Origin of the sequence: Pandoraea sp. ISTKB (assembly GCF_001721285.1) — a bacterium.
In the GTDB taxonomy this organism is placed as follows: domain Bacteria; phylum Pseudomonadota; class Gammaproteobacteria; order Burkholderiales; family Burkholderiaceae; genus Pandoraea; species Pandoraea capi.
Map to the genome: position 1 here is coordinate 1 of NZ_MAOS01000061.1, position 57,554 is coordinate 57,554.

54 protein-coding genes and 1 tRNA gene (1 of these 55 running past the window's edge) are annotated in these 57,554 nt (G+C 61.0%); 34 read left to right on the plus strand and 21 right to left on the minus strand.

What is annotated here, in order from left to right; genetic code table 11:
* Positions 1-195: 195 nt before the first annotated feature.
* A complete protein-coding gene (locus tag A9762_RS21780; RefSeq protein ID WP_069344091.1) occupies positions 196-1,524 on the minus strand; it encodes a C4-dicarboxylate transporter DctA in 1,329 nt (442 codons plus the stop codon).
* Between the two features lie 495 nt (positions 1,525-2,019).
* Between A9762_RS21780 and A9762_RS21785 the strand changes: the two genes are divergently transcribed.
* The 8 genes from A9762_RS21785 to A9762_RS21820 all read left to right on the plus strand — a co-directional run bounded on the left by A9762_RS21785 (position 2,020) and on the right by A9762_RS21820 (position 11,977).
* Positions 2,020-2,787 (plus strand): SDR family NAD(P)-dependent oxidoreductase, encoded by a 768-nt coding sequence (locus A9762_RS21785; protein WP_069344092.1) that lies wholly within the window; start codon positions 2,020-2,022, stop codon positions 2,785-2,787.
* A gap of 2 nt (positions 2,788-2,789) precedes the next feature.
* Complete coding sequence (treF, locus tag A9762_RS21790; protein ID WP_371443160.1) at positions 2,790-4,400, plus strand: alpha,alpha-trehalase TreF; 1,611 nt, start codon at positions 2,790-2,792, stop codon at positions 4,398-4,400.
* 198 nt (positions 4,401-4,598) lie between these two features.
* The gene (locus tag A9762_RS21795) at positions 4,599-5,360 is read left to right on the plus strand and encodes a FadR/GntR family transcriptional regulator (protein WP_069344093.1); all 762 of its coding nucleotides are present in this window, start codon (positions 4,599-4,601) and stop codon (positions 5,358-5,360) included.
* A 195-nt stretch (positions 5,361-5,555) separates the two neighbouring features.
* On the plus strand, positions 5,556-6,701 hold the full coding sequence (carA, locus tag A9762_RS21800; RefSeq protein WP_069344094.1) for a glutamine-hydrolyzing carbamoyl-phosphate synthase small subunit: 1,146 nt from the start codon (positions 5,556-5,558) through the stop codon (positions 6,699-6,701).
* A gap of 45 nt (positions 6,702-6,746) precedes the next feature.
* Positions 6,747-7,415 (plus strand): leucine efflux protein LeuE, encoded by a 669-nt coding sequence (gene leuE, locus A9762_RS21805; protein WP_069344095.1) that lies wholly within the window; start codon positions 6,747-6,749, stop codon positions 7,413-7,415.
* 18 nt (positions 7,416-7,433) lie between these two features.
* Positions 7,434-10,676 carry a carbamoyl-phosphate synthase large subunit gene (gene carB, locus A9762_RS21810; RefSeq protein WP_069344096.1) on the plus strand — a complete coding sequence of 1,081 codons (3,243 nt, stop codon included), beginning with the start codon at positions 7,434-7,436 and terminating at the stop codon, positions 10,674-10,676.
* A 325-nt stretch (positions 10,677-11,001) separates the two neighbouring features.
* Positions 11,002-11,478, plus strand: coding sequence for a transcription elongation factor GreA (gene greA / locus A9762_RS21815; protein WP_069344097.1), 477 nt, complete (start codon positions 11,002-11,004; stop codon positions 11,476-11,478).
* Positions 11,462-11,977, plus strand: coding sequence for a DUF4149 domain-containing protein (locus A9762_RS21820; RefSeq protein WP_069344098.1), 516 nt, complete (start codon positions 11,462-11,464; stop codon positions 11,975-11,977). Before greA ends, A9762_RS21820 begins: the two co-directional genes overlap by 17 nt.
* Before the next feature lie 157 nt (positions 11,978-12,134).
* On the opposite strand, the gene yhbY is transcribed toward A9762_RS21820, so the two are convergent.
* Complete coding sequence (gene yhbY, locus A9762_RS21825; protein WP_069344099.1) at positions 12,135-12,635, minus strand: ribosome assembly RNA-binding protein YhbY; 501 nt, start codon at positions 12,633-12,635, stop codon at positions 12,135-12,137.
* A 139-nt stretch (positions 12,636-12,774) separates the two neighbouring features.
* Here yhbY and A9762_RS21830 point away from each other — a divergent pair, with 139 nt between their 5' ends.
* The 11 genes from A9762_RS21830 (at position 12,775) to phoR (ending at position 25,399) form a co-directional block, all read left to right on the plus strand.
* A complete protein-coding gene (locus A9762_RS21830) occupies positions 12,775-13,425 on the plus strand; it encodes an RlmE family RNA methyltransferase (RefSeq protein WP_069344100.1) in 651 nt (216 codons plus the stop codon).
* A 119-nt stretch (positions 13,426-13,544) separates the two neighbouring features.
* Positions 13,545-15,419: an ATP-dependent zinc metalloprotease FtsH gene (gene ftsH, locus A9762_RS21835; protein WP_069344101.1), complete on the plus strand. Its 1,875-nt coding sequence runs from the start codon at positions 13,545-13,547 to the stop codon at positions 15,417-15,419.
* Between the two features lie 467 nt (positions 15,420-15,886).
* Positions 15,887-16,666 (plus strand): dihydropteroate synthase, encoded by a 780-nt coding sequence (gene folP / locus A9762_RS21840; protein ID WP_240493677.1) that lies wholly within the window; start codon positions 15,887-15,889, stop codon positions 16,664-16,666.
* 138 nt (positions 16,667-16,804) lie between these two features.
* The gene (gene glmM / locus A9762_RS21845; RefSeq protein WP_069344236.1) at positions 16,805-18,148 is read left to right on the plus strand and encodes a phosphoglucosamine mutase; all 1,344 of its coding nucleotides are present in this window, start codon (positions 16,805-16,807) and stop codon (positions 18,146-18,148) included.
* A 435-nt stretch (positions 18,149-18,583) separates the two neighbouring features.
* Positions 18,584-19,618, plus strand: a complete 1,035-nt coding sequence (gene pstS / locus A9762_RS21850) for a phosphate ABC transporter substrate-binding protein PstS (protein ID WP_039397154.1) — start codon at positions 18,584-18,586, stop codon at positions 19,616-19,618.
* Between the two features lie 140 nt (positions 19,619-19,758).
* Positions 19,759-20,733 (plus strand): phosphate ABC transporter permease PstC, encoded by a 975-nt coding sequence (gene pstC / locus A9762_RS21855; RefSeq protein ID WP_069344102.1) that lies wholly within the window; start codon positions 19,759-19,761, stop codon positions 20,731-20,733.
* 2 nt (positions 20,734-20,735) lie between these two features.
* A complete protein-coding gene (gene pstA / locus A9762_RS21860; protein WP_039402682.1) occupies positions 20,736-21,632 on the plus strand; it encodes a phosphate ABC transporter permease PstA in 897 nt (298 codons plus the stop codon).
* A gap of 69 nt (positions 21,633-21,701) precedes the next feature.
* Positions 21,702-22,484: a phosphate ABC transporter ATP-binding protein PstB gene (gene pstB, locus A9762_RS21865; protein ID WP_039397158.1), complete on the plus strand. Its 783-nt coding sequence runs from the start codon at positions 21,702-21,704 to the stop codon at positions 22,482-22,484.
* 21 nt (positions 22,485-22,505) lie between these two features.
* Positions 22,506-23,213 (plus strand): phosphate signaling complex protein PhoU, encoded by a 708-nt coding sequence (phoU, locus tag A9762_RS21870; protein WP_069344103.1) that lies wholly within the window; start codon positions 22,506-22,508, stop codon positions 23,211-23,213.
* 52 nt (positions 23,214-23,265) lie between these two features.
* Entirely contained in the window at positions 23,266-23,967 is a 702-nt protein-coding gene (gene phoB / locus A9762_RS21875) for a phosphate regulon transcriptional regulator PhoB (protein WP_010805263.1), read from the plus strand.
* A 91-nt stretch (positions 23,968-24,058) separates the two neighbouring features.
* Complete coding sequence (gene phoR / locus A9762_RS21880; protein WP_069344104.1) at positions 24,059-25,399, plus strand: phosphate regulon sensor histidine kinase PhoR; 1,341 nt, start codon at positions 24,059-24,061, stop codon at positions 25,397-25,399.
* 162 nt (positions 25,400-25,561) lie between these two features.
* Here phoR and ppk1 read toward each other — a convergent pair whose 3' ends face one another.
* Positions 25,562-27,676: a polyphosphate kinase 1 gene (ppk1, locus tag A9762_RS21885; protein WP_069344105.1), complete on the minus strand. Its 2,115-nt coding sequence runs from the start codon at positions 27,674-27,676 to the stop codon at positions 25,562-25,564.
* Positions 27,677-27,828: 152 nt separating this feature from the next.
* Between ppk1 and ppx the strand changes: the two genes are divergently transcribed.
* Positions 27,829-29,364 (plus strand): exopolyphosphatase, encoded by a 1,536-nt coding sequence (ppx, locus tag A9762_RS21890; RefSeq protein ID WP_069344106.1) that lies wholly within the window; start codon positions 27,829-27,831, stop codon positions 29,362-29,364.
* A 123-nt stretch (positions 29,365-29,487) separates the two neighbouring features.
* Here ppx and A9762_RS21895 read toward each other — a convergent pair whose 3' ends face one another.
* Positions 29,488-30,315, minus strand: coding sequence for a GNAT family N-acetyltransferase (locus A9762_RS21895; RefSeq protein WP_069344107.1), 828 nt, complete (start codon positions 30,313-30,315; stop codon positions 29,488-29,490).
* A 206-nt stretch (positions 30,316-30,521) separates the two neighbouring features.
* Positions 30,522-31,016: a histidine phosphatase family protein gene (locus A9762_RS21900; protein ID WP_305778319.1), complete on the minus strand. Its 495-nt coding sequence runs from the start codon at positions 31,014-31,016 to the stop codon at positions 30,522-30,524.
* Between the two features lie 160 nt (positions 31,017-31,176).
* Here A9762_RS21900 and A9762_RS21905 point away from each other — a divergent pair.
* A tRNA-Pro gene (locus A9762_RS21905) sits at positions 31,177-31,253 on the plus strand.
* 113 nt (positions 31,254-31,366) lie between these two features.
* Here the strand turns inward: A9762_RS21905 and A9762_RS21910 are convergent.
* From A9762_RS21910 to A9762_RS29470, 4 genes are all read right to left on the minus strand, one after another.
* Positions 31,367-32,380: a tyrosine-type recombinase/integrase gene (locus tag A9762_RS21910; protein WP_240493667.1), complete on the minus strand. Its 1,014-nt coding sequence runs from the start codon at positions 32,378-32,380 to the stop codon at positions 31,367-31,369.
* A gap of 47 nt (positions 32,381-32,427) precedes the next feature.
* Positions 32,428-32,667 carry a DUF4224 domain-containing protein gene (locus A9762_RS28260; protein ID WP_083254182.1) on the minus strand — a complete coding sequence of 80 codons (240 nt, stop codon included), beginning with the start codon at positions 32,665-32,667 and terminating at the stop codon, positions 32,428-32,430.
* Positions 32,668-32,842: 175 nt separating this feature from the next.
* Entirely contained in the window at positions 32,843-33,685 is an 843-nt protein-coding gene (locus A9762_RS21915; RefSeq protein WP_371443168.1) for a site-specific DNA-methyltransferase, read from the minus strand.
* A complete protein-coding gene (locus A9762_RS29470; protein ID WP_371443170.1) occupies positions 33,678-34,268 on the minus strand; it encodes a DNA methyltransferase in 591 nt (196 codons plus the stop codon). The genes A9762_RS21915 and A9762_RS29470 overlap by 8 nt, the downstream gene beginning before the upstream one ends.
* 136 nt (positions 34,269-34,404) lie before the next feature.
* On the opposite strand from A9762_RS29470, the gene A9762_RS21920 reads away from it, so the two are divergent.
* The gene (locus tag A9762_RS21920) at positions 34,405-35,049 is read left to right on the plus strand and encodes a hypothetical protein (RefSeq protein WP_069344109.1); all 645 of its coding nucleotides are present in this window, start codon (positions 34,405-34,407) and stop codon (positions 35,047-35,049) included.
* A 369-nt stretch (positions 35,050-35,418) separates the two neighbouring features.
* Here the strand turns inward: A9762_RS21920 and A9762_RS28985 are convergent, their stop codons facing one another.
* Complete coding sequence (locus A9762_RS28985; RefSeq protein ID WP_170836300.1) at positions 35,419-35,586, minus strand: hypothetical protein; 168 nt, start codon at positions 35,584-35,586, stop codon at positions 35,419-35,421.
* 36 nt (positions 35,587-35,622) lie between these two features.
* Here A9762_RS28985 and A9762_RS28265 point away from each other — a divergent pair, with 36 nt between their 5' ends.
* Complete coding sequence (locus A9762_RS28265; protein WP_083254183.1) at positions 35,623-36,129, plus strand: energy transducer TonB; 507 nt, start codon at positions 35,623-35,625, stop codon at positions 36,127-36,129.
* 39 nt (positions 36,130-36,168) lie between these two features.
* Here A9762_RS28265 and A9762_RS21930 read toward each other — a convergent pair whose 3' ends face one another.
* The gene (locus A9762_RS21930; RefSeq protein ID WP_069344111.1) at positions 36,169-36,675 is read right to left on the minus strand and encodes a hypothetical protein; all 507 of its coding nucleotides are present in this window, start codon (positions 36,673-36,675) and stop codon (positions 36,169-36,171) included.
* 662 nt (positions 36,676-37,337) lie between these two features.
* A complete protein-coding gene (locus A9762_RS28700; RefSeq protein WP_139133342.1) occupies positions 37,338-37,598 on the minus strand; it encodes a hypothetical protein in 261 nt (86 codons plus the stop codon).
* Positions 37,599-37,630: 32 nt separating this feature from the next.
* Here A9762_RS28700 and A9762_RS21935 point away from each other — a divergent pair, with 32 nt between their 5' ends.
* The gene (locus tag A9762_RS21935) at positions 37,631-38,116 is read left to right on the plus strand and encodes a hypothetical protein (RefSeq protein ID WP_069344112.1); all 486 of its coding nucleotides are present in this window, start codon (positions 37,631-37,633) and stop codon (positions 38,114-38,116) included.
* Here A9762_RS21935 and A9762_RS21940 read toward each other — a convergent pair.
* Complete coding sequence (locus A9762_RS21940) at positions 38,113-38,571, minus strand: hypothetical protein (RefSeq protein WP_069344113.1); 459 nt, start codon at positions 38,569-38,571, stop codon at positions 38,113-38,115. The genes A9762_RS21935 and A9762_RS21940 overlap by 4 nt on opposite strands.
* Positions 38,572-38,705: 134 nt before the next feature.
* Positions 38,706-39,814, minus strand: a protein-coding gene (locus tag A9762_RS21945) for an IS3 family transposase (protein WP_139133343.1) whose coding sequence is annotated in 2 segments (ribosomal slippage) — positions 38,706-39,568 and positions 39,568-39,814 — 1,110 coding nt in all. Because the reading frame shifts where the segments join, the coding sequence is not laid out codon by codon here.
* A 349-nt stretch (positions 39,815-40,163) separates the two neighbouring features.
* Here A9762_RS21945 and A9762_RS21955 point away from each other — a divergent pair.
* Complete coding sequence (locus A9762_RS21955; RefSeq protein ID WP_069344116.1) at positions 40,164-40,679, plus strand: hypothetical protein; 516 nt, start codon at positions 40,164-40,166, stop codon at positions 40,677-40,679.
* Positions 40,680-40,691: 12 nt separating this feature from the next.
* On the plus strand, positions 40,692-41,567 hold the full coding sequence (locus A9762_RS21960; protein WP_083254184.1) for a Kiwa anti-phage protein KwaB-like domain-containing protein: 876 nt from the start codon (positions 40,692-40,694) through the stop codon (positions 41,565-41,567).
* Positions 41,568-41,966: 399 nt separating this feature from the next.
* Here A9762_RS21960 and A9762_RS21965 read toward each other — a convergent pair whose 3' ends face one another.
* From A9762_RS21965 to A9762_RS21980, 3 genes are all read right to left on the minus strand, one after another.
* The gene (locus A9762_RS21965; protein WP_069344118.1) at positions 41,967-42,650 is read right to left on the minus strand and encodes a hypothetical protein; all 684 of its coding nucleotides are present in this window, start codon (positions 42,648-42,650) and stop codon (positions 41,967-41,969) included.
* A gap of 417 nt (positions 42,651-43,067) precedes the next feature.
* Positions 43,068-43,628, minus strand: a complete 561-nt coding sequence (locus A9762_RS21975) for an NADPH-dependent FMN reductase (protein WP_069344119.1) — start codon at positions 43,626-43,628, stop codon at positions 43,068-43,070.
* A 3-nt stretch (positions 43,629-43,631) separates the two neighbouring features.
* Positions 43,632-45,260, minus strand: coding sequence for an MFS transporter (locus A9762_RS21980; RefSeq protein ID WP_069344120.1), 1,629 nt, complete (start codon positions 45,258-45,260; stop codon positions 43,632-43,634).
* A gap of 181 nt (positions 45,261-45,441) precedes the next feature.
* Here A9762_RS21980 and A9762_RS21985 point away from each other — a divergent pair, with 181 nt between their 5' ends.
* A complete protein-coding gene (locus A9762_RS21985; RefSeq protein ID WP_069344121.1) occupies positions 45,442-46,341 on the plus strand; it encodes a LysR family transcriptional regulator in 900 nt (299 codons plus the stop codon).
* Between the two features lie 14 nt (positions 46,342-46,355).
* On the opposite strand, the gene A9762_RS21990 is transcribed toward A9762_RS21985, so the two are convergent.
* Positions 46,356-47,258 carry a LysR family transcriptional regulator gene (locus A9762_RS21990; protein ID WP_069344122.1) on the minus strand — a complete coding sequence of 301 codons (903 nt, stop codon included), beginning with the start codon at positions 47,256-47,258 and terminating at the stop codon, positions 46,356-46,358.
* A 176-nt stretch (positions 47,259-47,434) separates the two neighbouring features.
* Between A9762_RS21990 and A9762_RS21995 the strand changes: the two genes are divergently transcribed.
* The 7 genes from A9762_RS21995 to A9762_RS22025 all read left to right on the plus strand — a co-directional run bounded on the left by A9762_RS21995 (position 47,435) and on the right by A9762_RS22025 (position 54,790).
* Positions 47,435-48,733, plus strand: coding sequence for a CitMHS family transporter (locus A9762_RS21995; RefSeq protein WP_069344123.1), 1,299 nt, complete (start codon positions 47,435-47,437; stop codon positions 48,731-48,733).
* A gap of 141 nt (positions 48,734-48,874) precedes the next feature.
* Positions 48,875-50,086 carry a CaiB/BaiF CoA-transferase family protein gene (locus A9762_RS22000; RefSeq protein ID WP_069344238.1) on the plus strand — a complete coding sequence of 404 codons (1,212 nt, stop codon included), beginning with the start codon at positions 48,875-48,877 and terminating at the stop codon, positions 50,084-50,086.
* Between the two features lie 43 nt (positions 50,087-50,129).
* Positions 50,130-51,293 (plus strand): acyl-CoA dehydrogenase family protein, encoded by a 1,164-nt coding sequence (locus A9762_RS22005; RefSeq protein WP_069344124.1) that lies wholly within the window; start codon positions 50,130-50,132, stop codon positions 51,291-51,293.
* Between the two features lie 9 nt (positions 51,294-51,302).
* Positions 51,303-52,112: an enoyl-CoA hydratase/isomerase family protein gene (locus A9762_RS22010; protein ID WP_069344125.1), complete on the plus strand. Its 810-nt coding sequence runs from the start codon at positions 51,303-51,305 to the stop codon at positions 52,110-52,112.
* Entirely contained in the window at positions 52,109-52,858 is a 750-nt protein-coding gene (locus A9762_RS22015) for an electron transfer flavoprotein subunit beta/FixA family protein (RefSeq protein WP_069344126.1), read from the plus strand. The genes A9762_RS22010 and A9762_RS22015 overlap by 4 nt, the downstream gene beginning before the upstream one ends.
* Before the next feature lie 14 nt (positions 52,859-52,872).
* The gene (locus tag A9762_RS22020) at positions 52,873-53,838 is read left to right on the plus strand and encodes an electron transfer flavoprotein subunit alpha/FixB family protein (protein ID WP_069344127.1); all 966 of its coding nucleotides are present in this window, start codon (positions 52,873-52,875) and stop codon (positions 53,836-53,838) included.
* Positions 53,839-53,842: 4 nt separating this feature from the next.
* Positions 53,843-54,790 (plus strand): hydroxymethylglutaryl-CoA lyase, encoded by a 948-nt coding sequence (locus A9762_RS22025; protein ID WP_069344128.1) that lies wholly within the window; start codon positions 53,843-53,845, stop codon positions 54,788-54,790.
* Between the two features lie 21 nt (positions 54,791-54,811).
* On the opposite strand, the gene A9762_RS22030 is transcribed toward A9762_RS22025, so the two are convergent.
* The 3 genes from A9762_RS22030 to A9762_RS22040 form a co-directional block, all read right to left on the minus strand.
* The gene (locus A9762_RS22030) at positions 54,812-55,156 is read right to left on the minus strand and encodes a DUF4148 domain-containing protein (RefSeq protein WP_069344239.1); all 345 of its coding nucleotides are present in this window, start codon (positions 55,154-55,156) and stop codon (positions 54,812-54,814) included.
* A 206-nt stretch (positions 55,157-55,362) separates the two neighbouring features.
* On the minus strand, positions 55,363-57,477 hold the full coding sequence (locus A9762_RS22035; RefSeq protein WP_069344129.1) for an HlyD family efflux transporter periplasmic adaptor subunit: 2,115 nt from the start codon (positions 57,475-57,477) through the stop codon (positions 55,363-55,365).
* Positions 57,478-57,502: 25 nt separating this feature from the next.
* Positions 57,503-57,554 carry the end of an efflux RND transporter periplasmic adaptor subunit gene (locus A9762_RS22040; RefSeq protein WP_069344130.1) on the minus strand. 1,400 nt of this gene lie beyond the right edge of the window, so only the last 52 of its 1,452 coding nucleotides appear in the window; the start codon falls outside the window, past its right edge; it ends in the stop codon at positions 57,503-57,505.

The window sequence follows — 57,554 nt, forward strand, 5'->3', positions numbered from 1 at the left end:
GCACCCAGACGCGGATCTGCCAGGTTGACGTAACGGCGCACGAATTCCGGTGCGTTCGGGTCTTGCGGGGCGAGGGCCATGTTGCGTTTGACTCCAGATAAAGGCGCCGACGCCGTCATACGCGGCGTCGGCTGAAAAGGCTTGTTTGTGCCACGAGGATCACGATTCCTCTAGTGATCCTCTCTGTTTTGCGATTCAGCGCGTCAGTGCCGCATTGGCAGGTGCCGCACCTTCGATAGCTTCGTCGGATGTCGCGACCGGTTCGTACGGCAGCACACCGTTGAGCACTTTGTGCGCTCGGGCAAAGTCGACATCTTTTTCCCATGCGGCCACGACGAGCGTCGCCACGCAGTTACCCAGCAGGTTGGTGATGGCCCGCGCGATCCCGACGAACCAGTCGACCGGCAGAATCAGGACGAGACCGATCACCGGGATGGCCGGAATGGCCGCGAGCGTCGCCGCGAGAATGACGATGGCCGATCCCGGAATGCCGTGCGCACCCTTGGACGTCAGCAGCGAGACGAGCACCACAAGGATCAGGTCATGCATGGACAACGGGGTATTGGTCGCCTGCGCAATGAAGATGACCGCCAGCGTCAGATAGATGGAGAAACCATCGAGGTTGAAGGAGTAGCCCGTCGGTACGACGAGGCCGACCGTCGATTTTTTGATCCCCATCCACTCCAGCTTGCGCATGATCGCGGGCAACACGGCGTCGGACGACGCCGTACCCAGCACGATCGACAATTCTTCGCGGAAGTATTTGATGAACTTGAAGATGTTGAAGCCCGCGAGCCGCAGCACGCCACCCAGCACGACGGTAACGAAGACGAAGCAGCTCAGATAGAACACGAGGACCAGCAAGCCCAGTTGTTTGAGCGACGACGCACCGTATTTGCCCGTGGTGAATGCCACAGCACCCAGCACGCCCAACGGTGCGAGACGGATGATGAAGGCCATCACGCGGAAGAAGACGTGACTCAGGTCTTCGATGAAACGCGCTACCGGCCGCCCCCGCTCACCCAACGCCGCCAACGCGCATCCGAACATGACGGAGAACACGAGAATTTGCAGGATGTCGCCCTTGGCGAACGCATCGGTAATGGTGTCGGGAATGATCTTCAGCAGGAAGCCCGCCGTGTCTTTCAGGCTCTTGGCGTTCTCGGCATAAGCCGCCATGGAACTGGCGTCGAGACTGCGGATGTCGATGTTCATGCCCGCACCCGGGCGCGTCACCCACGCCAGCACGGCACCAATCACCAGCGCGAAGGTGGTGATGATCTCGAAGTACAGAATGGCCTTGATACCCACACGGCCAACTTTGCGCAGATCGCCCGCGCTGGCCATACCGCTCACGACCACACAGAAGACGATCGGGCCGATCACCATCTTGATGAGCTTCAGAAAGCCATCGCCCAACGGACGCAATGACTCTCCCAACTGCGGAAACCAAATGCCAAGCGCTACACCCACTATCAACGCAATGACGACTCGGCCAAACAACGAACGAAACAGCTTGGGCATGGTTTGTCTCCTCTGCCTGCGCAAATCACTCTCTCGGATTTCGCGATCTCTAAATCGAATGGACTGCTCTCGGGGGCTGATTCTGTACGGCGGTACGGCGGAACTGCGACCTTGCAAGGCAACGGCATTCGGTTGCCAACACCCATATCGGACAGTGTATGCGGACAAGTCATACCGGTCTGACCAGTGATGTTATGGGGAATATTAGAAAGCCAATATAGTCCGGTCAAGATTTGTCTTTTGAGGGGAATCCCTAGGGTGACGAGATCCGTCGTCATGTCCCGCGAGCTTCGGGGGATTCGTGCGGAAGTCCTTGTTTTACTAGGTGAATCCGCTGCAATTCGTGTGAACTTCGCTTTCCTGCCCGGGGTCGCATTGGCATTGGGTGTCTTGTGGCGCGCATCGACATGACCGCCGAACTGCGCGCGGAAATGGGCGGTGTGGCACCGGCCAGGGCCCCCGAATCCGCCAATGCTTGTTCATCAGGGAGGCGTCATGCGAATGAAGGACACGGTGGTACTTGTCACCGGCAGTGCTCAGGGAATCGGACGCGCCATTGCCATCCGTCTCGCGCAGGAGGGGGCGCGCATCGTGGTGGAAGACCGGCTCGATAACGCGATGGCCGAACAGACGCTCGACGCCGTTCGGTCCGCCGGCAGCGACGGTTGTGTCATCGCCGGAGATGTCGGGCGTGTGGCCGATGACCGCGCGGTCGTCGAGCAGGCGGTCGCGCAAATGGGGCGCGTCGATGTGCTCGTCAATAACGCGGGTGTGGAGCGCCGTGCATCATTTCTCGATGTGACGGAGGCCGATTACGATCTGGTCATGAACGTCAATCTGAAAGGGGCGTTCTTTCTCACGCAAGCCTTCGTGCAACACCTGCGCGATACGAAGCGCGGCGGCCGGATCGTGAACGTCAGTTCGGTACACGAGGAGTTGCCGTTCCCCCATTTCACGAGCTACTGCGCGAGCAAAGGCGGCATGAAGATGATGATGCGCAATCTCGCCATCGAACTCGCGCCGCTCGGCATTACGGTGAATAACGTCGCACCCGGGGCCGTGGGCACGCCGATCAATCAGCAACTGCTGGCGAACAAGGCTCAACTCGATGCGCTCGTCGCGAATATCCCGCTCGCACGCCTCGCCGATCCCAGTGAAGTCGCCAATGCCGTGCTGTTCCTCGCGTCGCCGGAAGCGAGCTATGTGACGGGAACGACGCTGTTCGTCGATGGCGGCCTGCTGTGGAACTACGCGGAGCAATGATCATGAGGGACACGGCGCAACGCACACTCGCCTCCGGCGGTATGACGCCCGACGTCGCGCACTCGGCGCCCGCCGACGTCATGACTCCGGATGATCGTTATCGCGAACTGTTCGTCGCAGTGCAGTCGCAACGTGTCTTTCCCGACAGCAAGACGTTCGTGGATTGCGCGCCGCTGCTCGCTCCGGAGGAGATCCTGCGCCGCTATCGTGAAGATGCCGGCAAACCCGGCTTCGATCTGTCGCGATTCGTGGCGTCGTATTTCACGCTGGAGCGTACGCCGCCAAGCCACTACGTGGCCGACCCGTCGCAAGGGCTCGTCGAGCATATCGATGGGCTGTGGGACGTGCTCACGCGCCAGCCGGAGGCGCATCCGGCCGATAGCTCGCTGTTGCCGCTGCCGCGCGCCTATGTGGTGCCCGGCGGACGCTTTCACGAACTCTATTACTGGGATTCGTACTTCACGATGCTCGGGCTGGCCCGTAGCGGGCGCCATGATCTGCTCGTGAGCATGGCCGACAACTTCTCTTTTCTGATCGACACCTACGGCCATATTCCGAACGGTAACCGCACCTATTACCTGAGCCGATCGCAGCCGCCGATGTACGGGTTGATGGTCGAGCTTTTCGAATCGCATGGCGTGGCGCGCGCGCTGCGCTATCTGCCGCATTTACGTCGTGAGTACGACTACTGGATGGAGGGTGAGGCGTCGCTCAGGCCCGGCGAGGCTCACCGCCATCTCGTGCGATTGCCTGACGGCGCGCTCCTCAACCGCTATTGGGACGAGCGCGATACCCCGCGAGAGGAAGGGTATCTGGAAGACGTGACGACGGCGCTCGATGCGCCGCACCGTGCTGCGGGCGAGGTCTATCGGGATTTGCGTGCGGGCGCGGCGTCCGGCTGGGACTTCAGCTCGCGATGGCTCGAAGACGCGAGCGACCTGTCGTCGATCCGTACGACCGCCATCCTGCCCGTCGACCTGAACAGCTTTCTCTATGCCACCGAGCGCCATATCGCCCGGCTATGCGAAGCCGGTGGCGATGCGGATGGGGCGCAGGCGTTTGCGAAGCGCGCGCAGGCCCGGCGCGATGCCATGACCCGTTACCTCTGGTCCGATGCCGAGGGCGCTTTTCTCGATTACGACTGGGGACTCGGCGTGCCGCGTACGCAGTTGTCGGCGGCGCTGGCCGCGCCGTTGTTCGTGGGGCTCGCGTCGCCCGAGCAGGCGCATCGCTCGGCGAGCACGATAGCGACGCGTCTGCTGGCCGCCGGTGGACTGCGTACGACTGAGGCGTCCAGTCTTCAGCAATGGGATCCGCCCAACGGCTGGGCGCCGTTGCAGTGGATCGCCATTCATGGCCTGCGCAAGTACGGCGAGAACCGTCTGGCGAACGACATCGCCCATCGGTGGCTCTCTACCGTCGGCTCGCTCTACGCCCGCGAGAGCAAGCTGGTGGAAAAGTACTCGCTTCACACCAGCGACGCCATGAGCGCCAGCGGCGGTGGGGGCGGGGAGTACCCGCTGCAGGACGGCTTCGGCTGGACCAACGGCGTGGTACGCCGTCTGCTCGGCGATCATCCCGAGCATCATGCTCATCGGGTGAGGGCGGTTTAAGGAGTACGGAGGCAAAGGAGGGGGGGGCGCGTGACCGACGGCCTTACGGGCGTGATGAGCGTGACGGGCAGGGTTATGGGCCTCGGCCGGTGCCCCATGTCATGGGACTTTCCCGGCGGATGACGGTGGCTTCGCGTGAGGAGAAATTTGGCGTCGTACAATGCGCGATACGCATACCCGCATTCCCTGTGAGGCCCCATGAAGCACTCGGCGCATGCCGTAACCGACGCCGCCGTCGCCACGATTCGCGAGCGCATCGAACGTCAGGTCTATCCGGCCGGCGCGATGCTGCCCTCGCAACGCCAGCTCGCCGAGGAACTGGCAATCAGCCGCGCCTCGCTGCGTGAAGCCCTGTCGACGCTCGAAGCGCTCGGCATGGTCGCCATCCGGCCCGGCAAGGGCGTCTATGTGAACGACGCATCGGCGCGCATCGGCGTGGCATGGCGCTTCGCCGATCAGATTTCGCTCGCCGATACGTATCAGTTGCGCTACGCGCTCGAAGGCTTCGCGACCCGGCTCGCCGCGCTCGCCGCCAGCGCCACCGAGATCGAGTGGCTCACGGATAACGTGGAATCGATGAGGGCCGCACTGGTCGAGGGCGATGTCGATGCCGCCGCCCAGCTCGACTTCGCGTTCCATCTGCGCATCGTGGGTCTGGCCGGGAATGCGGCGATCGCCGACATTCTGCGCGGCAGCACGGAAATCGTGATGGAGAGCCAGCGCCTGCCGTTCTATCAGCGTGAGCTGGTGCTTTCCACCTATCATGAACATCTGGAGATCCTCGACGCCCTGCGCCGCCGCGACGGTGCCGCCGCAGGTGCCGCGATGGAGCGCCATATCGTGCTGGCGGCCCAGCGGGCGGGCATTCACTTCCCTATCCCCTCTGCGTATCCGTCTGCCGGCGGGCTTCCCCTTCGGGAGAACGCAGAGCGTACTGGTGCCCCACACGTTCAGCTTTGAGATGAACCGGAAATGCGCTATACTTTGAAGGTTTTAGTCATTTAACCCTCACCCTAGCGCCTACCCGCCTGACATCTCGTCCGCCGCCCGAGCATCCGCTGTGCGCATATTCCGCGCAATTCCGGTGCCCGCGCTGATGTCATCGCTAGCGGACGATGAGGCTGGCAGCAGGGGTGAACCCTTCAGGAGTTTCCCGTGCTGCCGTCATTCCCACCCGCCATTCTCGCGCTCGCTGACGGCACGGTCTTTCGTGGGTACGCCATCGGCGCTGCCGGTCACACCATCGGTGAAGTGGTCTTCAACACGGCCATTACCGGCTATCAGGAAATCCTCACCGACCCGAGCTATGCGCGCCAGATCGTCACGCTGACGTATCCGCACATCGGCAACACGGGCGTCAACGGTGAAGACGTCGAAGCCACGAAAGTCCATGCCGCCGGCCTGATCATCAAGGATCTGCCGATCCTCGACTCGAATTTCCGCGCCGACAAGACGCTGTCGCAGTACCTGAAGGACGAAGGCGTTGTCGCCATCGCCGGCATCGACACGCGCCGTCTGACCCGAATCCTGCGTGACAAGGGCGCCCAGAACGGCTGCATCCTCGCCGGTGAAGAAGCCGACGAAGCCAAGGCCATCGCGCTCGCGCAATCGTTCCCCGGCCTCACCGGCATGGACCTCGCCAAGGTCGTCTCCACCACGGAAACTTATTCGTGGACGCAGACGGAATGGCGTCTGGGCGAAGGCTACGGTGAGCAGAAGGATCCGAAGTTCCACGTGGTCGCGCTCGACTACGGCGTCAAGCGCAACATCCTGCGCATGCTCGCCGAACGCGGCTGCAAGGTCACGGTGCTGCCCGCCCAAAGCTCGGCCGACGACGTGTTCGCCCTGAACCCGGACGGCGTGTTCCTCTCGAACGGCCCCGGCGACCCCGAGCCGTGCGATTACGCCATCGCCGCGACGAAGACTTTCCTCGAGCGCCGCATTCCGACCTTCGGCATCTGCCTCGGCCACCAGATCATGGGCCTGGCCGTCGGCGCGAAGACCCTCAAGATGAAGACCGGTCACCACGGTGCCAACCACCCGGTGAAGGACCTCTCGACGGGCCGCGTCGTGATCACGTCGCAGAACCACGGTTTCGCGGTGGACGCGAACAGCCTGCCGGAAAACGCGCGCGTCTCGCACGTCTCGCTGTTCGACGGCACGCTGCAAGGCTTCGAACTGACGGACCGTCCGGCATTCTGCTTCCAGGGTCACCCGGAAGCGTCGCCCGGCCCGCACGACATCGGCTATCTGTTCGACCGCTTCGTGCAGTCGATGGCCGACGCGAAGCAGCCGGCGTAAGCCGTCGCACGACGAGATCAGGAAATAGGTAAGGGAACGCGCATCATGCTCGGAAACTCCATCGGCATCCTCAACCTCTGGACCTATCTGGCCGGGGTCGTGGTGGTCATTCTGCTGCCGGGACCGAACTCGCTCTACGTGCTGGCCGTTGCCGCACAGCGCGGTGTTCGTCAGGGGTATGCAGGCGCATGCGGCGTGTTCCTCGGCGACACCATCCTCATGACGCTGTCGGCGGCCGGTGTGGCGTCGTTGCTGCACGCGCAGCCGGCGCTGTTCTTCGTGGTGAAGTACCTCGGCGCTGCCTATCTCTGCTGGATGGGCCTGAACATGCTGCGCGGGGCCATCGCCAACGCGCGCGCCGCGCGAGCCAATCCGGAGGCGGCGGCGCTGGCGCCGAAGCACGTCGATGCGGATCACCCGTTCAAACGAGCGTTGTTCATCAGCCTGTTGAATCCGAAAGCGATCCTGTTCTGCGTGTCGTTTTTCATCCAGTTCGTCGATCCGGGCTACGCCTATCCCGCCGTGTCGTTTGCGGTGCTGGGCGTGATCGTGCAGACGTGCAGTTTCCTGTATCTGAGCACGCTGATCCTGGCCGGTTACCGCCTGGCCGAGCACTTCCGGCAACGTCGCCGGTTGAGCGCCGGGGCAACCGGCGGCGTGGGCGCGTTGTTCGTCGGCTTCGGTGTGAAGCTCGCGACCGCGACGCTGAGTTAAATTTTTGTTGAGAACGTTATGCCAAAGCGCACAGACATCAAGAGCATCCTCATCATCGGCGCCGGCCCGATCATCATCGGTCAGGCATGCGAGTTCGACTATTCCGGCGCACAGGCCTGCAAGGCGCTGCGCGAGGAAGGCTACAAGGTCATCCTGATCAACAGCAACCCTGCCACGATCATGACCGACCCGGATACGGCCGATGTGACCTACATCGAGCCGATTACCTGGGAAGTCGTCGAGCGCATCATCGCCAAGGAGCGCCCGGATGCCATTCTCCCGACGATGGGCGGCCAGACCGCGCTGAACTGCGCGCTGGACCTGCACCGTCACGGCGTGCTCGACAAGTACAAGGTCGAGCTGATCGGCGCATCGCCGGAAGCCATCGACAAGGCCGAAGACCGTCAGAAGTTCAAGGACGCGATGACCAAGATCGGTCTCGGTTCGGCCAAGTCGGGTATCGCCCACTCGATGGAAGAAGCGCTCGCCGTGCAGGCGCAGATCATGGCCGATATCGGCGGCAGCGGTTACCCGATGGTGATCCGCCCGTCGTTCACGCTGGGCGGCTCGGGCGGTGGTATCGCCTACAACCGCGAAGAATTCGAAGAGATCTGCAAGCGCGGTCTCGACCTCTCGCCCACGCGCGAACTCCTCATCGAAGAGTCGCTGCTCGGCTGGAAGGAATTCGAGATGGAAGTCGTGCGCGACCGCGCCGATAACTGCATCATCGTCTGCTCGATCGAAAACCTCGACCCGATGGGCGTGCACACGGGCGACTCGATCACCGTGGCGCCCGCACAGACGCTCACGGACAAGGAATACCAGCTGCTGCGTAACGCATCGCTCGCCGTCCTGCGCGAAATCGGTGTGGAAACGGGCGGCTCGAACGTCCAGTTCTCGATCAATCCGAAGGACGGCCGCATGGTCGTCATCGAAATGAACCCGCGTGTGTCGCGCTCGTCGGCACTGGCCTCGAAGGCCACCGGCTTCCCGATCGCGAAGGTCGCGGCCAAGCTGGCCGTCGGCTACACGCTCGACGAGCTGCGTAACGAAATCACCGGTGGCGCTACCCCGGCTTCGTTCGAGCCGACCATCGACTACGTCGTGACCAAGGTGCCGCGTTTCGCGTTCGAGAAGTTCCGCGAAGCCGATGCACGCCTGACCACGCAGATGAAGTCGGTCGGTGAAGTGATGGCCATGGGCCGCACGTTCCAGGAATCGTTCCAGAAGGCCATGCGCGGTCTGGAAGTCGGTGTGGACGGTCTGGACGAAAAGTCGACCGACCGCGACGAAATCGTGGCCGAAATTGGCGAGCCGGGCCCGGACCGTATTTGGTACGTGGGCGACGCGTTCCGTCTGGGCATGAGCCTGGAAGAGGTGTATGCCGAGACCGCCATCGATCCGTGGTTCCTCGCGCAGCTCGAAGCGATCGTCAAGAAGGAAAAGGCGCTCGGCGGCCGTACGCTGGAGAGCCTGACGACCGAAGAACTCCGCTTCCTCAAGCAAAGCGGTTTCTCGGATCGCCGTCTGGCCAAGCTGCTCGGTACCGATCAGACCGCCGTGCGCCGCGCACGTATCGCCCAGAAGGTGCGCCCGGTCTACAAGCGCGTGGATACCTGCGCTGCCGAATTCTCGACGAACACGGCTTACATGTACTCGACCTACGAGGAAGAGTGCGAAGCCCAGCCGACCGACAAGAAGAAGATCATCGTGCTCGGCGGCGGCCCGAACCGTATCGGTCAGGGTATCGAGTTCGACTACTGCTGCGTGCACGCGGCGCTGGCGCTGCGTGAAGACGGGTACGAGACCATCATGGTCAACTGCAACCCGGAAACCGTCTCGACGGACTACGACACGTCGGATCGCCTGTACTTCGAGCCGGTGACGCTCGAAGACGTGCTCGAAATCGTCGACCTCGAAAAGCCGGTTGGCGTGATCGTGCAATACGGCGGTCAGACGCCGCTGAAGCTCGCGCTCGACCTCGAAGCGAACGGCGTGCCCATCATCGGCACGAGCCCGGACATGATCGACGCCGCAGAAGACCGCGAGCGTTTCCAGAAGCTGCTGCAGGACCTCGGTCTGCGTCAGCCGCCTAACCGTACGGCCCGTGCCGAAGACGAAGCCCTGAAGCTGGCTGCCGAAATCGGTTACCCGCTGGTGGTGCGTCCGTCGTACGTGCTGGGCGGTCGTGCGATGGAAATCGTTCACGAGCCGCGTGATCTCGAGCGCTACATGCGCGAAGCCGTCAAGGTGAGCCACGACAGCCCGGTGCTGCTCGACCGCTTCCTGGACGACGCCATCGAGTGCGACGTCGACTGTATTTCTGACGGCAAGGACGTCTACATCGGCGGCGTGATGGAGCACATCGAACAGGCAGGCGTCCACTCGGGTGACTCGGCTTGCTCGCTGCCGCCGTACTCGCTGTCGGCTGAGACGATTGCCGAACTCAAGCGTCAGACGGCCGAAATGGCCAAGGCGCTGAACGTGGTCGGTCTGATGAACGTGCAGTTCGCGATTCAGCAGGGCAACGGTGTCGACACGATCTACGTGCTGGAAGTGAACCCGCGTGCGTCGCGTACGGTGCCGTACGTCTCGAAGGCCACGGGGCGCCAGCTCGCCAAGATCGCCGCCCGTGCGATGGCCGGCCAGTCGCTCACGTCGCAAGGCGTGGGTGGTGAAGTCGTGCCGCCGTACTACAGCGTCAAGGAAGCCGTGTTCCCGTTCGTGAAGTTCCCGGGCGTCGACCCGGTGCTCGGACCGGAAATGCGTTCGACGGGCGAAGTGATGGGCGTGGGCCGTACGTTCGGCGAAGCGCTCTTCAAGTCGCAACTGGCTGCCGGTTCGCGTCTGCCGGCTTCGGGCACGGTGCTGCTCACGGTGAAGGATGCCGACAAGCCGCGCGCGGTCGAAGTGGCTCGCATGCTGCATGCGCTGGGTTACCCGATCGTCGCGACGCGTGGCACGGCTGCGGCCATCGAAGCGGCCGGTATCCCGGTGCGCGTGGTCAACAAGGTGAAGGACGGCCGTCCGCACATTGTCGACATGATCAAGAACGGCGAGATCGCGCTGGTGTTCACCACCGTGGACGAAACGCGCACGGCGATCGCCGATTCGCGCTCGATCCGTATGTCGGCGCAGGCGCATAAGGTCACGTATTACACGACGATCTCGGGTGCCCGTGCCGCCGTGGAAGGCCTGAAGTATCTGCAAAACCTCGAGGTTTATGACCTTCAGGGACTGCACGCTCAACTGCCGGCGTAATTCAACGAACTCGATGAATTCGACGGTAGATTGATGCGGTACGCCCGGAGCGGCCGGCTGTTACGGCGGCTCCGGGGGAAAACGCAAAATCATGGCGCGTCCGCCGGGGAACTGATCTCCGTCGGACGCGCCAAATGCTTTAAGCATGTGTGAAATGCGCTTCGTCTGTGGCATGGCGCCGCGCGGCCGGTCCTCCGGTTGGCAGCGTCGGCAACTCTGCTACACTAGCGCAACATAGGTGTCACAGCCGCGGTCGAGCGGCGTTCGCAAAAAGTGCGAATGCGGCTTAGCTGCGGCAATTTTTTTGTCTTTCGGAACAACGCGCATGAGTACCATTCCTCTGACCAAGCGAGGCGCTGAGCTGCTCAAGGACGAGCTGCACCGCCTGAAGACCGTCGAACGTCCGAACGTGATCACTGCGATTGCTGAAGCCCGTGCGCAGGGCGATCTGTCGGAAAACGCGGAGTACGACGCCGCGAAGGAAAAGCAGGGTTTCATCGAAGGTCGCATCCTCGATCTCGAGTCGAAGCTCTCGGCAGCACAGATCATCGACCCGTCGGCGCTCGACGCCGAAGGTCGTGTGGTCTTTGCCGCAACCGTGGAACTCGAAGACCTCGAGAACGGCGGCACGGTGCAGTATCAGATCGTCGGCGACGACGAAGCTGACCTGGAGCACGGCAAGATTTCGGTGAGCTCGCCGATCGCCCGTGCATTGATCGGTAAGTACGCAGGCGATGTGGCCGAAGTGCAGGCCCCGAGCGGCGTGCGTGAGTACGAGATCATCGATGTCCGCTACGTCTGAAGTGACGTCTGTCGGCGGTGTGCCCCGGCTGGAACGACTGTTCCGTCTGATTGCGACCGTCTGGTGCGGAAGTCAGTGGGCGATCGGCTACATCGTTGCCCCCACGCTGTTCGCCGTGCTGGAGTCACGCATGGTTGCCGGCACGGTCGCGGGGCGGTTGTTTCACACGCAAGCCTGGATCAGTCTGGTGTGTGGCGTGCTGCTGGTGTGGCTGGCGACGGCGCTGATTTCGCGCTCGGCCGATGCCTCGGTCGCTCGTAGCTATCGCGTGCTGCGCTGGCTGGCGGTGGCGATGATGGTCTGCGTGCTGATCAGCTCGTTCGGCTTGCAACCGTTCATGGCGTCGCTGCGGGAACAGGCGGAAGCGTCGGGCGTCGATATCGGCCAATCGGCTTACGCGGCGCGCTTCGGTATGCTTCACGGCATTTCCAGCGGTATCTACCTGCTGCAAAGCCTGCTCGGCATTGCGCTGATCTGGCGTCAGCCGGTGCGCGGCTAAATGCCGCAGGCGGTAGCGGATAGCGGCAGCAGGTGATTTGCCCGCACCGTTGCCTCGACCAATAAAAAACGCGCCCGACAATGTCAGGGCGCGTTTTCTTGAGCGCTGGCGGATGGTGTGACATCCGCCGCTCGCGACGCAGTCGTTGCGCAGGCGTTTAGTCGTTACGCTGGCGCTTGACGCTGGTCTGGCGCTTCTTGGCGCGCTTGACGATGCCACCGGCGGTCATGCGTTCGTTGCCGGCAACCGTCACTTTCTTGACGGTCGGGCGACGTCCGGCATTGGTGCTGCTCTTGACGACCGTCACGGTGCGCGGTGCGCGTCCCTTGACCGTGGTGCCGGTGCCGCCGGATTTGCCGCGAACCGGCATCGGCTTTTCGTCCGGCGTCTCGCGATACAGAACGAGCAGCTTGCCGATGTGTTGCACCGGCGCTGCGCCCAACTGGTCGCAGATGGATTCGTAAATAGCCACGCGCGCGTCGCGTTCGTCGCCGAACACACGCACCTTGATCAGTTCGTGGGCCTTCAGGGCGCCGTCGATTTCCTTGAGCACCGCCGGCGTCAAGCCGTCGGCGCCGATCAGAACGACGGGATTCAGCGCATGGGCGGCAGAGCGCAAGTCGGCGCGTTGCGCCGGGGTCAGGGTCAAAGCGGGCATAGAAGACAGACGAGACAAACGAGTTAGGATGCGCCCGCAAACCCGGGCCGGAGCGTCGGAAGCGATCGCCGGCCGACTAAGGGATTTTGGGCGCGCAAGGGCGTATTATCCTGCAAATTCGCAGTGTTTTTGAAGAATTATGGCAAAAAACCGTTTCAACCACGCGTGGTTGCACGATCACATCAACGATCCCTACGTCAAAATGGCGCAGCGCGAGGGCTATCGGGCCCGCGCAGCCTATAAGCTCAAGGAGATCGACGAGCAGGACCGGCTCATCAAGCCCGGCCAGGTGATCGTCGACCTGGGCTCGACACCCGGTAGCTGGAGCCAGTACGCCCGTAACAAGCTGGCGGCGGGCAAGCGTGTCGACGGCGGCATCGACGGCACGATTATCGCGCTGGATATCCTGCCGATGGACCCGATAGCCGACGTCCACTTCCTCCAGGGCGACTTCCGGGAGGACAGCGTTCTCGAGCAGCTCGAAGAAATTGTGGCCGGGCGCAAAGTCGACCTTGTAGTTTCCGATATGGCCCCCAACTTGTCCGGTGTGGCGTCGGCCGATGCAGCGCGGATCGAGCATTTATGCGATCTGGCGCTGGATTTTGCACAGCGACACCTGAAACCGGAAGGAGCGTTACTGGTCAAATGTTTTCACGGCAGTGGCTATAGCCAGATTGTCGAAAAATTCAAACACCAGTTCAAAACCGTGGCGCCGCGCAAGCCAAAGGCGTCGCGGGACAAATCTTCCGAAACGTTCATTCTGGGTCGGGGTTTGAAAAATCCGGCTTGATGCCCGTCAAACCAGCGCACTGGCGCTATGGTGGCGGTAGAGAATCACTATAGCGGTGCGCCTGCGAGTGGATTAGAATGAATTCCTGGCGCGAAGCGATTTCATGAAGGAGCAACGCTTTGAACAATAATATGTTTTCCAAAGCGGCGGTGTGGTTAGTCATCGCGCTGGTCTTGTTTACTGTTTTTAAACAGTTCGACAAGCCGCACGTCCAGGAGGGCGTGACGTACTCCCAGTTCATGGACGATGCCAAGAACGGCAAGATCAAGAACGTGGTGGTGCAGGGGCGCAGCCTTCAGGTGACGCCCAGCGACGGCCAGAAATACACCATCGTGTCGCCTGGCGACATCTGGATGGTCGGCGATCTCATGAAGTACGGCGTTCAGGTCTCGGGTAAGGCCGACGACGAACCGAACGTGCTCATGTCCGCCCTCTACTATCTCGGACCCACGTTGCTGATCATCGGCTTCTGGTTCTACATGATGCGACAGATGCAGGGCGGGGGTAAGGGCGGTGCCTTCTCCTTCGGTAAATCCCGCGCGCGCCTCATCGACGAGAATGCCAATCCGGTCACCTTTGCCGACGTCGCGGGCTGCGATGAAGCCAAATATGAAGTCGGCGAACTGGTCGACTTCCTGAAAGACCCTCAGAAATTCCAGAAGCTGGGCGGCCGTATCCCCCGTGGTGTGCTGCTCGTCGGCCCGCCGGGAACCGGTAAGACCCTGCTCGCACGTGCCATTGCCGGCGAAGCCAAGGTTCCGTTCTTCAGCATCTCGGGTTCGGACTTCGTGGAAATGTTCGTCGGCGTGGGCGCTGCCCGTGTGCGCGACATGTTCGAAAACGCGAAGAAGCAGTCGCCGTGTATCGTGTTCATCGACGAAATCGACGCGGTCGGCCGTCATCGTGGCGCCGGTATGGGCGGCGGTAACGACGAGCGCGAGCAGACGCTGAACCAGATGCTGGTCGAGATGGACGGTTTCGAAGCCAACTCGGGCGTGATCGTGATTGCCGCGACCAACCGCTCGGACGTGCTCGACAAGGCGCTGCTGCGTCCGGGCCGTTTCGACCGTCAGGTCTACGTCGGTCTGCCGGATATCCGCGGCCGCGAACAGATCCTGAAGGTGCACCTGCGTAAGGTGCCGATCGCCAACGACGTCGACGCTTCGGTGATCGCCCGCGGCACGCCGGGTATGTCCGGTGCCGATCTGGCGAACCTCGTGAACGAAGCCGCATTGTTCGCCGCGCGCCGTAACAAGCGCATCGTCGAAATGCTCGACTTCGAAGACGCGAAGGACAAGATCTTCATGGGTCCGGAGCGCAAGTCGGCAGTGATGCGCGACGAAGAGCGCCGTGCCACGGCTTACCACGAGTCGGGTCACGCGGTGGTGGCAATGCTGCTGCCGGGCGCCGATCCGGTGCACAAGGTGACGATCATCCCGCGTGGTTGGGCACTTGGCCTGACGATGCAGTTGCCGGAGCACGACAAGTACTCGGAATACCGCGACACGATGCTCACGCAGATCGCCATTCTGTTCGGCGGCCGTGCAGCGGAAGAGGTGTTCATCAACAAGATGTCGACGGGCGCGTCGAACGACTTCGAGCGTGCTACCAAGCTGGCTCGTGACATGGTGACCCGCTACGGTATGTCGGACGCACTGGGCCCGATGGTCTACGTCGACACGGAGCAGGATTCGATGTTCGGTCGCATGTCTTCCAAGTCGGTGTCGGAAGCGACGCAACAGAAGGTCGACACGGAAGTTCGCCGTATTCTTGACGAACAGTACGCGCTGGCCAAGAAGCTGCTGGAAGACAACCGCTCGAAGGTCGAGTCGATGACCGAAGCCCTGATGGAATGGGAAACGATTGACGGCGAGCAAATCGGCGACATCATGGAAGACCGTCCGCCGCGCCCGCCGAAGGGTGGCCCGACGAACGGCGGCGCTTCGGGTGGCAACCCGCCGCTCAAGCCCAGCAATACCCCGGCGACCGTCTGACGGACGCCAAGGCAGCCGAGAGGCTGCCGCCCAGAAAGGCCGGCATCTTGCCGGCCTTTTTGCTTTCTGGCGGGGCTTCAGGGCGATGAGGCGCGACCGGGACGCTCAAAGTCGGCGCTCAGGCCTTGCAATGCATCTCGTTCACGACCGTGAATTTCCGTGTTACGGAGTGTTTCCGTGGTCGATGTGACAGTCGATTCCGGTAACATTACGGCCATAAAGGCGTCCGTCACCGCGGACGCGTCGCGCCCGGACTGGCTTGCCCGTTCGGGCCGCCATATGGGTCTTATTGAGCTACGAGCTTTCGAATGTCCACCGAGCAGTCGCAATCCCTTCCTCCTTCCACCCCGGGCGCGGCACCGGCAGACGACATCGTCTTGCCGGCGGGCGCTGCCGACGTTGCCGCACCGCCCGATACCTGGGCGCTCGGTCCCCGCTTTACGCTGGATGCCCGCCGGGTACACGTCATGGGCATTCTGAATGTGACGCCCGACTCGTTTTCCGACGGCGGGAAGTACGTTGCGCGTGACGAGGCGCTGCGCCATGCCGAGCAACTGATTGCCGACGGCGCAGACATTCTCGATATCGGCGGCGAATCGACCCGCCCGGGCGCGGAAGCGTTGCCGGAGGATGCTGAACTGGAGCGCGTCGTCCCCATCGTCGAAGCGCTGCGCGATTGCGGCGTGCCGCTCTCCGTCGACACCTACAAGCCCGGTGTGATGCGCGCCGTGCTGGCTGCCGGGGCCGACATGATCAACGACATCTGGGGCTTCCAGCAGCCGGGCGCGATCGATGCCGTGCGCGAGAGCGACGCCGCCCTGTGCATCATGCACATGCTGAACGACCCGAAGACGATGCAGCGCGCACCGATCTATACGGACGTCGTCACCGAAGTCGCCGCCTTCCTCGATGGTCGTGTAGACGCGCTGCTCGCCGCAGGTGTTGCGCCGTCGCGTCTGTACCTCGATCCGGGATTCGGCTTTGGCAAGAATCTCGCTCATAATCTCGCCTTGCTCAAACATCTGCGGGTGCTGTCGCGCGATGGACTGCCGCTGCTCGTTGGCATGTCGCGAAAGCGCATGCTTGGCGAAATCACGGGACGTCAGACGCCGCAGGAGCGCCAGGTGGCAAGTGTTGCGGCTGCGATCTGCGCCGCTCAGCGCGGTGCGGCCATCGTACGGGTGCACGACGTCGCCGAGACGGTTGATGCGCTCAAGGTCTGGCAGGCCGTGCGGGACGCCGACTGAGACGTCCGTCACCGATCTACGGCTAAGGCTGCTGCTTTGGCAGCACGAGGCACACAAAGCACGACAAAGAACGCATAAATGGATGCGCGCGCACGGAACGTCAACTGGCGCGACGCTTCAACTGGGAACGATGCAACGATGAAACGACGCTATTTTGGGACCGATGGGATTCGCGGAACGGTAGGCGAGAGCCCCATTACGCCGGAATTCGTGCTGCGGCTGGGATACGCGGCCGGACGTGTGCTGGCAGGCAATCAGACGCTGGGGCGTCCCACGGTATTGATCGGCAAGGACACGCGTGTCTCGGGTTACATGCTCGAAGCCGCACTGGAAGCCGGTTTCGCGGCAGCAGGCGTCGACACCATGCTGGCCGGGCCGATGCCGACGCCGGCAGTCGCCTACCTGACCCGGGCATTGCGTCTGGCCGCAGGCGTCGTGATCAGCGCATCGCACAATCCGTACCACGACAACGGCATCAAATTCTTCTCGGCAGACGGTAACAAACTGCCGGACCAGACCGAACTGGCGATCGAGGCCGAGCTTGAAAATCCGATGACCTGCGTGCGTTCCGAGCAACTCGGCAAGGCGCGTCGTCTGGACGACGCTGCGGGTCGCTACATCGAATTCTGCAAGAGCACGTTCCCGAACGACTTCGACCTGCGTGGCATGAAGATCGTGGTCGATTGCGCCAATGGCGCGGCGTACCACATCGCGCCGCACGTCTTCCACGAGCTGGGTGCGGAAGTCATTGCCATCGGCAATCAGCCCAACGGCTTCAACATCAATGAAGACTGCGGCGCCACCGCTCCGGACGCACTCATGCGCGCCGTGCGGGCCAACCACGCCGACCTCGGCGTAGCGCTCGACGGCGATGCCGACCGCCTTCAGATCGTGGACGGCGCAGGCCGTCTCTATAACGGCGACGAACTGCTGTATCTGCTGGTCAAGGACCGTCTGGACAATGGCGGCGTAGCGGGTGCCGTGGGCACGCTGATGACCAATATGGCGGTCGAAGTCGCGCTCAAGGGATTGGGCGTGCCGTTCGTGCGCGCCAAGGTCGGCGACCGCTACGTGCTGGAGCAGTTGTACAAGCACGGCTGGCAGATCGGTGCCGAGGGGTCCGGCCACATTCTTTGTCTAGACAAGCACACCACGGGAGACGGTATCGTCTCGGCCCTTCAGGTGCTCGCCGCCATTCGCCGCGCGGACAACAAGCCGCTCGCGAAGCTGCTCGAAGGGGTGCGTCTGTTCCCGCAGCACATGATCAACGTGCGCACGCCGGCCGGTTACGATTGGCAGGCCGATAAGCGTTTGAGCGCCGAGCGCGAGGCCATTGAGGCCAAGCTCGGCGATGCCGGCCGCGTGCTGATTCGCGCGTCGGGCACCGAGCCGGTGCTGCGCGTGATGGTGGAGGCGCGCGACGAGTCGCAGGCATCCGGCTTCGCACAGCATCTGGCGAACGTCGTCAAAGCGGCTGCGTGATGCTGATGTAAGGCGCGCGCCTGAGTTGTACCCTCCGGCGACGTCTGTCCAGACGTCGCCACATCCCTCCCAACGTACCTGTCTACAACCCTCCCACGATGGTAATCGGCATCGCCAGGCGTTCACATTTGTGACAACCGCCTGAGCTTCGTCGGTGGATTTCCGACACCGTTTCGTCACTGTCACATCGCTGACACAGGCCGAAATTGAGGGTTGCCAACGCCCTGATTTCATTGGGATCACTCCGAAACCCGCGCCAATTCTGGATCTCTTTGAAAATCGGGTTCGTCCGGTAACTCGCATGCAATATGACGATTCCGAGACGACTCCATGACATTCCGGTTGTGAGCTTTCGAAAATGACACATTACTGTCACATTCGGAATCTATTCTTCGAGCCATCCACACGCTGTACCACACCAACTCGGAGAGATCCATGAAGCTGATGAAGACTGCGATTGCCGGCCTGGCTGGCGTTCTGTTCGCCGCTGGCGCGATTGCGGGCGAGATTACGGGCGCTGGCAGCACGTTCGCCGCACCGATCTACACCAAGTGGGCTGACGCCTATCAGAAGTCGACCCAGAACAAGGTCAACTACCAAGGCATCGGTTCGTCGGGCGGCATCAAGCAGATCCAGGCCAAGACCGTCGATTTCGCCGGCTCGGACGCTCCGCTGACCGATGAAGAACTCGCCAAGCAAGGCCTGTTCCAGTTCCCGACGGTGGTTGGCGGCATCGTGCCGGTGATCAACGTGCCGGGCGTGAAGGCTGGCGAACTCGTCCTGTCGGGCGAAGTGCTGGGCGACATCTACCTGGGCAAGATCAAGAAGTGGAACGACCCGGCCATCGCCAAGCTGAACCCGAAGGCCAAGCTGCCGGACACCGACATCGCCGTGGTTCGCCGCGCCGACGGTTCGGGCACCAGCTTCGTGTTCACGAACTACCTGTCGAAGGTCAACGCCGAGTGGAAGAGCAAGGTCGGCGAAGGCACCACGGTCAACTGGCCGACGGGTACGGGCGGCAAGGGTAACGACGGCGTCGCTGCCTTCGTGCAACGTCTGCCGGGCGCTATCGGCTACGTGGAATCGGCCTACGCCAAGCAGAACAAGCTGACGTACACGGCACTGACGAACGCCGACGGCAAGACCGTCGAGCCGACCGCCAAGACGTTTGCCGCTGCCGCTGGCAAGGCTGAATGGTCGAAGACGTTCTACCAGATCCTGACGAACGAGAAGGGTGCCGATTCGTGGCCGATCGTGGCTGCCACGTTCGTGCTGGTGCATCAGAAGGCTGATGCCGGCAAGGAAGCGCAAAGCGCCGACGTGCTCAAGTTCTTCGACTGGTCGTTCAAGAACGGCGCCCAGACGGCTCAAGAGCTCGACTACATCTCGCTGCCGGAAGATGTCCTGAAGCAGATCCGTGCTGGCTGGAAGGCGAAGGTTGCCGAGTCGGCCGCCAAGGCTGGCGTCTAAAGCGCCCAGCAATGAGGCCCCTGGCAATGCGATGCCGCGTTGTCAGGTGCTTTGATACCGGCAACACCCGCGCCGCCTGTTCCGAAGCCCGAAGCATGATCTGGCAACGGCTGGCGGCGCGCTCACGCTGAGACGACATCATGGCAGAAGCCACCAGCCCCCTCGCAACACCAGGCGCACAGCGCGCTCCGTCTTCCGTTGGCGACGTGCTCTTCGCGCTGCTCACCCGCGCCGCCGCCCTCATTACACTGCTGTTGCTCGGTGGCATCATTGTGTCGCTGATCATCAGCGCGCTGCCGTCGATCGAGAAGTTTGGCTTCGCCTTTCTGTGGACGAAGGAATGGGATCCTCCCGCAGAACAATTCGGCGCGCTCGTGCCCATCTACGGCACGATCGTCACGTCGGTCATCGCCCTGATCATTGCGGTGCCGGTGAGCTTCGGCATCGCCCTGTTTTTGACTGAACTCTCGCCCGTGTGGCTGCGCCGTCCGCTCGGCACCGCCATCGAGCTGCTCGCCGCCATTCCGAGTATCGTCTACGGGATGTGGGGCCTGCTGGTCTTCGCCCCGATCTTCAGCCAGTACTTCCAGAAGCCGCTGGGCGCGCTGCTCGGCAACGTGCCGATCATCGGCGCACTGTTCCAGGGCCCGCCGCTCGGCATCGGTATCCTGCCCGCCGGCGTGATCCTCGCGATCATGATCATTCCCTACATCGCCTCGGTCATGCGCGACGTGTTCGAAGTCACGCCCGTGCTGCTCAAGGAGTCGGCCTACGGTATCGGCTGCACGACCTGGGAAGTGATGTGGCGCGTGGTGTTGCCCTTCACGAAGACGGGCGTCATCGGCGGCATCATGCTGGGCCTCGGCCGTGCGCTCGGCGAGACGATGGCCGTCACATTCGTGATCGGTAACACGAACCTGCTCGACAACATCTCGCTGTTTTCGCCGGGTAACAGCATCACCTCGGCACTCGCGAACGAATTCGCCGAAGCCGGTCCGGGCCTGCATACGGCGGCCCTGATGGAACTCGGCCTGATCCTGTTCTTCATCACCTTTGTGGTGCTGGCGCTGTCCAAGTTCATGCTGCTGCGCCTCGAGAAAAGCGAAGGTAAATAATGATGACCCAACAAGCGCTCGAATTGGAAACGCCTGCCGTGAAGCCCACCGACGCCTTTACCCGCGTGCGTCTGCAGGCGTATCGCCGCCGCAAGAACATGTTCGCGATCGCCATGTCGCTCGCGGCCATGGCTTTCGGTCTGATCTGGTTGCTGTGGATTCTCTACACCACGCTCTCGCTGGGCATCGGCGGCCTGTCGCTGTCGCTGTTCACCGAAATGACCCCGCCGCCGAACACGGCAGGCGGCGGTCTGGCCAACGCCATCGCCGGCAGTCTGGTGATGGTCGGTGTGGCCACGCTGGTCGGCACGCCGCTGGGTATTCTGGCCGGTGTGTATCTGGCGGAGTACGGTCAGAAGTCGTGGCTCGCGAGCATCACGCGATTCATCAACGACATTCTGCTCTCGGCGCCGTCGATCGTGATCGGTCTGTTCGTCTACGCGCTGGTCGTGGCGCAGATGGGTCACTTCTCGGCATGGGCGGGCATCATCTCGCTCGCGCTGTTGCAGATCCCCATCGTGATCCGTACCACGGAGAACATGCTCAAGCTGGTACCGAACAACCTGCGTGAAGCGGCGTTCGCGCTGGGCACGCCGAAGTGGCGAATCATCGTGAAGATCACGTTGAAGGCGTCCATTGCCGGGATCGTGACGGGCGTGCTGCTGGCGGTGGCGCGTATCGCGGGTGAGACGGCGCCGCTGCTGTTCACGGCGCTCTCGAACCAGTTCTGGTCGCTGAACCTGAACCAGCCGATGGCCAACCTGCCGGTCACCATCTTCAAATTTGCCATGAGCCCGTTTGCCGAGTGGCAGTCGCTTGCCTGGGCGGGCGTATTCATCATCACCCTCGGGGTGCTGTTCCTGAACATTCTGGCGCGCACGCTGTTTGCCAAGAAGTAAAGGCAAAGCCACACGGCGCCGCGCGACATAACGCCAAGTTAAACGCATACCTGAAGGTTGAGACAGACCATGACGAACCCGACGCAAGAAATCAAGCTGCCCTCGAAGATTGAAGTCAAGAACCTGAACTTCTTCTACGACAAGTACCACGCGCTCAAGAACATCAACCTGCGCATTCCCGACCGTAAGGTGACGGCCTTCATCGGCCCGTCGGGTTGCGGCAAGTCGACGCTGCTGCGCACGTTCAACAAGATGTACGCCCTGTATCCGGAGCAACGCGCCGAGGGCGAGATCAACATGGATGGTGAGAACCTGCTCACCGCCAAGCAGGACATCGCGCTGCTGCGCGCGAAGGTCGGCATGGTATTCCAGAAGCCGACGCCGTTCCCGATGTCGATTTACGACAACATCGCTTTCGGCGTGCGTCTGTTCGAAAAGCTCTCGCGCTCGGAAATGGATGACCGCGTGGAGTGGGCGCTGACCAAGGCGGCGCTGTGGAGCGAAGTCAAGGACAAGCTGCAACAGTCGGGCTACGGCCTGTCGGGCGGTCAGCAACAGCGTCTGTGCATCGCGCGCGGTATCGCGATTCGTCCGGAAGTCCTGCTGCTCGACGAACCGTGCTCGGCGCTCGACCCGATTTCCACTGGCCGCATCGAAGAGCTGATCGCTGAACTCAAGGACGATTACACGGTGGTGATCGTGACCCACAACATGCAGCAGGCTGCGCGTTGCTCGGACTTCACCGCCTACATGTACCTGGGCGAGCTGATCGAATTCGGCGAGACCGAGAAGATCTTCATCAAGCCGGACCGTAAAGAGACCGAAGACTACATCACCGGCCGTTTCGGTTGATGCCACGAGGAAACCCGCGACATGAACGATAAACACCTTTCCAGCCAGTTCGATTCCGACCTGAATCAGGTTTGCTCGCGCGTCCTCGAAATGGGCGGCGTGGTCGAGTCCCAGATCGTCACGGCGATGCAGGGCCTGAACACGTTCGACCGCACGCTGGTCGACGAAGTGATCGCCAACGAGCATCGTCTGAACACGTTGGAAGTCGAGATCGACGAAGAGTGCAGCAAGATCATCGCCCGCCGTCAGCCGACCGCGCGCGACCTGCGTCTGCTGCTCTCGATCTCGAAGACCATCACGAACCTCGAGCGTGCCGGCGACGAAGCCGAAAAGATCGCCAAGCGTACCCGTCACCTGCTGGAAGACGGCGCTGCGCAGAGCGTGAATTTCGCCGAAATCAAGCTCTCGGGCGACATGGCTGCACAATTGCTGCGCCGCACGCTCGACGCGTTTGCGCGTCTGGATATCGTGGCCGCCGCCGAGATCGTGCGCGACGACAAGGCCATCGACAATGAATTTCGCGGCTTCGTGCGAAAATTGGTGACGTACATGATGGAAGACCCGCGGACCATCTCCGCAGGCCTCGACTTCCTGTTCATCGCCAAGGCCATCGAGCGTATCGGCGACCATGCGAAGAACATCGCCGAATTCATCATTTACATTGTCAAAGGCACCGACGTCCGGCACATTTCGCGCGAAGACTTGCAGCGCAAAGTGCAGGGCGAGTAAGACCGATAAGGCAAAAGACGCCTGACATTACTGAAGGTTTGAGAGGGAACCGATGCCTAGCAGCATTCTGATCGTGGAAGACGAGCCGGCGATTTCCGAGCTGATCTCCGTTAATCTGCAACACGCGGGTCACTATCCGATCCGGGCGTACAACGCGGAGCAGGCGCTCACGTTGATCAGCGACGTCCTGCCGGATCTCGTTCTGCTCGACTGGATGTTGCCGGGCAAGTCGGGCGTGACGTTCGCGCGTGAGCTGCGCGCGAACGAGCGCACCAAGCACGTGCCGATCATCATGCTCACCGCACGCAGCGAGGAGCAGGACAAGGTGATGGGCCTGGAGATCGGTGCAGATGACTACGTCACCAAGCCGTTCTCGCCGAAGGAACTGATGGCGCGTATCAAGGCAGTGCTGCGCCGTCGCGCGCCGCAGCTGACCGAGGACGTGGTGAGCGTGAACGGCCTGAAGCTGGACCCGGCCACGCATCGCGTGACGAGCCACCAGTCGAGCGGCGACATCAAGCTCGATCTCGGCCCGACGGAATTCCGTCTGCTGCACTTCTTCATGACGCATCCGGAGCGCGTGCACAGCCGCTCGCAGTTGCTCGATCAGGTGTGGGGCGATCACGTATTCGTCGAAGAGCGTACGGTGGACGTCCATATCAAGCGCCTTCGCGCCGCGCTCAAGCCGGCCGGGCACGATGCTATGATCGAGACCGTACGCGGCAGCGGCTATCGTCTGACGAAGTCGGTCTGAACTCCCACGAGTCGCGCCCAGTCGACACCTGCCGAGCCAATGCCGCTCCCACCCGCCGGGTGACGAGCGGCAATATTTCTGTGCATCGTCTATGAATATCATCTGGGCCCGTGCGCTGGCGTTCCTGATCCTGCAAGCCGCCATTTCGGTGGCCATCGGCTGGATATTCGGCGCGAGCGCAGGCTACGTCACCGCGATCGTCCTGCTGGTGATACAGCTCTGCTTCAACGTGTATCACGCCCAGCGCTTATGGCGCCTGCTCGAGGCGCCGGTCTACGGCGAAGTGCCGAGCGCCATCGGGTTGTGGGGCGAAATCTACTACCGGCTGCACAAGCTGGCCAAACGCTGGCATAACCAGGTCAAGCAGGTGGAACAACAGCACGCACGCTTCATTCAGGCGATCCAGGCATCGCCCAACGGCGTGATCATGCTCGACGAACAAAATCAGATCGAGTGGTGCAACGCGATCGCCGAGACGCATTTCGGCATCGACGCCAAGCGCGATCTGCGTCAACAGATCACCCATCTCCTGCGCACACCGGCCTTCGTGCACTACCTGTCCTCCGAACGCTACGACGAGGCGCTGCTCATGCATCACATGGGCGAGAAGCGCAACAACGTGCTGTCGATGCAGGTGTTCCCGTATGGCGACAACCGCAAGCTGATCATCTCGCTGGACGTCACCGATCTCGAGCGCACCGACGCGATGCGCCGCGATTTCGTGGCCAACGTCTCGCATGAACTCAAGACGCCGCTCACGGTGCTGTCAGGCTTTCTGGAAACCGTTGGCGAGCTGCCGCTGTCGCCGGACGAGATCCAGCGCTACGTCGAGATCATGCGTCAGCAGGCCGGGCGTATGCAGAACATCGTGAACGATCTGCTCACGCTGGCGAAGCTCGAAGGCAGCGGCAAGCCGCCGTCTGACGACCGGATCGACATGGGCATGCAGATGCGCTCCCTGCGCGGCGACGCGGAAGGGCTCTCGCAGGGGCAGCATGTGATCGAAGTGACGGGCGCCGAAGGCGTCGATCTGCGCGGCGCCGAGGGCGAGTTGCACAGCGCCTTCAGCAACCTCGTGAGCAACGCCGTGCGTTATACGCCGCAGGGCGGCAAGATCCGTATCGAATGGGGGCCGACGAGCGACGGCGGCGCGCGGTTTGCCGTGATCGACTCCGGTCTGGGCATTCCGGCCGAGCACATCCCGCGCCTGACCGAGCGTTTCTATCGCATCGATCGCAGCCGTTCCCGCGATACCGGCGGCACCGGTCTGGGGCTGGCCATCGTCAAGCACGTGCTCACGCGTCACCAGGCGGATTTGCGCGTGACGAGCGAGGAAGGGCGCGGCAGCACGTTCGCCATCCATTTCCCGCCGACGCGCGTGGTGCATCGGGCGCCGGTCGATACGCCGTCGCAGGTGTCGGTGAACGACTAAATTCCGCAGAGCCAGTCGTAGAGAAGGCGCTCGATCTGACGGTCGAGCGCCTTTTTTTGATGGTGAGGGCTGGCGGGACGGCGCAACGGGCAATAAAAAAGGGAGCGATTACCCTCCGCTCCCTTTCTCGTTGCGCCGCCAGTGTCTATGGCAGGCGCCCGCTCAATTGCCCGTCTGCACGTGCTGTGCGATCTCCTGCATCAGCACCATCTGGCTGTTGTAGGGCGTCTTGCCCGGCTTACGGCGCATGTAGCTGCCGTCTGGGCGCATCAGCCACGACAGCGTGTTATCGCGCAGATGCACCATCAGTCCCTCGCGAATCACGCGCATTTTCAGGCGCTTGTCGCGCACCGGGAACGCCACTTCCACACGCCGGAAGAAGTTGCGCTCCATCCAGTCGGCACTCGAGAGCATGACGTGCTCGTCACCGTTCGCATAGAAATAGTAGATGCGATGGTGTTCGAGGAAGCGCCCGACGATCGAGCGCACGGTGATGTTCTCGGACAAACCCTTCACGCCCGCGCGCAACGAGCATACGCCGCGCACGATCAGATCGATCTTCACGCCGGCGCGCGACGCCTTGTAAAGCTCGGCAATGATCGTCGGTTCGAGCAGCGCATTCATCTTCGCGATGATGCGGGCCTTCTTGCCGGCTGCCGCCGCTTCCGTCTCGCGGCGAATCGCTTCGAGCAGGTGCGAGTGCATCGTGAACGGCGACTGCCAGAGGCCGTTCAGATGGGTCTGACGGCCGATGCCCGTGAGTTGCTGAAAGACGACATGCACGTCGGCGCACAGCGCTTCGTCGGCGGTCATCAGGCCGAAGTCCGTGTACAGACGCGCGGTGCGCGGGTGGTAGTTGCCCGTGCCGAGGTGAACATAGCGCTTGAGGTGCGTCTTCTTGCCCTGGCGGGTGCGGCGCACCACGAGCAGCATCTTGGCGTGGCACTTATGGCCGACCACGCCGTAGACGACGTGCGCCCCGACGGCTTCGAGACGAGCGGCCCAGTTGATGTTCGTCTCTTCGTCGAAGCGCGCGAGCAGTTCCACCACGACGGTGACTTCCTTGCCGTTGCGCGCCGCTTCCATGAGCGCGTCCATCAGCGCGGATTCGTTGCCGGTGCGGTAGATGGTCTGCTTGATGGCGACGACATCGGGGTCGCGCGCGGCTTGCAGCAGCAGTTCTAGTACGGGCTGGAAGCTGTCGTACGGATGATGCAGCAGCAGATCGCCCTGATCGATGAGATCGAACATCGCAGGCGACGCACTCATGCGCTTGGGCAGCGCCGGCACGAACGGCACGAATTTCAGGTCAGGGCGGTCGACCATTTCCGGCAACGGCATCAGACGCACCAGATTGACCGGGCCCTTGACGCGATAGCAATCCGAGTCGGTCAGGCCGCACTCCGTCTGGAGGCGCCGCACGAGGCGTGCCGGGGCGCCGGCGTCGACTTCGAGACGCACGGCGTCGCCGAGGTGACGCGCCGGGAGTTCGCCTTGCAGCGCAGTACGCAGATTGGTGATTTCGTCCTCGTCGACGAACAGATCGCTGTTACGCGTGACGCGGAACTGATGACAGCCTTTGGCGGTAAGCCCCGGGAACAGTTCGCTCGAAAAGCGCAGCATGAGCGAGCTGAGCAGCACGAAGCTGTTGGGCAGCGGGGCGAGCGCCGGCGGCATCGGCACCAGACGGGGCAGGGCGCGCGGGGCCTGAACGATGGCGAGTTCGGCGTCGCGGCCGAAAGCGTCCTTGCCTTCGAGCTCGACGGCGAAGTTCAGGCTCTTGTTGAGCACGCGGGGGAACGGGTGTGCCGGGTCCAGCCCGATGGGCGTGAGCACGGGCACGAGTTCGCGCATGAAATAGTCGCGCGCCCATTCCACCTGGGCGTCGTTCCAGCTGCCGGACGGGTGAAAGGCGATGCCTTCGGCTTCCATCAAGGGAAGGAGGCTGTCGAACATTGCATACTGCTTTTCGACGAGTGCCTGTGCCCGTGCGCAGACTTGCGTGTAAACTTGCTGAAAAGTCATGCCGTCGGGCGTGAGCATGCCCGGATTCTCGCGCATCTGCTCCTTCAGCCCGGCGACGCGGATCTCGAAGAATTCATCCAGATTGCTACTCACGATACAGACGAAGCGCAGGCGCTCCAGCAAGGGCGTGGCCGGATCGGCCGCCTGGGCAAGCACGCGTTCGTTGAACGCAAGAATGCCGAGCTCACGGTTGAGCAACGGGTAATTCATATTGAACGTGCGAAAGACATGGGATTGGCGTGAATTCTTCATCCGTATTGTTACAGTTATATGACATTCACATTTGTCAACGACGTGTCATATTCGATTTGTAACTTATTCGTCATTTATTTGTCGAGTGCTCGTCATGCTTTTAAAGTTATGCATCGGGTAATTCGACATTCTTCGCTCAGGCGCACCCCCACATGAGTACCCCATCGCCCTTGTTAGCGGCCGTCGATCTCGGCTCGAACAGTTTTCGCCTGATCATCGGCCGCGTGGAGGAAACGTCCGCCGGCACGCAAATCTATCAGGTCGATGCGCTGCGCGAGCCGGTTCGACTGGCGGCTGGCCTGAACGCTGAGAAGTATCTCGATCATCCGTCGCAGCAACGCGGCTGGGACGTGCTCAAGCGCTTCGGGGAACGCCTGCGCGGCTTCCATCCCGATCAGGTGCGCGCGGTCGCCACGAACACATTGCGGGTCGCCAAGAACGCACAGGACTTTCTCGGCGAAGCGCAGCGCGCGCTGGGCTTTCCCATCGAAGTGATTGCCGGACGCGAAGAAGCGCGTCTGATCTATGCGGGCGCGGCGCATTCGGTGCCCACGTGCCCGGGCAATCGTCTCGTGGTGGACATCGGCGGCGGCTCGACGGAATTCATCATTGGGCAGGACTACGAGCCGTTGATCATGGAGAGCCTGTACATCGGCTGCGTGAGTCACAGCCGTCTGTTCTTCCCCAGCGGCAATGTCGACGAATACGCGATGAAGCAGGCCGAACTGGCGGCGCGTCGGGAAATTCAGATCATTTCGGCAACCTATCGCGAAGCGGGCTGGTCGCAGGCGATCGGCTCGTCCGGCACGGCGCGTGCACTGGCCGAACTGCTCGAAGCCAACGGCTTTAACGATGGCGGCGTGCATGGTCTCACGCGCGGCGGGCTCGAACGCCTCAAGCGCGCGCTGATCAAGGCGGAGAACGCAAACCGTCTCAAGCTGGCCGGGCTCAAGCAGGACCGTATTCCGGTGCTGCCGGGTGGTCTGTCGATCATGTTGTCCGTCTTCAACGAACTCGAAGTCGACCATATGGAGACGACCGACGCTGCACTGCGTCTGGGCGTGATGTACGACCTGCTGGGCCGCACGCAGCATCAGGACATGCGGGCGGTGACGGTCGAGCAGTTCGTGCGCCGTTACGGCGTCGATCGCGCGCAGGCCGAGCGGGTCGGGCGTCTGGCGATTTCGTTGTATCGTCAATTGCCGGTCGACGTGGCGGCGGGCGGATCGTCGGACGACGAGCAGGACGACGGACGCGAGGAAGGCGAGGCATTGCTCAACTGGGCCTCGTCGCTGCACGAGATGGGGCTGTCGATTTCACACAGCGCGTACCACAAGCACTCGGCCTACATCGGCAGCAATGCCGATATGCCGGGCTTTTCGCGCCCCGATCAGGCGCGTCTGGCGGAGTTGCTGCTGGGACATGTCGGCAAATTGGGCAAGCTGGCGTCGCAGGCGCAGCAGGTCGACTGGCAACTGCTGTTCTGCCTGCGACTGGCGGTGCTGTTCTGTCGTCGTCGCACGGATGCCTTGCCCGACAGTATCGACGTCGAGCGCCTTGCCGACGGCTTTCAGGTGTCGGTGCCGCGTCAGTGGATCGACGCCAACCCGCTCACCGACTACAGCTTGCAGCGTGAGGCGCAGGAGTGGGAGAAGATCGGCATGCGCTACAAGGTGGTGTACGCCTGATGCGCTGACGAGCGTTACTGCAAGACGGTGGTTCGAAACAAAAAGCCCGGCATTTGCCGGGCTTTTTTTGTCCCTGTTGGTATGACCGCGGGACTGAATACTTGGGGGGGGGATGGTTGCCTGTCAGGCTTGTTGGAGTTTGCTTACGAGGTCCGGGCCGAGGAAGTGGCGCGCGTAGCGCGGATTCATGTCGGACAGACGGAACAGCGTGAGGAAGTCTGCGGTGTTGAAGTCGGGGTCCCAGGCCGGTGCGCCGCAGATGCGGGCGCCGAGGCGCAGGTAGCCCTTGACGAGTGCGGGCGGCTCGACGTCGAGCGTCGATTGCAGTTCGTCCACCGGCAGGGCGATGCGGGGCACGGCGTGGTACTCGGACGGCGCCATGGAGGTGTCTTGCAGCTTGCGATAGAGGCTGGCCGCATAGTGACCGCCGTCGGCCATCGGCACGCTGGCGCAACCGAGCATGGTTTCCAGGCCGTTACGCAGCATGTACTCGGCCAGACCGCTCCACAGTGCCATGATGACGGCGCCGTTGCGGTAGTCGGTGTGCACGCACGAGCGGCCGGTTTCGAGCATCTTCGGACGGAGATGGTCGAGACGCGAGAGGTCGAATTCTCCTTCGGAGTACAGACGGCCGAGGCGCTTGGCTTGGGAAGGGGGCAATACGCGATAGGTGCCGACGACCTTGAGCGAGTCCTGATCGCGCACGATCAGGTGGTCGCAGTATTGGTCGTATTCGTCGACGTCGAGGCCTGCGGGACCTTTGACCGACGCGCCCATTTCTTCGGCGAAGACCTGATATCTCAGGTGTTGCGCTTCACGAAGCTCGCTTTCGTCGCGTGCCCACGCCACAGCCAGATTCGGTTTGACAGGCGTTTCAGGGCGAGGAAGACGCCTCCGCGACGTGGGGGTCAGCGAAGAGAGCGGCATGGTGGGGTTCGGCAGGTCGCGCATAAAAGCCCTTTTTGTGACGGTCGCGTTGCGACGTACTTTAAAAAGCATCAATGTCGATTCCGTGAACGGTAGGCGACAATTCTATGACAAAACGCCCGTTGTCATGAGGCAACTCCTTAATACGAAGGCTTACATTGCCCGAACGGCGGGGCTTTCCCGGCATTTCCGGCTTTTCGGCGGGGCGCTGATGCGGCGATGAAATCTTGTCAGATGAGATCGGGATTGACGACGGCGCGCACCACGACCTGACTCTCGTCTTCGCGACGGCGGGAGGCGAGCCACCAGATGCCGCCTTTCTTGACGGTCCAGTAGGCTTCCTGGCCGCTGAGCAGGAGGGCGGCGAGTTGACCCAGGGCGGGTTGATGTCCGACGAGCACGACGGTCTGGGCGGTACCGGGCCAGTCGATGGCGCCGAGCAGGGCGACGGCGTTGGCGCCGGGGGCGAGGTCGCGCACGATGCGTGGGGCGGGGGTAAGGGCCTGGGCGGTCTGGACGGCGCGGACGGCGGGGCTGGAGAGGATGACGGCGTCGTCGGGCAGGCGGGGGCGAAGCCACTGTGCGGCCTTTTCGGCCTGTTTGCGGCCACGTTCGGTGAGTTCGCGGGCGAGATCGGCCTGCGCGCTGAGGGCGAGGGTGGCGGGCAGGTTTTCGGCGTCGGCGTGACGCCAGAGAATCAGGTTCATCGACACGGGTTCTGACATGGTGAACCTCCCACTATGGCGGGTTTTCGTGGCGGCGGCGTGACCGTCGGCAGGGCGAGTGGTGCCCGATGATTGTGCAGCCGATATCGGGAAAATGCTCGGAATCTGCGCGACGATTTGACGCGGCGCAAAGAACCCTCTAAAATGCGTCCTCTTTCGTCGGAGCGTAGCGCAGCCTGGTAGCGCATCTGATTTGGGATCAGAGGGTCGTAGGTTCGAATCCTATCGCTCCGACCAAAAAAACCTTGCAGTACAAGCATTTACGGAGCGCCCCATCGGGGCGTTTTTCGTTTGTCTAACATCCCGTCTAACTGCGTCTAATATCCAGTACTCATACAGTGCTGGTGATTTCATCCAGCTTTCGGAATTTTTATTTTTACGACGCTGGTTGGGATCAACCGCGACTTCACATAAATTTCCGTCGTCTTTACGTCGGAATGTGCCGCTGCAACTCGCAGTTGTTCCATTGTATATCCGGCACCGTCTGCGTCCGTTATGGCCTTTGCGCGGATGTCCTTGATGGTATAGACGACGTTTTCCAGACCGGCCCGATCGCATGCTCTGTCCCATGCGCTACGCACCGTAGTGGCCTTGTAGGGCTTGCCACTTAGTGAATGAATAACATGGGTGCCTTTCACCTTGCCGAAGGCTCTGGCCCGCTCCAAGACGGCATCGATTTCCGCAGTGATCGGCCAATCCACGGCTTCTCCAGTCGAGTCTTCAGTTTTCGACGGGAGGAAGTGGATCACTTTCGCATCGCGGTCTACGTCTGACCAGCGCAAATTGCGCACATCCGTTGAGCGCTGCATTGTCAGATAGCAGAGATCGACGAAGCACTGAATGATCTCCCCCGATCGCAGTGGTCGACCGTTCTTGCCTTTCATCAGCGCATCTCGAATCGCAATGAAGTGATCGTCGGGAATGTAGATCCCCCGTGTCTTCGGTTTCTTCAACCTCACTTCTCTACATGGGTTCTGCGTCATGTTGCGTTTGACAATGCACCATGAAAAGAACCCCGACAGGAATGCCCGCATTACCCGCTGCATCGGCAGTTTCTCTTCCCAGTTCGAAGTCAGAAAGTCGACGACGTAAGCGGTGTCCACCTGGTCTGCGTCGAGGTCTCGGAACGCGGCTTTCACATATGTCCCGTAGTGCGGCCAAGCTTTCTCCTTATGCTTCTTCTTGTGAAGGTCGACATATTGATCGACGAGCGTGGGAATGTTTCCTGAGCCGCTCGCTGACTCTGCTTTTCGCCTTTCGTTGCTGAGGCGCTCCAGCATCGTCGTCTCGCCGTCTGCGACTCTGCACAGCTTCACCCACCGGTTCGTGCCCGGCTTGAACCAGTAGAAGCTGCCGTGCTTCACGCAGACCCGGCTCGGAAGGCCATCGGGGCGCTGTCTGCGTCTCGCGTTCATACTGCTCGCCTTGCTGAGTGGAGCGTCGGCCGTGCTGGCGGCGCTGATGACGAAAGGACACCTGCTTTCTTCGCGCTGAGCGCTTCGAACGTTGCCCAGGTCATGATGATGTGACCGTTGGCGCGCGTTACGACGTCGATCCCGAATTGCTGCTTAAACCATGCGACCTGTGTCGAGCAGCGTTTCTTTCCCGTGATCTCAACAAGATCTTCGTCGCTGATCAATCGGCTGTTCATCCTAATCCCCAATCACTTGCGGTCGCCCGCGCTTCAAAATGCAAACGGGGACGCGCTAACAAGGGCGTCCCCGCTATCCAATCGAGCGCCGGCGGCGCTTACGTCAGAATTTCCCAATCTCTCGCGGTAACCCGCAGAATCTCTTTCAGTGCTTCGGCCGTGGCCGGGTGGGTGGTCATACTGTTTCCAGTTGCAAACCCGGCTGTCGAGTGCGATCGCGTTGTAGGGCGAAGTACTCGGGATTCAGTTCGCATCCGAGGTAATGCCGGCCGAGTCGGCTGGCCACCTGCGCGACGGTACCGCTACCCATGAACGGATCGAACACGATGTCGCCCGGCCGGCTGCCGGCGAGCACGCACGGCTCGACCAGCGCTTCTGGGAAGGTCGCGAAGTGGGCGCCCTTATACGGCGTTGTCGCAATCGTACAGACACTTCGCTTGTTTCGCATTTCGGTGATGGCTCGGAAAGCTTCTCGACCTTCCAGAGCGTTCGTCTTTCCGTCGAAGTCACCGCGTTTTACCGACTCACAAGCTTTGTGCGCGTATGCCTGGAGGCCTGCCTTGATGCGGTGACGGTCGTCGCCCGCTTCATACGCGGCTTGCCCCTTCGGCGGATTCACGTTTCCAGGGACACGAATGCGGCCACGCTGCTCGACACGTTCCTCGCAGTCATATCCGTGCCCGAAACCAACCCCGCTCGGTGTGGGACCGTACGTGGCCGGTTCCTTGATCGCGTCGAAGTCGTAAAAGTACCGCTTGCTCTTGGTCATCAAGAACAGGTATTCGTGCGCCTTGGTGCAGCGATCGCGGATGCTTTCGGGCATCGGGTTCGGCTTGTGCCAGATGATGTCCTGACGAAGCCACCAGCCTGCGTCCTGCAGAGCGAATGCGATCCGCCAAGGCTGGCCCATCAAGTCCTTCGGCTTTAACCCCAACTCACGGCCACGTGTTCCTGTGCCTGAGCCAAAGCGGGGACTCGCGCCGATCTGGCGGGCACTCGGAACGCTGCGTTCACTCATTTGACCTGCCCCCCTGCGGTCGTCCCAGAGCGCCCCACGACCCGGCGTAAGCATCGCCCATGTTTAGCCACAGCGTGCCGTCGTCGGTCAGCAACTCGCGGCACAGGTCGAACACCTCGACCATGTTCGCCAGAAACTCGGACAGAGTCGGCTCGAGGCCAAGCTGCCCATCAACCCCGTAGTCACGCAGCCCCCAATAGGGCGGGCTCGTGACGATGCATTGCACCCTGACGCCCTCGGCGATCAGCATGCGCATGGTGTCGCGGCAGTCGCCCAGAATGATCTCGTTCTGTCTTATGTTAGGATTCCGAAAAAAATCGGAGATAATTTGTGAAAATTGAAATATTTGAGCATCGCGGGTACGTGGCCAGAATCCACTTTTCGGAATTGGCGAACGACCGATGGAGTTGGTTTTACTCAATTGAAGGGACAGACGCGAGAAACAGCTCTGGGAATCGTGGATCCCCGTCTTTTGGGATGGCTCAGTTGGATGCAAAGAACTCGGTTTGCTATCAGATCGAACAGTTGCCAAAAAAGTAGTGACCGCGCTTTCACGAGCTTCTTTCGGCTTAAAGCCGATCACGCGTACTTACAGATCACGGAACACGAGCTTGGGCGGTTGTTCGATTACCGCCGCTCAGGCAACGCGTGGATGAGTGGCGGGGGGGGGCGCGACGGCTCAGTACGCGGAATTCCGCTAGTTTTTTTGAGGAAATCGAATGAAATCGTGGTGCGGGGTACCTGTCGGGCTTTGGGCGTATGTCGCGGGCACTTTAGTGATCTGTGGAGTCATCGCAACGCGCTCGACGTTTTGCCTAACTGCCTCCGATTGGGCATCGTGGGTTCAGGCGGTTGGATCAATTTTGGCAATCATTGCCGCCGGCTGGGGTATTCGGTATCAACTGGATCAAGCGAATGAGGGCCGGAGAAGGGCCATCATAGCGATTGCCGCAGCGGCAATGGCTCGCGTTGAAGAGGCTGGCGAGCGAGTTCAATCGAGTGATCCTGAAATTGAGCTGGCGTCTTGGTATCACTGTTCTATTTTTGACAGGCTGATCGGAGCATTTGATAGTGCCCCTGTTCACGAACTTCGATCTGGCGAAGGGATCACTGCGTTCCTTTCGATGAGAGATAAACTACACTTCCTTCGTGTTGCTGTTGAACGCTGCATTGCCGGTCCAGAGACGTTTCCGCCGTTTGAAGAAGAGTTCCGTAGGGCGAGGGAGTTTTGCGCACGCGGGGATATGACTCCCCTGGAATACGAACTGCTTTATCGGTCGAAGTTGCAGTATCTTGTCAGCAACGCTTTTTCCCATGTTTCTGACCTACGGGCCAGTTTCAGCATGATCACAACTGCTACATGAGGCCGGTTGGCAGCAAGCATTGGTCCACCTTTCGTCCTACGTCATTCTCGCGTGAGACGTGATGGCGGCGCGCACGAACGCAACAGCGCCGTCATCGATACGCGTGCATTCGTGCCATCGCCCGCAGCTTGACGGCTGGCGGAAATAGCGGACTTCGTTGCCACTCACGGGCGCGGCGTTCAAGGTCTTTACGATGGATAGGCACGTATTGAAGCCGTCAGCGAACTGTTCGGACACTTCATGCTCGGCGGGGATTGACTCGCTCGGCAGTCGCAGTCCCACCGCCTCTTGCCCTGCGCTCTGTGCGGCTGGCGTGGGGGCGGCGGCGAGCATCGAGGTGTACAGCGAGCAAGGTAGATACAGCTCGCCCTAGTGGTCAGCCTGTGCAGCTTTGATCATTTTCTCGGTTGGCACTTTCGGCACCACCTGCTGCGTTTCCGCATCAAAAGTCACGGTCTTGATGTTCAGCGTCTTCACCACAGACGGTGAGGCTGGCCGGATATTCAGCGCTTCAAGGCGGGGTTCGTAGGGGCTCATGCTAGGATGCCCTCCTAATAAAAAAGGAGAAATCACTTGAGTAAGTGGTCGATTACACGTGGGGGGGCTATTGTTCTTGTCTGTCTTGCCGGGTGCGAAACAGGTCGGGTGCGTGAGAATGCGGTGGCCGTGGAGGAGCAGTCGCTCACCGCCGCGTCGCCTCAGTCCCCTAATGCGCATTCCAGAGGAGAACGTACTGATGCGGAACGAGCTGGAAGCCGCGCGAGTACACAGGACGAAAACTTCAGCATCGTTCTGGGCAAAGGCGCCGCGGAAATTCGGCTCAGATGCACAATTCCTGCGCATGGGTATCCCGAGGCCGCAAGGCAGCTTCAATTTGAAGGCACGGCAAAAGTGCGCATAGTGATGAACGCTAACGGCCAAGTACAAAGAACGACACTGGTCGAATCATCTGGACACGAGATGCTTGACGTCGCAGCCCTCGACACTCTCGATCGCATGCGTTGCCAAGTCAAAACGAACGGGGGACCGGTGGAGCAGGGCTTCGTGTTTTTGAAGCCGATGATCTTCGAACTTCGCTAGTTCACGCTATTTTTTGCTTCAAACGTCACGGTCTTGTTGTCAGGCATTCAGGTTCTCCTTGCTCGGGGCGCCGTGCCGCAGGTTGTCGGTCACCCACTTGCGCATGTGTTGCCAGCGCGCCCGCGCCAGCAGTTCGGGGTCGATGTCTACGCGCACGGTGATCATCCGGCGGTCACACCGGCGCAGCGGTCCGCAAACCTCGACTTCAACCCAGTCCCACGGGTAGAGGGATTCGTCGTTCTCGTAGACGATCTCGCGGGCCATCGCCGGCGCGATGTTGAATGCTTTCGCAACAGCGTCAGGGTCTTCGGGGTCTAGCGGAGTCATGTTCAGGCCACGCGCATTCCCCAAAACGCCCAGCGTGCAGAACTCGCCATCGACGTTGATGAGTGAGTCGGCCGCCAACACCTTCTCGGGCATTGCATCCAAGGCATCAGCCAGTTCGCGAAGCGCCTGCTGACCACGTTTGCCACGAATGGCTGAGGCCACGCGACCGCGGTAGAGTCCAAGGCCTTCGCAATCGTCGCTGTATCCGCTTCTGCTCATGGGTCGACTCCGGTATCGAGAGGGCAATGACGGCCCGATTTGGCGGGCTCACCATCGCGGTTCTGTGGGCACTGATCGTGCGAGCAGTCGCCGTCACGGCTGGCGGCGCAGCGCTTCAAGCGTTCTTTTCTGGGGGCGGCGCTTTGTCTCGGGGCTTTTTGCCACCGAGGACACGAGCCAGCGGGGCTGAGAGGAGAAACCAAGGTCTGTGCGGATCTCGGCCGACCGATACACGGGATGCCTTCGATGCGTCGGACGATTGAGAGCCAGAGGTCGAGCGTCACCGAACATTTACTGTCGACGTTCCGCCTGATCCGGCCTGTTGGTGTCCTCGGGAATGTTCCGTGCGCGCAGTTGCCACAGCGGCGCTCAACATGGCTCACGATTTCACCTCATTCGGATCTACGCGCGGCACGCGTGCGTTCTCGGGCCAGTAGTTGGTCCACTTGATTTCGATCTGATCAAACGCCATGCGTCTTGCCTGAGTCGTTGCGTATTCAACCCGCGAAATTGCGTAAGCATCTAACGACCAGACGCGGCCGTTCCACCACCTCCAGGTTCTTTCGTTTCGCACGCGACTTGCGTTCCACCACCCCACATGCGGAGGCGGTCCCTTGCGCCAGGTACGGGTGCTCATGATTTGGCCCTGCTCGAAATCCCGTTCAGGCGAAGAAATTCGCCAATGCAGGAATTCCACCCATCGACGAATCCAACCTCGCTGCGTTCAGTTGCGGGCGGCAGCAGGTTGGGAACTCGCGGCATACCGGTACTAGCGCCACGGTGGCCGGCGGCGGCGGCGGCGGCGCTGGTTTGGCGTATGGCGGCGGCGGGTTATGGTTGCTGTCTTCGGCAATCGTCTCCACAACGGACGGCGGCGCTGGCTGTGTATTCAGCCCTTCAGGGCGGGGTTCGTAGAGGCTCATGATAGGATTTCTGAAACATTGAGGAGAGCGTGATGTCGTCGGGAAATGCCGAAAATTTCTTTCACCTATGCAGTACGAAGCTGGGGGTGGGCAGTCTGATTGAGCCGGGTAATTACGGGCGCATCATGCGGCTCTATATGGCCGACGCGAATGTTGGGAGTGCCTGGAAGGTCGCTGCGGAACAAACGTTAGAGCTGGAGCGGATTAAGCATTTCGGAGCCAAGCCAAGCCGCTTCGAATCGTCTTTTGCGTTTCTCTCCCGGTCAGACGCATTGGCTCAACGAGGGGCGCTGGGCGGAAACGTGTGCATGCTCTATGAAGTCGAGCTGGAAAATCCTGAAGCGCCAAGACATATCGGAATCTTCGATCTCGTATCGGCGGCTTATCGCGCACATCCGGAGCAACCATTCTTGCCGCGAGTGGAAGAGACGGCGCGCCAATATTGGTCAGGGCAAGGGGAGGGAACGCGCGAGTTGCTCACCACATCAAGACTGCGCATCGTTTCTGCACTTGGCTAATGTCCGCCTCGGTCAAGCGACGGTACAAGTTCGGCGCTGTCCAAACACTGAGTGGTCTGCTGGATACCTGCGGCGCTGATATCCGAGTGAGCGGTGAGCAGTTCGCGGAGTGCCTTCGCGCTGACCTCCACCTGAAAGTCAGTTTCGCTGTTCGCGATTGCGTGACGCTGAGCTTCCGGCAACTGAGACACGAAGGAGCCGACGCGCTCGACGTACGTGCTGACGACCTTGCGCGGATACGCGTGGCCCTTGATCGAGCCTGCGATGACCTTCTTCTTTACGCTGGCCGTGGCCTTCTGCAATTCGCCGGACAGAAACGCACCCGCTTGTTCGCCATGCTGGCGGACGGCATCGGCTGCGACTGACGCGGAGGCCTTCCCGGCAAACACGATGCGATGAATGTCCGTGTTTGCGCCTGCTAGGACGAGCATCTTGCCGACCCACTGGGGCGACACGTGGTCGCCTTCTGCGATGCGGGTGTTATCCCATCTGAAGCGTGCCAGTCGCTGGTAGCCGAATGCCTTCTCCAGAGGATGGAGGTCGCGCTTCTTGTTGCTTGACTTGACGGATTTTTTCGTACCACCGGTGTCTAGAGATTCACGGCCCCAGTGGTTGAACTACATTCGCTAGCCCGACGAAATTCGGCCGGGGTTTGGTACTGCAAACTCGAATGCGGGCGCACTTCGTTGTAGTGAGTGCGCCAGTCTTCGATCACGATCTTCGCTTCAATTCGGTTGCGAAACCACTCCATCGCCAAACATTCATCACGGAATTTTCCGTTGAAGCTTTCGTTGGTGCCGTTTTGCCACGGCTTGCCCGGATCAATGAGCGCTGTCTCGATGTTCTCCTGCACAGCCCATTTGAGCAACGCCATGCTGACAAACTCCGGCCCATTGTCTGAGCGGAGATAAAGCGGTGCGCCATGCACGCTGATTAACCGGCTCAGCACATCGACGACTCGACTTGAGCGAATCGATCCCGCCACATCAATCGCCAGGCACTCCCGCGTAAATTCGTCGACCACCGTCAAGCATTTGACCTGCTGGCCATTCGCACTGGCGTCGAATACGAAGTCATAGCACCACACCGAGTTGCGAGCTGCCGGCGCATGAGGTCTTGGCCGACTGCCAGCCACTCGGCGTCTACGCCTTTTCTTTGGTACTTGCAGGCCCGCCTGCGCCCAGAGCGAGGCGCACCGATCACGACCGACGACAATACCTTCGCGTCCCAGCAACACTCGGATGCGGCGCGAACCGAAGCGCGGGAATTGCCCCGACAACGTTCGCATCGCCTCGATCACCGGTGTGTTTTTACACGGCATCTTGAGCGTGTAGCTCAAGCTTGATCGGCTGACCTGCATGAGCGCACACGCTCGCCGTTGGCTCAAACCACGCTCCATCGCAAAGCGGGCTTGCTCGCAGCGAACCTGCGCGCTCACCACTTTTTTGCACCGATCTCCCGCATGACCTCGATCTCAAGATCACGCTCGGCCACCATCTTCTTGAGCCGTGCGTTCTCGGCCTCAAGCGTCTTGAGGCGCTTGACGTCATCGCTGACCATCTCACCAAAGCGCTTGCGCCAAGCGTAAATCGACGCCTCGCTCACGCCATTGCGCTTGGCCACTTCAGGCACCGTATCCCGATCCGCTTCACGCAGTATCCGCACGATCTGTTCGTCGTTGTACCGACTTTTCTTCATACCAACTCCTCGTCTGAGCTGAGGAGTCATTATCTCTAGATTTGATTGGTACGAAATTTCACGGACAGGTCATCACCGCCAGCCCCTTTACGGAAGGGGATTACAACGAATCTCGTGGTGTGTGGGTCTCGCATAGCGGCCTCCCTCGTGGTGCTTGTGAGGGAGGTAAGCTATCATGGATACTGTATAAAAACACAGTATAATGAGTAAACTCAAGCTTTGCTGGGGAGGTTAAAGAAGCGTTCTCCCTTGCATTTCTTTGTCGGCTTGCCGTATCTTGCCAGCGGCGTGCGGGGAAGCCCTGGTTACACGCTTATCAAGGTGCACGAGCGCAATCATCGGAGGCTCAATGCTGAGCGGTTTCGCCAAATTTCTTTTAGCGTTGACGGCCCTTTCACCAGTGGCCTTAACATGGGCTATTGCCGACTACAGTCGCAATGGATTTAACCGAGATCAATTATTCACGATTTCGATATCGATCTTTTTGGCGATCGGATGTGCTGTGCTACTGCGCGTTAGTGGAAAAAAACTGACGAAAGTAACATTCACAGTCGAGGAGTTGAAAGCCGTGGATAACGAGGTGGTCGCGTACATCGTCACCTACCTATTTCCGCTCGTTGCACCGGCAACAGACATCAGCTTGCTCGCGCAAGGCTTCGTTCTGGCTCTTCTTGCCTTGGTGCTCTCGACGTCCAACGCATTCACGTTCAATCCCGTGCTAAGCCTCTTGGGCTATCATTTTTACGAAGTAAAGTGTACATCTGGCGTATCATATTTGCTCTTGTCGAGAAATGACATAACAGACGTGCGCGTCGTAAAGAAGGTCGGACGACTATCGAGGCATCTAATGCTCGACCTATCGTAAATCGGGGGATTTATGGATTTTTTTGCTCTTGTGGGTGGACATCCACATGCGGTGTATCGGCTCGAGTTGCAGCAAGACCTACAGGGCCGACTTGATGAGATGTTCGCGCTCCATTCCGAGCCGCTGCTGAATCCTGATCTTGTTGCCGTTCCGTTTGAGAGAGAAAATTTCCAACCAGATGACTCCGAAATTTTAGAGATTAAACCGTTTGATCTACCAGATTTGATTTTCGATCCAATAGAAAATGCTATCGGATGGCCGGTGCTTCCTAATGATGCTGATGTGCTTTCCCGGGTGTACTGTGTTTTTGCTCACGACGATGTGAGCGACAGGGTCATTTTTCAAGTCATCAACAAAGCTCAACGACTTAATACCAGCGCGATCAACATCATCCTACGAGGCAACGTATTTTCTAAACTGGAAGAGCCAGGGCTGATGCTTGCCAACGCGTGTCATGCTGTATACCAAAATAATGCATTGCGTTTTAAGAGCATGTGGTGGTTGAAGCAAATTTTCGATATCGGCGCCTATTACCGTGCGGCGACTGAGGCGGATGTCGACAAATTCGCGCGGCTAGAGAACGTCAGCGTTGAAAATCTGGATGCGCTGAAGAACCGTTCCGGGCAATGGGTCAGGACGCGGCTTGCGTATATCGTTGACTCTGGAGTTTTGGAGCAGTGCCCGCCGGAGCAGCTTGTTGCGAAAGCAGCGGAATTTAACGTCGATCTTGAGTGTGTGAATGACGACGGTCGACAAAAGTTGCTGATTCCAGAAGCTCCGAGGCAGTTACGCAAGGTTTTGAAGTTTTTAGAGGAAGAGTATTATGCGGGTCCTATCACAGGGGCTGCATATGAAGCGAATTCGAAGCGCCGGCGCGGGCAAGATTAATGTCCCACGCGGGATCGCGTACGCATACCAGGGAGGCGGTCAGAGTTGCTATTCCCGGAGGCAAGCACGGAAAATCACTCGATGGTAACCGTCAAGCCTTACGATTACGACGGCTGACTGGATTTGCGATTGACCGATGTGGCATGTCGCTGCTCCCAAGTATCGAGCCGCGACGGAGGCAACGCGCTAAGGGAAGCGGCGTGATCGATATTGGGCAATCGTGCAATGTATCGCTGTGCGAATCGATGGATTGACTTAAACGAAAAAACCCGCACGGGCTTACACCGTGCGGGTTTTGTTCAGCATGGGTCTAAGGGATTGAAATCTTCGACAGCATACGGCCCGTTTAAGTAAAGTGCGTAGCAGGGAAGAGTGTCTATAACGTGGAAGATACGGGGTTTAGGCAGGAGGAGGTATTTTTGCGATCATTTCCTCTGGATACGCCGCCTCTTGTTTCACGCGTTCCCACTCGGTTTTCAAAATTTTATTTGTCAGAGTGTCTGCTTCTGACACTAATTTACTCAGACGTTTGATCAGTGCAATCGCCAACTCGCGGTTTTTAGCCGCCTGTGTGTCTTTGAAAATCTGTCGGATCTCGTCCAAAATGTTGCGCAGATGTAGGTGGTCTTTTTCACTCGGGTTGAGGCGAAAACGCAGACGGTGATGCCGCTCTTGGTGCGACCGATCGATAGCACCGGTTGTTTCCGAAAGTTTAGTTAGACGCTTATTCTCCTCTTCCGCGAGTTGTTCCGGCGGAACGGTACCTTGATGTAACGTTGCCCACTCTTCTCGCGCGGCATCCCATTTCCATAAGTATTCTTGCGACTCGGCGAGGTGGCACGCAATATCTGATCTCAGCTCGTCTATCCACTTCTGCCGCTTGTCGGCGATGAATGTGGCTGCCGTACGAACTGTGGACAAGCGCTGCACGTTCAAAGAGGCGGCTGCTTGCTCGAGCTGGTTCGCCGCATGTTCGAGCACCTGACTATGTCTTTTTCGTGCGAAGTAAGCGGTCGAGATGATGCTGATAATGGCTGTTGCGGTCGCACCGATTGCGGCCCAGCCCTCGGTATGGATGCTCATCGTTGTATACGTTAATCGAAGTTTTCAAGGACACTTTGGTCACGCCCTGTTCTCCAACGCAAAGGCTAGCATATTGAGCAGGTGCCAGCATTGTGCCAGCGTTCCTGTTGAAGGCCGCATCCTATAAGGATTGTGCTGGGATTCGAGTCCCCTGCCGCGGGGTGTCTAATATCTAGACTGCTACTGCCCGCAAACCTGTATGCTGCCGTGCTTAATCTTTGAGCGTTTTGTTAGACGCTGGAAGCCCGAATGCCTCACCATTAAACGGCGGCGCGGTTCTTTGGGGTCTGATTTGGGATCAGAGGGTCGTAGGTTCGAATCCTATCGCTCCGACCAGAAAACCCTTGCAGTACAAGCATTTACGGAGCGCCCCATCGGGGCGTTTTTCGTTTGTCTAATAGGATCTCGCGCGGCGGCTCACTGCATCAGGTTTGCCAGTTCGATCATCGCTTGTTCGACGCTGGACTCCACGTCTGCGAAATCTGTTGCCGGATGCAAGGTGCCGCCGTGACGGATGACATCGTCCGACAGGGTGATTGACGGCGCAGTCGCCACAACGCGCATCTTTAGCGCCTGGGCGACCTCTCGCAGTTGACTGGCGCACTTCGTTCCGCCATGTCCGCCATATGTCACGATGACCGTCGGCTTCTCTCGCCATTCGTCATACAGGTGGTCGATCGCATTCTTCAGCGCGGCCGGATAGCCCCAGTTGTATTGGGGAGTGACGAAAATCACGGCGTCGCAGGCGGAAATTTTCTCACTCCATGCGCGCGTGTGCGGCTGCGCATAGGGCGCTCCGGTCGCGGGCAATCCCGGCTCGTCGTCAAGCGGAAGATGCCACGCGCTGAGGTCTACGATCTCATACGCAAAATCCGTGCACGACTGGCCGACATCGACGACCCACTGTGCGATCGTCGGGCAGTTCCGGCCTGCGCGCGTGCTGCCCATGATGACCAATACCCGTTTTGTTTCACTCATTGCTTATCCATTAGTCGTTTGATGGCGCGCCTTTTTCGTAACCTGTGCAGGCGCCATCAGTGGAACGAAGCACAACGCCAACAGCCCGACCGCCGCCATGAACATAAAGGCATCGGCATAGGCGAGCGTTCTCGCCTGCCTGATCGCTGTTTCTGCCAATAGCGCTTGCGCCATACTGCGCGCCTGCGTCTCCGATACCCCTCGCTGAATCAGCATCGCCGTCGCGGATGCCATCCATTCATTGACTTGCAGAGACGTTGCGTAAAGGAAGTCGAACAACCGGCTCGAATGCAATTGTTCCCGCCACGCCAATACGACGGTCACGAAGGTCACGCCCAGCGACATGCCGAATTGTCGGAACGTCATGTACACCGCGACCGCATCGAGCTGTACCTCTTGCGGCAATCGGGCCACCGTGCCGCTGGCGAGTGCCGACAAGACCGGTGACAGACAGAAGGCATACAGGATTAGCGGTAACGCGAAATATCCATACGGCGTGGTGGTCGTGATCAGATGTGACATCACCGACATGGATATCGTCAAAAGAACAAACGCGAAAGCGAGCACCTTTCGTGGCCCGAACTTGGCGACCGAACGTGTGACCAGTGGCCGAATGGCCGCAGCCGTCAGCGCATAGACGCAGAGAACACGCCCTGTGTGGGTGGCATCGAGACGGGGGGAATAAACCGTGCGCAGGAATTCCGGCAGCGCATACGTGCTGCCTGACACGATGATACCGGCAAGGACCCCGAGCACAACGGAGGCCATGACATCGCGGTGTCGAAGCAGCTCAAGACGATGCAGCCGCCTGTCGTTGCGATGATGTCGTTGCCATCCCACGAACAGGATGAGTGCCGATATTCCCGCCCATGCCAGTCCCCGAATCTCCGACGAGCCGAACCAGTCTTTCGCCTGCCCCCGACTCATCATGACTTGTGCACAGATGAGCGCTACGCCGAGCAGGAGAAGTCCGGGCGCGTCGATTCCCCGGGAGCGTATGTCAGTGGGACGGACAACCTTCGGGAAGTGTCGTGTGAGCAGCCAGATGGCGGCCACGGCGACGACGATATTCGGCACGAAAAGCAGCCGCCACGTGTATTGATCGGTGACATACCCGCTCACCAGCAATCCCAGCGCCGTCGACAGATAGATCATCATGGAGATGCGCATCATCGAGACGCTGCGTCGCGGGCGAGGAATCAGTAGATAGACGCTACCTCGCCACCACATCGCAAGACCAGCACCGGCAAATCCTGACACCGCACGCCATAGCAGCATGCTGCCGAAATCGGTGGCGAACGCACATCCCAGCGACGCCACCGCAAACACGACGATACTGCCCAGGATGTAGCGCAAATAGCCGATGTGGCGGGCGAGCCAGATGGAAACGGCCACGCCCATAAACAACGATGTGCTGAAGGTAATCAGGAGCCAGCTGGCTTCATCCTGCGATACGCCAAACGAGCCCGCCATGTCGGGCAGCACGAGATTGACGGCATCGAACGTGTAGAACTCCAGCCATGCCGTCAACCCGAGCCCGGTGAGAAGTCCCGTCTGTTTCTCATCGCCTTGCGATGCAGGCGCGGTAGCAGTTTCCAATGCACCGGATTGAGGAGAAGGAAAAGACGACATATTTTCAATATTCGGAAATGACAGGATCGAGCCCTCAGTTTGGAGCGCTCGTTGTCTGGCCGAAACCCATGAATCTGCATGGGTTTATTCCGATTAGTGGAAATATGAGATGTGCGGTGCTAGGATCCTTTCCGGTGAAAATAGCGTTAGCCCGAGGTAAATCACTCGGCAGGAGGCGACTTTGGACTCGATTTCCGAACTCGAGCTTTTTCAGGCGATTGTCGACAGCGGTGGCATTTCGCACGCGGCAGTGGCGTTGCATTCCTCGCCTGCTGCGGTCAGCCGACGCTTGCGACAACTGGAGACGCGCCTGGGGGTTTGTCTCGCGAATCGCAGCACGCGACGCTTCAATCTCACCGACGAAGGGAAGTTGTTGTATGAGCGTGCGGCAGCGATTCTGGAGTCGGTGCGTGATGTCGAGTCGGAAGTCTCTTCCCGAGGCACGGTAGCGCGTGGACTGTTGCGCGTTGGCGCACCCTCCGATTTGGGGCGTCGTCAGCTATCGACATTGCTGGCGCAATTCGCGCGTCTGCATCCGGGCCTGGAAATCACGCTGTTCCTGTCCGATGCCGGCATCGAGAACATGCTCGATGGCTGTGACGTCGCGCTGCGTTTCGGCTTACCTCGCGATGAAGGGATGGTCGCGCGTAAAGTCGCCACGTCTGAAATGCTGCTGGTAGCGGCGCCGCCGTACTTGGCGCAACATGGCAGCCCGGCAACACCGGAAGACCTGAGGGCCCACAATTGCCTTCGTCTGTTCCGACGCCATCGCGTCCCCGGCCCATGGCGGTTCCTGCGACAAGGTGGCTTTGTGGACGTCAGCGTAAGCGGCACGTTAGCCAGTGCCGATGGGGCGATGTTGCGCGAATGGGCGCTGGCGGGACAGGGGATCTCCTGCGAAGCGGCGTGGGACGTTTCCGAGGACCTCGCCGCCGGCCGGCTAGTCCGCTTGCTCCCGTCTTACCCGATGCCACGCATTGATCTGTATGTCGTATTCGCACCCGGCAATCCGGTTCCTCCGCGGATTCGGCTGTTAGTCGACTTTCTGATCCATGAATTCGGCGGGCCGACTCACGCCTGATCAATCGCGTCGCTTCAAACCGAACTCGACGCAGATTGACCCAGAATCGACAGCAGAGAGTGAACGCCGGCGGAGATATCGTCGGGACGCCACGCAGCCGCGATTTCGAGCTGGAGGTGCGCGGAGTCGTTCGCCAATTCCTTGTACACCACGCCCTTGTGTGGGCTGTTTCTTACCTGCGCGGGCAGTAGCGTAACGCCCATGCCTGCGGCGACAAGACTCACCATGCTGGCCATCTGCCACGCGTTGTGGCCGATTCGTGGGCTGAATCCGGCTTCGTCGCACGCCATCAGAAACTTGGCATGCAGGCTCGGACTTCTGTTGGCCGGAAAGACGATGAACGAGTCGTCTGCCAAGTCTTCGAGACGCAACGTCCGAGCCGCCGCCAGTCGGTGGTTTCTCGGCAGCACGGCAATGAACCGCTCCACCTCGACGATGCGCATATTGAGATCAGAGGCGTTGTTCAGCGGCACGCGAACGATGCCAAGATCGATCTTGCTCGCGTGCAGGCTTTCGATTTGCTCAACCGAAGTCTGCTCACGCAGATCGACGTGAATGGCAGGAAACTTCGTGCGAAAGTCGCGCAGTATGCGGGGGAGGAACTCGTAGCTCACCGACCCCATGAAGCCGACGGTAATCCTGCCGATAAGCCCCTCGCTGGCCCGGCGGGCCGTGTCGATGGCGCGCTGACCATGCGCCAGAAGTTCTCGCGCTTCCTCCAGAAAGGCACTCCCCGCCGGCGTGAGCGACACGGAATGCTTTGAGCGGGCGAGCAACTGCACCCCCACCACTTCCTCCAGATTCTTGATCGCCTGACTCAGTGGCGGCTGCGCCATGTGCAGCCGCACGGCGGCACGCCCAAAGTGCAGCTCTTCCGCAACGGCAATGAACTGAGTCAGTAAGCGACCAGGGATCATGGTGAGACGAAATTCGTATCAAAGTGGACAAAACATGTATTGGACGAATCTTACCCAATCCCACACACTTTTCAAACCGCCAGACACGCCGCCGAGACAGCGACGGTCTCCGGTCACCGAATCGCCGCAAGAGTGATTCCGGTCCATCTTCACAATAAACCCCTTGGGGGAGACAAATGCTTGCACTAACCGGACTCATTTCGGTGCTGGCGCTATTGGCATTGATTCTGACGAAACGCATGTCGCCGCTCGCCGCACTCATTGCCGTGCCGGTCGTCGCTGCGGTGGTCAGTGGTTTTGGCCTGCAAATCACGACCTTCATTCTCAAAGGCATTACCAGCGTCGCGCCCGTGGTGGGCATGTTCATCTTCGCCATTATTTTCTTTGGCGTTCTCACCGACGCGGGCATGCTCGATCCGATCATCAGCCGGATACTTCGGCTCGTCGGTGCGCGTCCCCCTCGCATTCTGATGGGCACTGCGTTACTCGCGCTGCTCATTCACCTCGACGGCTCCGGGGCGGTGTGCTTTCTGGTGACGATTCCCGCGATGCTGCCGGTGTACGAGCGCCTGAACATGGACAAGCGCCTGCTCGTCTGTATGGCCGCGCTGGGCGCCGGTGTGAATTTCCTGCCCTGGGCGGGCGTCACGATTCGCGCGTCGGTCGCGTTGCACATTCCAACCGCCGAGATTTTCGCGCCGCTGCTGCTCGTTCAGGGCGTCGGTCTGGTATTCGTGCTCTTGACGGCCTATCTGCTGGGCAAGCGCGAGGAACGCCGGCTGGGGCTCGTGCACGATGGCCGTCCGTTCGTGGTTCCCACACGCGAACTGTCCGAGCAGGAGCTGGCGTTGCGCCGCCCCCGGCGATTCTGGCCGAATCTCGTGCTGACGCTGGTCGTGATGGGCACGATGATCACCGGCAAGGTCGATCCGGTCGTGATGTTCATGCTCGGAACCGTCGTGGCGCTATTCATCAACTACCCCAACGCCGACGAGCAGCGTCGCCGGGTGGATGCTCACGCGCCTGCCGCATTGATGATGGCAAGTGTGCTGCTGGCGGCGGGCACCTTCACCGGGATCATGTCCGGGACCGGGATGCTGAATGCCATGGCAAGCGAAGCCGTGCATTTGATTCCCGCCGGACAGGCGCATCACATTCCGTTCGTGATGGGCCTGATTTCGATGCCGCTCAGTCTTCTCTTCGACCCCGATTCCTTCTATCTCGGCGTGCTGCCCGTTGTGGCCGGCGCTGCGGAGCGACTGGGTGTGCCGCAGATCCAGGTGGCGCAGGCCGCGTTGCTCGGCCAGATGACGACCGGTTTCCCTGTCAGTCCCTTGACACCGGCAACGTTCCTGCTCGTCGGTCTCGCCGGCATCGACCTGGCCGAACACCAGAAATTCGCGATCCCGTTCCTTTTCGCGACATCGGTCGTGATGACGATCGCATGCGTGATTCTCGGGGTCTTTCCACTATGACGGGGTCGTCCCCGTTCGATCTATCAGGCATCGATTTGCCGAAAAGCACGTCGGCAGCGATGCGAGAACACCGAAGTTATGGAGAAGGCAGATGAAGTCAGGTACGTGCGTAACGCCAGGCGCGACGTTGAAGGTGCGCTCATGAGCACGGAGCGAGGTGGGCCGCTTGCCGGCGTCAGGATTCTCGATCTGACGTCGGTGATCATGGGACCGTTTGCCACGCAGATTCTGGCCGCACTCGGGGCGGACGTGATCAAGGTCGAGTCTCCCGAGGGGGACAACATGCGTCACGTCGGGCCGATGAATCATGCGGGCATGGGCCATATCTTCCTGCACGCCAATCAGGGAAAGCGCAGTGTGGTGCTCGATCTCAAGGTGCCGGCAGGCCGTGAGGTCGCGGCGAAGCTCGTCGAGCGCTGCGATGTGATGATCTCGAACATCCGGCCCAAGGCGCTGGGGCGTCTCGGACTCGACTACGACACCCTGAAGGCAACGAACCCCCGGCTGATTCACGTCTCCTGTTGCGGATTCGGGCAGGACGGACCGAACGCCGCCCGTGCGGCGTACGACGACCTCATTCAAGGCGCATCGGGCTTGCCGTGGTTGATGAGCCAGTCCGGTGCGCAGACACCGCGTTATGCGCCCACGACGCTCGCCGATCGCGTGACCGGGCTTCACGCCGTGTATGCGATCACGGCGGCGCTCTATGAGCGCGAGCGCTCCGGGATCGGGCAATCGGTCGTGGTGCCGATGTTCGAAGCCATGACCCAGTTCGTGCTCGGCGATCACCTCGGCGGTCTCAGCTTCGACCCGCCGAACGGCGACCCCGGCTACGCGCGTCTGCTGACCGAGCACCGCAGGCCCTACGAAACGAAGGACGGGCACCTTTGCGTGCTGATCTACAACGACAAGCAGTGGCGTGCCTTCTTCACAGCGATCGGCGAGAGCGAGCGCTTCGAGAGCGACGCACGTTTTTCGACGCACACGAATCGCGCGCAGCACATCGATGCGGTCTATGCGGAAGTGGCCCGGCTCATGCGTGAGCGGACCACGAACGAGTGGCGTGTCCTGCTCGATACCGCCGACATTCCCAACATGCCGATGAACTCGCCGCGCGATCTTCTCGACGATCCGCATCTGTCGGCCGTGGGGTTCATCCGGCAGGTCGAACATCCGACGGAAGGTCGATTGCGCACGCCGGGCAATCCGACGGCATGGTCGCGTACCGCTTGCACCGAACCCTCTCCCGCGCCGGGGCTGGGGGAGCATTCGGCCGAAGTCCTCGGGGAACTGGGTTACACCGCTGCCGATATTGCGGCGCTTCAGGTGTCCGGTGCGATGGGCAAGGGCTGACCCCGCCGGTCACCCAGGCAGTCAATGAACAACAGGAACAGACATGAATTTTGACCTTACGGAAGAGCAGCAACAGATCTGCGACGCCATTGAGCGCGTGTGCGCGCCGTTCGATGCCGATTACTGGTTGCGCAAGGACAGCGAAGGCGGTTTCCCGGACGACTTTCATCGTGCGTTGGCGGATGCGGGCTGGCTGGGCATCGCCATGCCGGAGGCGTACGGCGGCGCCGGGCTGGGGATCACCGAAGCCGCACTGATGATGCAGACGATCTCGGCGACGGGCGCGGGGTTGTCGGGGGCGTCCGCGGTGCACATGAACATCTTCGGTCTGCATCCGGTCGTCGTATTCGGCACCGAGGAGCAGAAGCAGCGCTGGTTGCCGCCGTTGATCGCCGGCAAGGACAAGGCCTGCTTTGCGGTCACCGAGCCGAACACCGGTCTGAATACGCTCAAGCTCAAAACGCGGGCCGTGCGCGACGGCGATCACTACGTCGTGTCGGGGCAGAAGGTATGGATCTCGACCGCGCAGGTCGCGAACAAGATTCTGCTGCTCGCGCGCACCACGCCGATCGAGGAAGCCCGGGGCACACAAGGGTTGTCGCTTTTCTACACCGACCTCGATCGCGCGCGAATTCAGGTGCGGGAGATCGAGAAGATGGGCCGCAAGTGTGTCGATTCGAACGAGGTGTTCATCGACGAACTTCGTATCCCGGTGAGCGACCGGATCGGCGAGGAAGGCGCAGGCTTCGAATACATCCTGCACGGCATGAACCCCGAGCGCATTCTGATCGCGTCCGAAGCGGTGGGATTGGGGCGTGCCGCCCTGCAGCGGGCGGCGACCTACGCGAACGAGCGGGTCGTGTTCGATCGGCAGATTGGCAAGAATCAAGGCATTCAGCATCCGCTCGCGCGTTCGTGGATCGAACTGGAGGCCGCCAATCTGCTGGTGCTCAAGGCGGCGTCGCGCTACGACGCGAAAAGCAACTGTGCGGCCGACGCGAACGCCGCCAAGTATTTCGCTGGTGAGGCCTGCTTCAACGCCTGCCAGAACGCGATTCTCACGCACGGTGGCATGGGATTCGCGAAGGAGTACCACGTCGAGCGATACATGCGTGAAGCATGGATTCCGCGCCTCGCCCCGGTCAGCCCGCAGTTGATCTTGTGTTTCATTGCCGAGAAGGCACTGGGCTTGCCGAAATCCTACTGAGGCGATGTCATGACTTATCTAACCCTTGACGTCGACGTGACCGACCGGGTGGCCACGATCTGGCTGAATCGCCCTGACGTGCGCAACGCGCTGAACGAAACGGTGATCGCGGAACTGGACGACGCGCTAAAACGGCTTGGTGAGCGCGACGACGTTCGTGTGATCGTTCTGGCCGGTCGTGGAAAAGCCTTTTCGGCCGGCGCGGATCTCCAGTGGATGCAGCGCATGGCGACGTACAGCGCCAGCGAGAACGAAGCCGACGCCATGCGCCTTGCCACCATGCTTCGGACACTCAACGACTGCCCGAAGCCCACGGTGGCGCGCGTGCACGGTGCGGCATTCGCCGGTGGCATGGGGCTTGTCGCTGCGTGTGACATCGTCGTCGTCGCCACGACGGTGGAGTTCTGCCTTTCGGAAGTGAGGATCGGGCTTGTGCCGGCCACCATCTCACCGTACATCCTTCAAAAACTCGGTGCGGCGGCGGCACGTCGATACATGCTGACGGCGGAGCGTATTTCGGCGGCAGAGGCGCATCGGAGCGGATGGGTCCACGAGGTCTGTGCGCCGGAAGATATCGACGCGTCGATTGGCAAGTTCACGACGGCATTGCTGGCGGGAGGCCCCGCCGCGCTCGCGCAAAGCAAGGCGCTCATCGGTGCGGTGGAAAATCAGCCGATTGACGGCGCGCTGATTGCCCGGACGGCCAAACTGATTGCCAACGTACGCGCGTCTGCCGAAGGCCGTGAAGGCGTTGACGCGTTTCTGCACAAACGCACCGCAGGGTGGGTGTCGCAGTCATTCGCAGGGGAAGCAAGATGAAGGTACTGGTCGCCGTGAAAAGGGTGGTGGACTACAACGTGAAGGTGCGGATCAAGTCCGATGGCACCGGCGTCGATGTTGCGAACGTGAAAATGGCGATGAATCCGTTCGACGAAATCGCCGTGGAAGCCGCGGTGCGGTTGAAGGAGGCGGGTGTTGCCAGCGAGGTCATCGCCGTGTCCTGTGGAACGGCGCAGTCGCAGGAGACGCTGCGCACGGCGCTGGCCATCGGTGCAGATCGCGCCATCCTGATTGACTCGGCCGGGGAACTACAACCCCTTGCCGTCGCCAAGCTGTTGAAAGGCGTGGTCGATCAGGAGCAACCGCAACTGGTGATTCTCGGCAAACAGGCCATCGACGACGACGCGAACCAGACCGGGCAGATGCTCGCCGCGCTGACGGAGATGCCGCAGGCCACGTTCGCGTCGAACATTACGGTCGCTGATGGCAAGGCTATCGTGGCGCGCGAAGTGGACGGCGGCATGGAAGTGTTGTCGCTGACGCTACCGGCTGTCGTCACCACGGATCTGCGTCTGAACGAGCCGCGTTATGTCACCTTGCCGAACCTCATGAAGGCAAAGAAAAAGCCGTTGACGTCGACGACACCGGAGGCGCTCGGTGTCGACGTGCAACCACGTCTGATCACGCTCAAGGTCGCTGAACCGCCGAAACGGACCGCCGGGATGCGGGTGCCGGACGTGAGCGCGCTGGTCGAGAAATTGAAGACCGATGCCAAAGTGCTGTAAGGGAGAGTGACGAAGTGACGAATCTTGTTATCGCCGAGTATGACGCCGAATGCGTCAAAGTCGCCACGCTGAACACCATCGCAGCGGCGCAGAAGATCGGTGGCGACGTGCACGTGCTGGTCGCGGGGCATAACGCGCAAGCCGCAGCGCACGCGGCAGCGAAAATCGAGGGTGTCTCGAAGGTGCTGCTCGCTGATGCGCCGCAACTGGCTGCGGGCCTTGCAGAAAACGTCGAGGCGACGGTGCTGACGATTGCGCGGGCGTATTCGCACATCCTTGCGCCAGCCACGGCCTACGGGAAGAACCTCATGCCGCGTATCGCCGCGAAGCTCGACGTTGCGCAGATCAGCGACATTACGGCGGTGATTTCGCCCGACACGTTCGAGCGGCCGATCTACGCGGGCAACGCCATCGCGACCGTACGGTCGACCGATCCGATCAAGGTCATGACGGTTCGTATGACGGGCTTCGACGCCGTTGCACACGAGGGCGCAAGCGCCCCCATCGAGCGGATCGAGGCGGCGGCAGACAGCGGTCTCTCGCAGTTCGTGAGCCGTGAGGTCACGAAGCTGGATCGCCCGGAGCTGACGAGCGCAAAGATCATTGTCTCGGGCGGTCGTGGTCTCGGCAGCGGCGACAACTACACGCGTGTGCTCGAACCGCTGGCCGATACGCTGAACGCCGCACTCGGCGCCTCGCGCGCTGCCGTCGACGCGGGCTTCGTGCCGAACGACTATCAGGTTGGCCAAACCGGCAAGATCGTCGCGCCACAGTTGTACGTGGCGGTCGGTATCTCGGGCGCCATCCAGCATCTCGCGGGCATGAAGGACTCGAAGGTCATTGTGGCAATCAACAAGGACGAGGACGCCCCCATTTTCAGCGTGGCCGATTACGGGCTGGTCGGTGATCTGTTTGCAGTCGTGCCGGAACTGACAACGGCACTCGGGGCAGTCGGGGCAATCGTGGCACGCGGGGAATAACGCCATGCATTCGGAAGACAAGGTGCGAATCGTCGAGGTCGGGCCTCGCGATGGCTTGCAGAATGAGTCGCGACACATTCGAACCGATATCAAGCTCGAACTGATCGAGCGGCTCGAACGGTCGGGGCTGACGTGCATCGAGGCGACGGCTTTCGTCTCGCCCAAATGGGTGCCGCAGATGGTGGATCACTCGGAGATCATGGCACGTCTGACGCGCAAGCCGGGCGTGAGTTATCCGGTGCTGGTGCCGAACCTGAAGGGGCTTGAAGCCGCTATCGCCGGCGGGGCGAGCGAGGTGGCGGTGTTCGCGGCGGCCTCGGAAGCGTTTTCGCAGCGCAATATCAATTGCTCGATCGCGGAGTCTCTGAACCGCTTTGCGCCGATTTTCGATGCGGCGCGTCGGGAGGGGGTGAGCGTTCGTGGCTACGTTTCCTGTGTCGTCGGCTGTCCGTACGAAGGGCCCGTAAGCCCGCAGCGAGTGCGCGATGTCGCTGGCGCACTGCTGGATCTCGGCTGCCACGAGGTGTCGCTTGGGGACACCATTGGCGTGGGCACGCCTGCGAGCATCGTACGCATGCTCGAAGCGGTGACCGGTCGCGTGCCGATGTCGCGGCTCGCGGGACACTATCACGACACCTACGGCATGGCGGTCGCCAACGTGCATGCGTCCTACGTGTCCGGCATGCGGACATTCGACGCGTCGGTGTCCGGGTTGGGCGGCTGCCCCTACGCGGCAGGTGCCTCGGGCAATGTGGCGACTGAGGACGTGGTCTACCTCATGCAAGGCCTCGGCGCGGATACCGGGGTCGATCTGGACTCGCTGGTCGAAACGTCTGGATGGATATCGGACGCATTGGACCGGACGCCAGCCTCCAGGGTGGCTCGTGCATTACTCGCGAAGCGCGAGAAGGCTGGCGGTTTGCGCGGAAATCAAGATCTCAGACCTGTGTGATTGGCGTGCATTGCGTTGACATCAGCTACCGGCGTAAAGCGAGTGGCCGTTGGCGGGGTTGGTCGGTTGATTGCCGGTGCTGATGCCCGTGCCAACGCCGGTTTCGATCGCGGCGCTCGTGACCTGGGCGTTGCCCGACTGAGCGTCCTGTTTTGCAACGATTGCCTCGGCGCGCTGGATATTGGCGGGGTAATCGTCGTCGCCGCCAAACGGTTGATAGCCCGCCTTTTCGAGACGCACGAGATCCGCCTGAACCTGAGCGCGCGTGAGCGGCGCGTTACTGGCGCTCACCGATTGAGCGAAGGCCGAGAGCGGTGCGGCCAGTGCGCAGGAAACAACAAGCAGTGTGGAGAAGCGTACTTTCATCATATTCACCTTAGGGTCGGAGGCCTCTGCACCCGGAACCGGGGCAGTTCGGCCAGCCTTCGACAATGTCGCGAAGGGTGAAGCCATTCTGCGCGTTGGCTTCTGACCCGAAAGTGACCCGATGATTACCGTTTTGTAATTTCCTGGACGTGGTTGGGGGCGACCGACCCATTCGCCAAAAAGCCTAGCGTGCCCCTCTGCGCCCCTCAAAACCCCACTTCCCGTTGCAACACCGCGGCGACGAAGCGAACGCCTTCTACCGCGAAGCTCTGACGTCCGGCGCCGAGGTGAGCGGTGCCGGTAATCTCGCGTCCGAGCCCGTTGCCGCCGCTGCATTGCCCGAACCGGACTTGCCACGTCGCTGTGAGGGGCACCAGCTGGCGCGTCTTCGCGTTCTGTTCGGCGGGAATAGGGCCGCCGTAGGGACTGGCGACCGACGGCGCGTCGAGTGTTGCCACGTTGACCTTGTCGATCGCATCGATCGTGCAATGACGCGCCGCCAACTCCAGCAGACTCCCGACGAAGGTGGCAGATTGCCCGGCCTGCAACCGCGCCACGTCGTCCTCGCCGACATAGGCATCCCCCTTTACGCCGCCGGGCGCAATGAGGTCGTAGATCCGTTCGCCGCGTGGCAGCCACGTGCCCGCCGCCTGTGCGTCGTCGTTGGCCTGTACCGTCCCCTCAAAGGGCGCGGTGATGGTCAATTGCGCAATCTGGGCCTGTAATCCGGCAACTGTCTGTCGGGCCGACTCCCATCGACGGGCGAGCGCCGTGCCTTGCTTTTGCAGCCGGTCGTCGAACGACTGTTGCTCGACTTCCCATCGCAGCATCGCTTCGTTTGTCGTTGCCGAGGCCAACTGTGCTTCGAGATCCGGCGATACCAGCACCGCGAGCGTCTCGCCTGCGCGCACATGCTGCCCGTCGCGCGCCGGGGGCGGCGTGTCGGCGACATACCCCGGGGCAACGGTGTAGAGCCCTTGCGCGCGCTGCGGTGCGAGCACCGCCGGCGCGCTCACCCCGGCATGCCAGGGCAGCACGAAGACCCCGAGGAGCACCGCCGCGAGCACTGCCGAGCGACGCGTTTCCCGGCACCAGCGCAATTCGTCGCGCCGCTGCCACGTCGCCTGCGCCTCGCGCCACACCGGGCGCATGATGAACCAGCCGAACTCAACGCAGAACAGCAACATGCCGAGCAGCTTGAAGAACGCGTGATACACCACCAGCGCGATCGACATGAACACCACCAGCCGGTAAAGCCACGTGGCGAACGAGAACGCGATCAGGAAGCGTCGCCGCGAGGCGGGGCAGGGCTCGGGTTGCGGATCGCCGAAACCGAACAGCCGCTCGCGTAGCCACCAGCGACCCAACGCGAACGCGCGGTCGTGCAGGTTCGGCATGTCGAGCCAGTCGGAGAGCAGGAAGTAGCCGTCGAACCGCATGAACGGACTCGCGTTGATCGCCAGCGTTGCCACCCAGGTCGTGGTCGCGAGCATGAACGCCCCGGCACGCAGCGGTCCATCGGGCAACAGGCTCCACGCCAGCGTCGCGAAGGCGGCGAGCGCGACTTCGCTCAACATGCCTGCGGCGCCGATCCAGAGCCGCGCACGACGCCCCGGCACCTTCCAGGCTTCGGTCGTGTCGGTATAGAGCACCGGGAGCATCACGAGCAGCGCAATGCCCATCGTGGGCACGCGACAGCCATAGCGCTGCGCCGTGAACGCATGCGCGAACTCGTGCAGGATCTTCGCGAAACCGAGCGCAATCCCCACGCCGATCAAGCCGCGCCAGTCGCTGTAGTTATGGAACGTATGGACGAACTCGTCCCAGTGACGCGACACCAGAATCAGTCCGATCAGCGCGACGAGCGCTACGACGACCCACGATACCGGCCGAAAGGCGAACCGCACATAGCGTTCGGCCGCGCGCAGGAACGGCATCGGATGCCAGAGCGGAATCCGGATCATCAGATAGTGTTTGAGCAGCCACATCGTGCGCGAGGTCTGCTGCGCGGCGTCGTGATGTTCAAGTCGTGCCGTGTCGGTGGCGTTCGACGACACCAACAGATTCTGGTGACGCAGCATGCGCACCAGCGCCTCGAAATCGGCGAGCGTCGCGGTGAGTGTCGTTTCACGATTGACACCCTCGACGATCGCGCGCGCGTCGTCGAGCGGCCAGCGCGCAAGCAGCTCGAACGCCAGCCAGCCGATCTGGAAGAACCGGTTTGCCGCCGGGTCGTGAAGCATCCACGTCGGGGCGCCATCGGGCGTGGCGGCCCCGGGAGTCAGGGTGAGCTCCTGACGGAGCTGCGGTAGTCGGACCATGAGTCGAATCGAAGGGCGCGAGGAATTACCAGCCCAGCCACTGACGCGCGAGCGTCAACGGGCGGCGCAGCACATAG

Coding starts and splice junctions, on each gene's coding strand:
- A9762_RS21780 (WP_069344091.1), bottom strand. CDS start 1,524: ATGCCCAAGCTGTTTCGTTCGTTGTTTGGCCGAGTCGTCATTGCGTTG.
- A9762_RS21785 (WP_069344092.1), top strand. CDS start 2,020: ATGCGAATGAAGGACACGGTGGTACTTGTCACCGGCAGTGCTCAGGGA.
- treF (WP_371443160.1), top strand. CDS start 2,790: ATGAGGGACACGGCGCAACGCACACTCGCCTCCGGCGGTATGACGCCC.
- A9762_RS21795 (WP_069344093.1), top strand. CDS start 4,599: ATGAAGCACTCGGCGCATGCCGTAACCGACGCCGCCGTCGCCACGATT.
- leuE (WP_069344095.1), top strand. CDS start 6,747: ATGCTCGGAAACTCCATCGGCATCCTCAACCTCTGGACCTATCTGGCC.
- carB (WP_069344096.1), top strand. CDS start 7,434: ATGCCAAAGCGCACAGACATCAAGAGCATCCTCATCATCGGCGCCGGC.
- greA (WP_069344097.1), top strand. CDS start 11,002: ATGAGTACCATTCCTCTGACCAAGCGAGGCGCTGAGCTGCTCAAGGAC.
- A9762_RS21820 (WP_069344098.1), top strand. CDS start 11,462: ATGTCCGCTACGTCTGAAGTGACGTCTGTCGGCGGTGTGCCCCGGCTG.
- yhbY (WP_069344099.1), bottom strand. CDS start 12,635: ATGCCCGCTTTGACCCTGACCCCGGCGCAACGCGCCGACTTGCGCTCT.
- A9762_RS21830 (WP_069344100.1), top strand. CDS start 12,775: ATGGCAAAAAACCGTTTCAACCACGCGTGGTTGCACGATCACATCAAC.
- folP (WP_240493677.1), top strand. CDS start 15,887: ATGGGCATTCTGAATGTGACGCCCGACTCGTTTTCCGACGGCGGGAAG.
- glmM (WP_069344236.1), top strand. CDS start 16,805: ATGAAACGACGCTATTTTGGGACCGATGGGATTCGCGGAACGGTAGGC.
- pstS (WP_039397154.1), top strand. CDS start 18,584: ATGAAGCTGATGAAGACTGCGATTGCCGGCCTGGCTGGCGTTCTGTTC.
- pstC (WP_069344102.1), top strand. CDS start 19,759: ATGGCAGAAGCCACCAGCCCCCTCGCAACACCAGGCGCACAGCGCGCT.
- pstA (WP_039402682.1), top strand. CDS start 20,736: ATGACCCAACAAGCGCTCGAATTGGAAACGCCTGCCGTGAAGCCCACC.
- pstB (WP_039397158.1), top strand. CDS start 21,702: ATGACGAACCCGACGCAAGAAATCAAGCTGCCCTCGAAGATTGAAGTC.
- phoU (WP_069344103.1), top strand. CDS start 22,506: ATGAACGATAAACACCTTTCCAGCCAGTTCGATTCCGACCTGAATCAG.
- phoB (WP_010805263.1), top strand. CDS start 23,266: ATGCCTAGCAGCATTCTGATCGTGGAAGACGAGCCGGCGATTTCCGAG.
- phoR (WP_069344104.1), top strand. CDS start 24,059: ATGAATATCATCTGGGCCCGTGCGCTGGCGTTCCTGATCCTGCAAGCC.
- ppk1 (WP_069344105.1), bottom strand. CDS start 27,676: ATGAAGAATTCACGCCAATCCCATGTCTTTCGCACGTTCAATATGAAT.
- ppx (WP_069344106.1), top strand. CDS start 27,829: ATGAGTACCCCATCGCCCTTGTTAGCGGCCGTCGATCTCGGCTCGAAC.
- A9762_RS21895 (WP_069344107.1), bottom strand. CDS start 30,315: ATGCGCGACCTGCCGAACCCCACCATGCCGCTCTCTTCGCTGACCCCC.
- A9762_RS21900 (WP_305778319.1), bottom strand. CDS start 31,016: ATGTCAGAACCCGTGTCGATGAACCTGATTCTCTGGCGTCACGCCGAC.
- A9762_RS28260 (WP_083254182.1), bottom strand. CDS start 32,667: ATGAACAGCCGATTGATCAGCGACGAAGATCTTGTTGAGATCACGGGA.
- A9762_RS21915 (WP_371443168.1), bottom strand. CDS start 33,685: ATGAGTGAACGCAGCGTTCCGAGTGCCCGCCAGATCGGCGCGAGTCCC.
- A9762_RS21920 (WP_069344109.1), top strand. CDS start 34,405: ATGAAATCGTGGTGCGGGGTACCTGTCGGGCTTTGGGCGTATGTCGCG.
- A9762_RS28985 (WP_170836300.1), bottom strand. CDS start 35,586: ATGAGCCCCTACGAACCCCGCCTTGAAGCGCTGAATATCCGGCCAGCC.
- A9762_RS21930 (WP_069344111.1), bottom strand. CDS start 36,675: ATGAGCAGAAGCGGATACAGCGACGATTGCGAAGGCCTTGGACTCTAC.
- A9762_RS28700 (WP_139133342.1), bottom strand. CDS start 37,598: ATGAGCCTCTACGAACCCCGCCCTGAAGGGCTGAATACACAGCCAGCG.
- A9762_RS21935 (WP_069344112.1), top strand. CDS start 37,631: ATGTCGTCGGGAAATGCCGAAAATTTCTTTCACCTATGCAGTACGAAG.
- A9762_RS21955 (WP_069344116.1), top strand. CDS start 40,164: ATGCTGAGCGGTTTCGCCAAATTTCTTTTAGCGTTGACGGCCCTTTCA.
- A9762_RS21960 (WP_083254184.1), top strand. CDS start 40,692: ATGGATTTTTTTGCTCTTGTGGGTGGACATCCACATGCGGTGTATCGG.
- A9762_RS21965 (WP_069344118.1), bottom strand. CDS start 42,650: ATGAGCATCCATACCGAGGGCTGGGCCGCAATCGGTGCGACCGCAACA.
- A9762_RS21975 (WP_069344119.1), bottom strand. CDS start 43,628: ATGAGTGAAACAAAACGGGTATTGGTCATCATGGGCAGCACGCGCGCA.
- A9762_RS21980 (WP_069344120.1), bottom strand. CDS start 45,260: ATGTCGTCTTTTCCTTCTCCTCAATCCGGTGCATTGGAAACTGCTACC.
- A9762_RS21990 (WP_069344122.1), bottom strand. CDS start 47,258: ATGATCCCTGGTCGCTTACTGACTCAGTTCATTGCCGTTGCGGAAGAG.
- A9762_RS21995 (WP_069344123.1), top strand. CDS start 47,435: ATGCTTGCACTAACCGGACTCATTTCGGTGCTGGCGCTATTGGCATTG.
- A9762_RS22000 (WP_069344238.1), top strand. CDS start 48,875: ATGAGCACGGAGCGAGGTGGGCCGCTTGCCGGCGTCAGGATTCTCGAT.
- A9762_RS22005 (WP_069344124.1), top strand. CDS start 50,130: ATGAATTTTGACCTTACGGAAGAGCAGCAACAGATCTGCGACGCCATT.
- A9762_RS22010 (WP_069344125.1), top strand. CDS start 51,303: ATGACTTATCTAACCCTTGACGTCGACGTGACCGACCGGGTGGCCACG.
- A9762_RS22015 (WP_069344126.1), top strand. CDS start 52,109: ATGAAGGTACTGGTCGCCGTGAAAAGGGTGGTGGACTACAACGTGAAG.
- A9762_RS22025 (WP_069344128.1), top strand. CDS start 53,843: ATGCATTCGGAAGACAAGGTGCGAATCGTCGAGGTCGGGCCTCGCGAT.
- A9762_RS22030 (WP_069344239.1), bottom strand. CDS start 55,156: ATGAAAGTACGCTTCTCCACACTGCTTGTTGTTTCCTGCGCACTGGCC.
- A9762_RS22035 (WP_069344129.1), bottom strand. CDS start 57,477: ATGGTCCGACTACCGCAGCTCCGTCAGGAGCTCACCCTGACTCCCGGG.